Source organism: Myxococcus sp. AM009 (assembly GCF_013372605.1).
Taxonomy (GTDB): domain Bacteria; phylum Myxococcota; class Myxococcia; order Myxococcales; family Myxococcaceae; genus Myxococcus; species Myxococcus vastator.
Window position 1 is genome coordinate 1 of the sequence record NZ_JABXEP010000050.1, and the last position, 49704, is coordinate 49704.

Annotated in this window: 40 protein-coding genes; 22 read left to right on the forward strand and 18 right to left on the reverse strand. The window is 70.7% G+C overall.

Translation table 11 applies throughout. The features are described from left to right. Nucleotides 1-322 precede the first annotated feature (322 nt). Nucleotides 323-781: a GatB/YqeY domain-containing protein gene (locus HV824_RS14725; RefSeq protein ID WP_176419170.1), complete on the reverse strand. Its 459-nt coding sequence runs from the start codon at nt 779-781 to the stop codon at nt 323-325. 104 nt (nt 782-885) lie between these two features. Further along, nucleotides 886-1080, reverse strand: coding sequence for a 30S ribosomal protein S21 (gene rpsU / locus HV824_RS14730; protein ID WP_002614080.1), 195 nt, complete (start codon nt 1078-1080; stop codon nt 886-888). A gap of 111 nt (nt 1081-1191) precedes the next feature. Here rpsU and HV824_RS14735 point away from each other — a divergent pair, with 111 nt between their 5' ends. Continuing rightward, nucleotides 1192-2805 carry a HEAT repeat domain-containing protein gene (locus HV824_RS14735; RefSeq protein ID WP_176423552.1) on the forward strand — a complete coding sequence of 538 codons (1614 nt, stop codon included), beginning with the start codon at nt 1192-1194 and terminating at the stop codon, nt 2803-2805. 16 nt (nt 2806-2821) lie between these two features. On the opposite strand, the gene HV824_RS14740 is transcribed toward HV824_RS14735, so the two are convergent. Beyond that, nucleotides 2822-3745 carry a GGDEF domain-containing protein gene (locus HV824_RS14740; protein ID WP_002640842.1) on the reverse strand — a complete coding sequence of 308 codons (924 nt, stop codon included), beginning with the start codon at nt 3743-3745 and terminating at the stop codon, nt 2822-2824. A 48-nt stretch (nt 3746-3793) separates the two neighbouring features. Beyond that, complete coding sequence (locus tag HV824_RS14745) at nt 3794-4855, reverse strand: asparaginase (RefSeq protein ID WP_176419172.1); 1062 nt, start codon at nt 4853-4855, stop codon at nt 3794-3796. Nucleotides 4856-4927: 72 nt separating this feature from the next. Here HV824_RS14745 and HV824_RS14750 point away from each other — a divergent pair, with 72 nt between their 5' ends. Genes HV824_RS14750 through truD form a run of 3 tightly spaced genes read left to right on the forward strand, consistent with a single transcriptional unit; the run spans nt 4928 to nt 8302 of the window. Continuing rightward, nucleotides 4928-5920 (forward strand): DsbA family protein, encoded by a 993-nt coding sequence (locus HV824_RS14750; RefSeq protein WP_176423553.1) that lies wholly within the window; start codon nt 4928-4930, stop codon nt 5918-5920. A gap of 7 nt (nt 5921-5927) precedes the next feature. Then, nucleotides 5928-7271, forward strand: a complete 1344-nt coding sequence (locus HV824_RS14755) for a DUF4388 domain-containing protein (RefSeq protein ID WP_176419174.1) — start codon at nt 5928-5930, stop codon at nt 7269-7271. Further along, on the forward strand, nt 7268-8302 hold the full coding sequence (truD, locus tag HV824_RS14760; RefSeq protein WP_176419175.1) for a tRNA pseudouridine(13) synthase TruD: 1035 nt from the start codon (nt 7268-7270) through the stop codon (nt 8300-8302). Before HV824_RS14755 ends, truD begins: the two co-directional genes overlap by 4 nt. 93 nt (nt 8303-8395) lie before the next feature. Here the strand turns inward: truD and HV824_RS14765 are convergent, their stop codons facing one another. Continuing rightward, entirely contained in the window at nt 8396-9805 is a 1410-nt protein-coding gene (locus HV824_RS14765; RefSeq protein WP_176419176.1) for an OmpA family protein, read from the reverse strand. Between the two features lie 17 nt (nt 9806-9822). Further along, nucleotides 9823-10140 carry a DUF4398 domain-containing protein gene (locus HV824_RS14770; RefSeq protein WP_163785162.1) on the reverse strand — a complete coding sequence of 106 codons (318 nt, stop codon included), beginning with the start codon at nt 10138-10140 and terminating at the stop codon, nt 9823-9825. 98 nt (nt 10141-10238) lie between these two features. Here HV824_RS14770 and HV824_RS14775 point away from each other — a divergent pair, with 98 nt between their 5' ends. Together HV824_RS14775 and HV824_RS14780 are read left to right on the forward strand one after the other, a co-directional pair. Beyond that, nucleotides 10239-11273, forward strand: coding sequence for a HEAT repeat domain-containing protein (locus HV824_RS14775; protein WP_176419177.1), 1035 nt, complete (start codon nt 10239-10241; stop codon nt 11271-11273). Continuing rightward, nucleotides 11270-12175 (forward strand): N-acetylmuramoyl-L-alanine amidase-like domain-containing protein, encoded by a 906-nt coding sequence (locus tag HV824_RS14780; RefSeq protein WP_176419178.1) that lies wholly within the window; start codon nt 11270-11272, stop codon nt 12173-12175. Before HV824_RS14775 ends, HV824_RS14780 begins: the two co-directional genes overlap by 4 nt. 7 nt (nt 12176-12182) lie before the next feature. Here HV824_RS14780 and HV824_RS14785 read toward each other — a convergent pair whose 3' ends face one another. Beyond that, nucleotides 12183-12632 carry a hypothetical protein gene (locus HV824_RS14785; RefSeq protein ID WP_176419179.1) on the reverse strand — a complete coding sequence of 150 codons (450 nt, stop codon included), beginning with the start codon at nt 12630-12632 and terminating at the stop codon, nt 12183-12185. Nucleotides 12633-12715: 83 nt separating this feature from the next. Further along, nucleotides 12716-13078 carry a response regulator gene (locus HV824_RS14790; protein WP_176419180.1) on the reverse strand — a complete coding sequence of 121 codons (363 nt, stop codon included), beginning with the start codon at nt 13076-13078 and terminating at the stop codon, nt 12716-12718. A 168-nt stretch (nt 13079-13246) separates the two neighbouring features. Between HV824_RS14790 and raiA the strand changes: the two genes are divergently transcribed. The 4 genes from raiA (at nt 13247) to HV824_RS14810 (ending at nt 17190) form a co-directional block, all read left to right on the forward strand. Then, entirely contained in the window at nt 13247-13606 is a 360-nt protein-coding gene (raiA, locus tag HV824_RS14795) for a ribosome-associated translation inhibitor RaiA (RefSeq protein WP_176419181.1), read from the forward strand. A gap of 144 nt (nt 13607-13750) precedes the next feature. After that, nucleotides 13751-15844, forward strand: coding sequence for an MXAN_5187 family protein (locus HV824_RS14800; protein WP_176423554.1), 2094 nt, complete (start codon nt 13751-13753; stop codon nt 15842-15844). A gap of 137 nt (nt 15845-15981) precedes the next feature. Further along, the gene (locus HV824_RS14805) at nt 15982-16314 is read left to right on the forward strand and encodes an SMR family transporter (RefSeq protein WP_176419183.1); all 333 of its coding nucleotides are present in this window, start codon (nt 15982-15984) and stop codon (nt 16312-16314) included. A gap of 51 nt (nt 16315-16365) precedes the next feature. Then, the gene (locus HV824_RS14810; RefSeq protein ID WP_176419184.1) at nt 16366-17190 is read left to right on the forward strand and encodes a class I SAM-dependent methyltransferase; all 825 of its coding nucleotides are present in this window, start codon (nt 16366-16368) and stop codon (nt 17188-17190) included. Between the two features lies 1 nt (nt 17191). Here the strand turns inward: HV824_RS14810 and HV824_RS14815 are convergent, their stop codons facing one another. The 5 genes from HV824_RS14815 to HV824_RS14835 form a co-directional block, all read right to left on the reverse strand. Beyond that, nucleotides 17192-18841 (reverse strand): ATP-binding protein, encoded by a 1650-nt coding sequence (locus tag HV824_RS14815; protein ID WP_176419185.1) that lies wholly within the window; start codon nt 18839-18841, stop codon nt 17192-17194. Nucleotides 18842-18851: 10 nt separating this feature from the next. Further along, nucleotides 18852-20222: a peptide ABC transporter substrate-binding protein gene (locus tag HV824_RS14820; RefSeq protein WP_176423555.1), complete on the reverse strand. Its 1371-nt coding sequence runs from the start codon at nt 20220-20222 to the stop codon at nt 18852-18854. Next, nucleotides 20219-21568, reverse strand: a complete 1350-nt coding sequence (locus tag HV824_RS14825) for a VCBS repeat-containing protein (RefSeq protein WP_176423556.1) — start codon at nt 21566-21568, stop codon at nt 20219-20221. The genes HV824_RS14820 and HV824_RS14825 overlap by 4 nt, the downstream gene beginning before the upstream one ends. Beyond that, a complete protein-coding gene (locus HV824_RS14830; RefSeq protein ID WP_217917399.1) occupies nt 21565-24192 on the reverse strand; it encodes a penicillin-binding protein 1A in 2628 nt (875 codons plus the stop codon). Before HV824_RS14830 ends, HV824_RS14825 begins: the two co-directional genes overlap by 4 nt. A gap of 96 nt (nt 24193-24288) precedes the next feature. Beyond that, entirely contained in the window at nt 24289-25377 is a 1089-nt protein-coding gene (locus HV824_RS14835) for a tetratricopeptide repeat protein (RefSeq protein WP_176423557.1), read from the reverse strand. A 197-nt stretch (nt 25378-25574) separates the two neighbouring features. On the opposite strand from HV824_RS14835, the gene xth reads away from it, so the two are divergent. The 9 genes from xth to HV824_RS14880 all read left to right on the forward strand — a co-directional run bounded on the left by xth (nt 25575) and on the right by HV824_RS14880 (nt 39496). Beyond that, nucleotides 25575-26345: an exodeoxyribonuclease III gene (xth, locus tag HV824_RS14840; RefSeq protein ID WP_176423558.1), complete on the forward strand. Its 771-nt coding sequence runs from the start codon at nt 25575-25577 to the stop codon at nt 26343-26345. Continuing rightward, on the forward strand, nt 26342-26539 hold the full coding sequence (locus tag HV824_RS14845; RefSeq protein WP_176423559.1) for a hypothetical protein: 198 nt from the start codon (nt 26342-26344) through the stop codon (nt 26537-26539). Before xth ends, HV824_RS14845 begins: the two co-directional genes overlap by 4 nt. An 81-nt stretch (nt 26540-26620) precedes the next feature. Then, nucleotides 26621-29104, forward strand: coding sequence for a serine/threonine-protein kinase (locus HV824_RS14850; RefSeq protein ID WP_176423560.1), 2484 nt, complete (start codon nt 26621-26623; stop codon nt 29102-29104). A 160-nt stretch (nt 29105-29264) separates the two neighbouring features. Next, on the forward strand, nt 29265-30938 hold the full coding sequence (locus tag HV824_RS14855) for a DUF1800 family protein (protein ID WP_176423561.1): 1674 nt from the start codon (nt 29265-29267) through the stop codon (nt 30936-30938). A gap of 3 nt (nt 30939-30941) precedes the next feature. Next, nucleotides 30942-32486, forward strand: a complete 1545-nt coding sequence (locus HV824_RS14860; RefSeq protein ID WP_176423562.1) for a DUF1501 domain-containing protein — start codon at nt 30942-30944, stop codon at nt 32484-32486. Between the two features lie 214 nt (nt 32487-32700). Continuing rightward, nucleotides 32701-34794 (forward strand): hypothetical protein, encoded by a 2094-nt coding sequence (locus tag HV824_RS14865; RefSeq protein ID WP_368738061.1) that lies wholly within the window; start codon nt 32701-32703, stop codon nt 34792-34794. Between the two features lie 81 nt (nt 34795-34875). Beyond that, nucleotides 34876-36573 (forward strand): MBL fold metallo-hydrolase, encoded by a 1698-nt coding sequence (locus HV824_RS14870; protein WP_176423563.1) that lies wholly within the window; start codon nt 34876-34878, stop codon nt 36571-36573. Beyond that, nucleotides 36573-37994, forward strand: coding sequence for an HEXXH motif-containing putative peptide modification protein (locus HV824_RS14875; RefSeq protein WP_176423564.1), 1422 nt, complete (start codon nt 36573-36575; stop codon nt 37992-37994). The genes HV824_RS14870 and HV824_RS14875 overlap by 1 nt, the downstream gene beginning before the upstream one ends. Next, complete coding sequence (locus tag HV824_RS14880; protein WP_176419195.1) at nt 37991-39496, forward strand: radical SAM protein; 1506 nt, start codon at nt 37991-37993, stop codon at nt 39494-39496. The genes HV824_RS14875 and HV824_RS14880 overlap by 4 nt, the downstream gene beginning before the upstream one ends. Nucleotides 39497-39520: 24 nt before the next feature. Here HV824_RS14880 and HV824_RS14885 read toward each other — a convergent pair whose 3' ends face one another. Together HV824_RS14885 and HV824_RS14890 are read right to left on the reverse strand one after the other, a co-directional pair. After that, nucleotides 39521-40321, reverse strand: a complete 801-nt coding sequence (locus HV824_RS14885; protein ID WP_255208044.1) for a glycosyltransferase family 9 protein — start codon at nt 40319-40321, stop codon at nt 39521-39523. Nucleotides 40322-40570: 249 nt separating this feature from the next. Then, nucleotides 40571-40762 (reverse strand): hypothetical protein, encoded by a 192-nt coding sequence (locus tag HV824_RS14890; RefSeq protein ID WP_217917400.1) that lies wholly within the window; start codon nt 40760-40762, stop codon nt 40571-40573. A gap of 272 nt (nt 40763-41034) precedes the next feature. Between HV824_RS14890 and HV824_RS14895 the strand changes: the two genes are divergently transcribed. Next, the gene (locus HV824_RS14895) at nt 41035-43458 is read left to right on the forward strand and encodes an ABC transporter permease (protein ID WP_176423566.1); all 2424 of its coding nucleotides are present in this window, start codon (nt 41035-41037) and stop codon (nt 43456-43458) included. A 3-nt stretch (nt 43459-43461) separates the two neighbouring features. On the opposite strand, the gene HV824_RS14900 is transcribed toward HV824_RS14895, so the two are convergent. Together HV824_RS14900 and HV824_RS14905 are read right to left on the reverse strand one after the other, a co-directional pair. Beyond that, a complete protein-coding gene (locus HV824_RS14900; RefSeq protein WP_176419198.1) occupies nt 43462-45219 on the reverse strand; it encodes an ABC transporter ATP-binding protein in 1758 nt (585 codons plus the stop codon). A 111-nt stretch (nt 45220-45330) separates the two neighbouring features. Continuing rightward, on the reverse strand, nt 45331-46551 hold the full coding sequence (locus HV824_RS14905) for a M20/M25/M40 family metallo-hydrolase (RefSeq protein ID WP_176423567.1): 1221 nt from the start codon (nt 46549-46551) through the stop codon (nt 45331-45333). Between the two features lie 246 nt (nt 46552-46797). Between HV824_RS14905 and HV824_RS14910 the strand changes: the two genes are divergently transcribed. Further along, nucleotides 46798-48414: a GMC family oxidoreductase gene (locus HV824_RS14910; RefSeq protein ID WP_176423568.1), complete on the forward strand. Its 1617-nt coding sequence runs from the start codon at nt 46798-46800 to the stop codon at nt 48412-48414. A 3-nt stretch (nt 48415-48417) separates the two neighbouring features. Here the strand turns inward: HV824_RS14910 and HV824_RS14915 are convergent, their stop codons facing one another. Then, complete coding sequence (locus tag HV824_RS14915) at nt 48418-48933, reverse strand: OmpA family protein (RefSeq protein WP_176419201.1); 516 nt, start codon at nt 48931-48933, stop codon at nt 48418-48420. A gap of 246 nt (nt 48934-49179) precedes the next feature. Here HV824_RS14915 and dgt point away from each other — a divergent pair, with 246 nt between their 5' ends. Next, on the forward strand, nt 49180-49689 hold the full coding sequence (gene dgt / locus HV824_RS14920; protein ID WP_368738062.1) for a dGTP triphosphohydrolase: 510 nt from the start codon (nt 49180-49182) through the stop codon (nt 49687-49689). The last annotated feature ends 15 nt before the right edge of the window (nt 49690-49704 follow it).

Genomic DNA, 49704 nt, shown 5'->3' on the forward strand with positions numbered 1-49704 from the left:
CCCCTGGGCGGGCCCAGCCCCTACATCCTGCCGGACACGGCTGACGTCGCCTGCCCGCCGGCCGACCTGGCGGATCATCCCCAGGGGGGCGGACGCCGGAGCGCTCGCGCGGGCAGGGGGTGGTTGCGGCATGGGGTGGACTCCTGAGGCCCCTGCGCGCGATTTTCCGCTGGGGTGAGCGGGCGCCGCGGCGGGACTGACCCAGGCACTTAATGACGGGGGGCCGAGGGAGCAAGTTTCCGCATCCCTGTCCAGCCCTTCAATGCAAAGGCGCCGCCGGTTTCCCGACAGCGCCAGCGCTGACCTCAAAACGGTGAATGGCTCAAGACAGCTTCGCGAGCTCCGCCTTCACGGCGTCGGAGATGGCGCGGCCTTCCGCCTTGCCGTGAATCCTGGCGTTGAGGTTCTTCATCACCGCGCCCATGTCCTTGGGACCCTTGGCGCCCGTCTCGGCGATGGCGGTGCGGACCTCGGCGGACAGCTCGTCGGCGGTCAGCTGCTTGGGCAGGTAGTTCTGGAGGATGCTGATTTCAGCCTCTTCCTTCTCCGCCAGCTCCGGGCGGCCGCCCGTCTTGAACTGCTCCACGGAGTCACGGCGCTGCTTGATGAGGCCGGCGATGACGGTGAGGATTCCCGCGTCATCCAGGGCGGAGGCGCCGGGCTCCACTTCCTTGTACTTCACCGCGCTCTTGAGCATCCGCAGCACGCTGAGCGTCAGCTCGTTCTTGGACCGCATCGCGTCCTTCAGGTCCGCGTCGATCCGCTCCTTCAGGGTGGCCATGGTCGCGACTCCGGAGGGTGAGACGTTGTTCAGGGGGACTTCGACGGCGGGAGCCAGGGCACCTGACAGCGGTGGGGCCCCGGCTCCTCGCGCGAGGCACGCGCCTAGAACGACTTGCGGGCCTTCTTCACAGCGCGCTTCTTGGCGGCGAGGGCCTTCTTCTTCCGCTTCACGGAAGGCTTCTCGTAGTGCTCGCGCTTACGGATCTCGGAAAGGATTCCAGCCTTCTCGGTGGCCTTCTTGAAACGCTTGAGAGCGCTCTCGATGGACTCTCCTTCCTTCACTCGGATACCGGGCATGCAGTCACCTCCTTCCGCCGTACGTAGATGTGGGTGTAGATCAAAAGGGGCAGCGGGTATGACCCACTGAGACGGAAAACGCAAGGCCGCTGGACGAAAACGCCAGGTCGGATGGACTACACTGTCCGCCTCGTGAGCCCGGCCCTCCTCCTGATGGTACTCCTGATGACTGGCCAGCAGCAGGGGGGGACGCCAACCCGTGAGTGCTGGATGTCCTGCCAGCGGCACGTGACGGACCCGGCCTTGCGCGCTCGGACCTGTCGCAGCTGCCTGCCGGGCGGCCAGGTGGATTCCTGGGTGCAGGGCCTGGCGGGGCAGCGGCCCATTCCCCGTGCGCCGCTCGTCTCCGCCATGAAGGATCCGGACTGGCGGGTGCGGTGGGCGGCGGTGCGCGCGGAGGCCAGGCGTCAGGGCGTCACGGAGCGCCGGGCGCTGGTGGATTGGGTCCTGGCGGAGCCGGTGTCGTCCAACCTGGACGCGTGTCTGACGGCGGCTCGCGCCGCGGCGGCCGCCGGGGCTTCCTCCGCGAGGTTCCTGCGGGAGGCGGGACCTCGGGGCGCCAACGCCGCGGCGCGTGTGTGGAGGCGCCGGGAGGCCATTCGCGAGGCGCTGGAGCTGGAGCTGTACGCGGAGGACCTGGCGGTTCGGAGCTCGGCGCTGGCCCACCTGGCCGGGTTCCTGGGCCGCAAGCCCGCACGCGTCGTCCTGGACGTCATGGCGACGCGGCCAGCGAGCTTGGATGCGGTCAGCGCCAGCGCGCTCAAGGTGGTGGCCGGGCGCAGCCGGTCGTCGGTGGGGCGGATGCTGCTGGACGAGGCGAAGCCCGCGGAGGAGGCGCGCATCAACCGGCTCTTCGCCGTGTATTCGAAGGAGCTGGAGGGGATGCAGCCGGCGCTGACCGTGGCGGACCCCCTCCAGCGCCGGCGCGCGGTGGAGTCGCTGCGGGTGTACGGGCCGCTGGCGACGCGGGAGCTGGAGCGGGCGCTCGGGGATCCGGACCGGTGGGTGCGCCGGGACGCCGCGCGGGCGCTGGCCGAGGCGGAAGGCGTCCCGCTGCGAACGGTGGCGGAGCGGCACATCGAGTCGCGTGACGCGACCCACGCGCGGCCGTGGCTGGAGGCCATGGCGCGGGAGAAGGGGTGTGCGGCCTTCTTCCTGGGGACGGCCCGGGACAAGGCCCTGTCCGCGTCCGTCCGAGGGGCCGCGCTGGCACAGCTGGCGGACTGTAGCGAGGGGGCTCGGGACCGGGTGTCCTCGGTGGAGTCGTTCCTGACAGATGCGCAGCCGCTGCTTCGCGCGGGGGCCGTGCGGGCCTTGAGCGGTTTGACGACGCGGCAACCGGGCGTGCCGGAGGCCACCTCGCGTGCGCTGAGGGATGGGGCTCCCGAGGTGGTGAGCGCCGCGCTGGAGTTGCTGACGCTTCAGCGGCAGACGTCCCGGGGCGATGACGCCGCGATGCTGCTGGAGTCGGACCATGCGGCGGTGCGCACCGCCGCCGCCGAGGCGCTCGAGCAGATCGGCCGCGCGTCCCATGTGAAGGCGCTGGCCGGGTGCCTGCGGGAGGACGCGGAGGCCGCGGTGCGGGTGGCCGCGGCCATGGCCCTGGGCCGGATCGGTGGCGCGCAGGCGGCGGCGGCGCTGTCGGACGCAGCGGCGCGCGACCCGGACTCCCATGTGAAGCACGTGTCGCGCGAGGCGCTGCGGCGGCTGGGCTTCGGCCCGTAGGCGCCGCGCCCGAAGCTCAGAGCCCGCTGACGGCCTTCGCGTCCACGCGGTTGCGGCCCGCGCGCTTGGCCCGGTACAGGTACTTGTCCGCCGCGGCGATGAGGTCCTCGGGCTGGGAGAAGTCCGAGTCCAGCAGCGTGGCCACGCCCAGGCTGATGGTCACCTTGATGGGCGTGCCACTGAAGACGAAGTCCGCCTTGTCCACGGCGTACCGGCAGCGCTCCGCGCACGCCAGGGCCTGGTCCTCGGCGGACTCGCGCAGCATCAGCGCGAACTCCTCGCCGCCGTAGCGCGCGAGCAGGTCCTCGGTGCGCACCGTGTCGCTCACCCGCTGGGCGATGCGCGTCAGCACGTAGTCACCGGCCGGGTGGCCATACGCGTCGTTGATCTTCTTGAAGTGGTCCACGTCGAAGAGGACCAGCGACAGCGGCACCCGGTGGCGCAGGCAGTAGCTGAACTCCTTGCGCACCGTCTCCAGGAAGTACTTCTTGTTGTAGACGCGGGTGAGGCCGTCACGCGTGGCGGACTCGTAGATGCTGCGCTGGTACTGCTCCTCCAGCGCGTCCTGGATGGAGAACTTGAGGACGGTGTTGGAGCCAATCTGGATCTTGTCGCCGTCGTAGAGCGGGGCGGCGTTGACCTTCAGGCCGTTGAGGTACGTCCCGTTGGTGCTGGCCAGGTCCACCAGCTGGAACCGGCCGTCTCCCAGCGCCACCACCTTGGCGTGCTTGCGGGAGATGCCGTCATCCTCGACCTGGAACTGCGCCTCGGAGCTGCGCCCCAGGACGACCTCGGAGCGGTCCAGCTTGAACATCCGCCCGATGCCCGCCGCGGACTTGGCGCTGATGACGATCAGATAGGCGCTCTGCTGCTGGGCGCTGCCCAGCAGGTCCGAAATCGAATGGACGGAAGTTTTCTCCTCGGACATCGCAGCACCCATCTTACGGGCCGCCTTTTCGCGGCGGCAAGCATACTGCCCGACTCTCCACTACTCTCCTCGGGGCCGCCGGGTGGCCGGGGACCTCCGGGGGGCCTCCGGGGCCACTGTCGGCCTCCCGACGGTCAACTCTCCGGCCACCGGCCCCTGGATGTAGCGCGCCAGGGCCCCGGACGCCCCGGAGTGGTAGGCCAGCCCCTGCATCAGCTTCACCAGGGCCGCCGACGGCGTCATGTCCGCGCCGCCCATCGCCCCGGCCTCCAGCGCCTCCGCTCCGGACTCATACAAGGAGAGGTCCACGCCATTCCGGTGCGCCTGGCTCACCACCACCACCGGGACGCCTCGCTCCCGCGCCTGAAGGAAGAGGGGCCTGAGCGAGCGCCCCTGCTCCGGGTCGATGGGGAAGTTGCCTGCCCCATAGGCCTCCAGGACCAGTCCTCGGACGTGCGGCAGCAACTGGAGCGGCAACGCCGGGTCCAGCCCCGGGTACACCTTGAGGAGGAAGACCTTGGGGTCCAGCCGCTCATGGAGCCGGAAGGCGCCGCGGGGCTTGAGGCCCGGCTCGAAGGTGGCGTCCACGCCCAGGGTGCCCAGCACGGGGAAGTTGGGGCTGTCGAAGGCGTCGTACTCGGAGACCTTCACCTTGCGCGCCCGGTTGCCCCGGTACAGGCGCGAGTCGAAGCAGATGGTGACCTCGCGAGGGCCGTGCAGCGCGGACAGCACCGCGTCGATGAGGTTGAGCCGCGCGTCCGAGCGAATCTTGCCCAACGGGCGCTGGGAGCCCGTCAACACCACGGGGCAGGGCGGGTTGCGCAGCATGAAGGAGAGGGCGCTCGCGGTGTAGGCGAGCGTGTCCGTGCCATGGGTCACCACGGCCCCGTCGAAGTGGGGAAGGCGCGCGTGGAGGTGCGCGGCCATCCGGCTCCAGAGCTCCGGCTGCATCTCCGAGCTGTCCAGGTTGCTGAACAGCTCCAGCTCGATGTCGGCCAGCTCGAACAGCTCCGGCGCGCGGGCCTTGAGCGTCTTGAAGAAGGCCGCGGGCTTCAGGGCGGACGGGCGGCCCCCGGCCATTCCGAGCGTACCCCCGGTATGCAGCAGCAGGACTCTGGGCATGATGAACAGGGGCTTCCCTGCCAAGGCTGGCGTTGCTTTACAAGCCCCGCGCGCGTCGCTAAGACCCGCCGCGTGCTCCTTTCCTGCTGGAAGCGTGTCGTTCCCCTGCTGGCCGCCGCGGTCCTGACGGCCCCGGGGTGCAAGAATCCCGAGAGCGCGGCCCCGACCGGAGGGCAGCCGGCGTCGTCCGCCCCGGCCCCGCAGGCTCCCGCCGCTCCGGCGCCTTCCGAGCCCGTCGCCGCGCCCGTGGACCCGGCCGCCGCGGTGTCGGGCATCCCGGGCATGGACTTCTCCTCGCTGTCGCCCACGGCGAAGCGGGAGCTGGCCACCGTCTTCAATGACGAGTTCTGCTACTGCGGCTGCCCCCACACGCTGGGCGCCTGTCTGAAGTCGCACACCCCCTGCAAGCACGCCCGGCGCATGGCGCAGCAGGCCGCGCGGATGGTGTCCGAGGGCAGCCCGGCCACCGAGGTCATCCTCTCCCTGTCGACGTACTACGCCGCCTTCCGCGACCCGCGGGCGCAGTTCAAGGTGGATGACCGGATGTGCATGGGCCCGCTCAGCGCGCCGGTGACGGTGGTGGAGTTCTCCGACTTCGAGTGCCCGTACTGCGCCAAGGCTCGCCCGGTGCTGGAGGCCTTCGCCAAGAAGCACGCGCAGCAGGTGCGCTTCTGCTACCTGCCGTTCCCCCTGTCCATGCACCCCAACGCGAGGCAGGCCGCCCAGGCGGCGCTGTGGGCGAGGGACCAGGGCAAGTTCTGGCAGATGCACGACGCCCTCTTCGAGCACCAGTCCAACCTCAAGCCGGAGGCAATTGCCGCCCTGGCGACGTCGCTGGGCCTGGACGGCGCGAAGCTGGCGGCGCTGCTGAAGACGGACGCGTACAAGGAGGAGCTGGACGGCTACCGCGGCCAGGGCCGCGCGGCGGGCATCAGCGGCACGCCCGCCGTGTACTTCAACGGACGCGCGCTGGACCTGTCCTTCGTGGAGGCGCAGATGCTGACGCACAGCCTGGAAGACGAGCTGGAGTGGTCCGCCAACAAGAACGCCTGGGCGGCTGACTGACGCCGCCATGACACCCCGCTTCCGCATCGACGCGTCGGCGCAGCTCGTCCCCGAGGACCGGCACGTGCCCTCACCGCTGGCGGGGCGCTCGGGGACGTACGCGCTGATGGCGACGGCGCCCGACCTGCTGGTGTTCTCCCGCACGCCCGCGGAGGGCGGCTCCATCCCGGTGCCGCGCGTGGTGCTGGCGGGGGACGCGGGCGGCTTCCCGCTGTCGGACCTCATCGCCTTCCTCAGCCAGTCGCGCTGGAGCGGCGTGGTGCGCGTCCACTCGCCGGGCGGAGAGCGCTCGGTCACCCTGCGCGAGGGCGAGGTGCGCGGCGCCTCCTCCGACGACCCGGCCGACCGGCTGGGCGAGGTGCTGGTGCGGATGGGCTACGTGGAGCGCGCCCAGGTGGAGGCGGCGCTGCGCGAGCAACCGCCCTCCAAGGTGGGGCGCTCACTGGTGGAGAAGGGGCTGCTCAAGTCGCACGACCTCTTCAAGTGCGTCACCCACCAGGTGAGCGAAATCTTCCACGCCATCGTCCTGTGCCGGGAGGGGAACTTCTTCCTCATCGACCAGTCAGTGGAGGACAAGTCCGGTCACATCATCCAGCTGTCCACGCAGAGCCTGCTGATGGACAGCATCCGGAAGATTGACGAGATGGCGCACTTCCGCAAGCGCATCCCCCACGGTCGGCTGTACGTGACGCGCAAGCGCGCCTCGGACGGCAAGCTGGAGGAGGACGAGGACCGGGTGCTGGGCCTGCTCGACGGCCGGCGCACCATCCTGGAGCTGGGGCACGCCGCGCGCCTGTCGGAGTTCGACGTCACCAAGGTCGTCTTCCGCCTGCTGGAGGGCGGCTTCGCCTCGGTGACGGACAAGCCGCTGATGGTGCCGGGCCCGGGCGTCCCGACGCCGATTCCCCAGCCGCCCGAGCGCACGACGCAGGCCGCGGCGCCGGCCCGCACGCCCGCGCGCGCGGTGGTGACGGTGGACCCGCGCCCGGTGGCCCGCGTCTTCAACTTCATCTTCCGGGAGATTCGCGACGAGGTGGCCAAGCAGGGCATGGACCGCGAGTTCATCGCCGCGGCCAACGCGGCCCTCTCCGGTCAGGGCCTGACGTCGTCGCCGGTGCTGGAGGGGCTGGCCTTCGCTCCGGACGGCAGCCTCCCGGAGAGCAAGCTCATGGAGAGCTTCGAGCGCCACCGCGCCCAGTTGGGCAGCGAGCCCCTGGCGACCTTCCGGCAGGCGCTCAGCGACATGATGTTCTTCCTGCTCTTCCAGGCCGGTGAGTTGCTGGAGTCACGCGCGGACGAGGACCTGGCCCGCCGCGTGAAAGAACTGCTGTCCACGCTCGAGGCATCGTGACGGATTCAGGTTGGCCGCGTCTGACGGCGGAGGTGCCCGGCTGTGGGGGCGCCTTCAAGCTGGTGCCCGAGGACTTCGAGGTGGAGGAGGTCCCCGCCTACCTGCCTTCCGGCGAGGGCGAGCACCTCTACCTCTGGGTGGAGAAGCGGGGCCGTGACACGCGCGAGCTGGTGCGCGCGCTGGCCGCGTCGCTGGGCGTGTCCGAGGACGACATCGGCGTGGCGGGGATGAAGGACCGGCACGCCATCACCCGTCAGCTGGTGTCCGTGCCCGCGCGCGCCGAGCCGAAGGTGCCGGAGTTCGCCCTGGACGGCGTCCAGGTGCTGTGGACGAAGCGCCACGGCAACAAGCTCCGCACCGGGCACCTGCGGGGCAACCGGTTCCGCCTGCGCCTGCGCGGCGTGAAGGACTCCGGCGCGGCGCGGGAGAGTTTCTCCCGGCTGGTGGCGCAGGGCGTGCCCAACTACTTCGGCGAGCAGCGCTTCGGCCGGGCAGGGGACAACGCCGACCTGGGCCGGCTGCTGGTGCTGGGCCAGCGGTTGCCGAAGCGGCCGGACCGTTTCCAGCGCAAGCTGTACCTGTCCGCCTTCCAGTCGCGCCTGTTCAACCAGGCGCTGGCGGCGCGGCTGCGCGCGGGGACGCTGGCCACCGCGCTCGCTGGCGACGTGCTGCGCAAGGAGGAGACAGGTGGCCTCTTCGTGTGCGAGTCACCCGAGGTGGACGGGCCCCGCGTGGACGCCTTCGAGGTGAGCCCGGCCGGGCCGCTCTTCGGACCGAAGATGACGGCGTCCGCCGGCGCCGTGGCCGAGCTCGAGGCGCGGCTGCTGACGGAAGCGGGCGTCACGCCGGACGACTTCAAGCGCGGTGGTGGTGAGACGGAAGGCAGCCGCCGGCCCTACCGCGTCCGCCTGGGCTCGCCCGAGCTGACCGCGGAGCAGACGGCGGACGGCGAGGACCTCTGGCTCACCTTCGAGCTGGCTCGGGGCGCGTATGCCACCGAGGTCCTCCACGAGCTGCTCAAGGACGGCTGAGCCCCCGAAACGACGACGCCCCCGTGGGCGCGAGGCCCCGGAGGCGTCGGGTGCGTCGGGCCCCGGCCAGGTGCGGCCGGGGCAGGGCGGCTGTTATTCCGCCACCTTGAACTCGGTCCGGCGGTTCATCGCGCGGCCCGTCTTGGTGCTGTTGGGGGCAATGGGCTGCGTCTCGCCAAAGCCCACGGCCTTGATGCGGCCCGGGTCGATGCCGCGGCGGATGAGCTGCGCCATGACCGAGTCCGCGCGGCGCTGGGACAGGCGCAGGTTGGACGCGTCGTTGCCCAGCGAGTCGGTGTGGCCTTCGATGCGGATGCGCTTGATCCACGGCGCGTCGCGCAGGGCCTGCGCCACGTCGTCGAGCACCGCGGTGCTCTGCTTGCCGTAGATTTTGTGCGAGCCGGAGCTGAAGAGGATCTGCTTCTTGATTTCAATCCGGTCGCGCTTGATGACGACCATCTTGTACTGCTTGGCGCAGCCGCGCTCCTCCTGGACGCCCGGCTCCTCGGGGCACGCATCCAGCCGGTCCACGATGCCGTCTCCGTCGGTGTCCTTGTCCGCGCAGCCGCCATTCTCCGCCGGGCCGGCCTCGCCCGGGCACTTGTCCTGGACGTCCGGCGTGCCGTCGCCGTCGTTGTCCAGGTCGGGGCAGCCGTCCTCGTCCTGGAAGCCGTCCTTGTCCTCCGGCTCGTCCGGGCACTTGTCGTCCACGTCGAGGACGCCGTCACCGTCCTTGTCGACGATGGGGCAGCCCAGGTTCTGCATGGGGCCGGCCTCGTCGGGGCACTTGTCGGCCGTGTCGACGATGCCGTCGTTGTCGTTGTCCAGGTCGGGGCAGCCGTCCTCGTCCTGGAAGCCGTCCTTGTCCTCGGCCTGGTCGGCGCACTTGTCCTCGTTGTCGGGGATGCCGTCGCCGTCGCGGTCCTTGGGCGCCTCGGCCGGGCAGCCCTGGTTCTCCGGCACGCCGGGGGTGAGCGGGCACTTGTCGTTGCCGTCCAGCACGCCGTCGTTGTCGTTGTCCGGGTCGGGGCAGCCGTCCTCGTCCTGGAACCCGTCCATGTCCTCGGTCTGGTCGGGGCAGGGGTCGTCCTTGTCCAGGATGCCGTCGCCGTCGCTGTCCGTCTCCTCGATGCGGACCACCACCTGCGGCTGTTGCGGTTGCTGGGGTTGCTGCGGCTGCGGGGCCTCCGGCCGCTCGCGGACCAGCACCTGGCGCGGGCCACAGCTCTTGGAGCGTTCCAGCGCGCGGTTCACCGCGGCGTCGGCGGTGCGCGCGTGGGTGTCGGCGCGGCCGCTGTTGCCCTGGCTCAGCTCGCCACGGGCGAAGTCGAGGTGGGCCTCCGCGGTGGCCAGCTCCACGGGCGCGCAGCGCAGGGCGCCGCTACGGCGGGCGCGCTCCACGTTGGCCGCGAGCACCTCCGTGTCCGCGCGAATCTTGCTGCCGCTGACACAGGAGAGGGAGAAGAGGAGGGGAAGCAGCGTGACGAGGAAAGGACGCGTCATCGGGGAGCGCTCGGTCATCACGGGTTCGGAGTGCGGCCGCCGGGCTCGTTGCCGCCGGCCACGGCCATGGCCTTCTCGCGGGCCTCGTTGGCGTAGCGGGAGGCCTTCACGGCGAAGTCAACGCCCGCTTGATAGTCGGAGTACCCCACCTCCTCGCGGGCCTTGCCGATGTACAGGTTGGCGGCGGTCCACTCGTAGGGAGCGAGCTTCTCCGCCCCGGCGGTGCGCGCGGCCTGAATCTGCACTTCAGCGTCGAGGATGTTCGCGGTGGACTTCACGGGGCCGCACGCGGTGAGCGTCCCCGACACCGCCACCAACGCCATCAGCTTCTTCATAGGGTGGCGCCTTGAGAGAGAGGTGAAACCTGACGGTCGTATCAATCGCCCTCGGGAGGGTCAAGAATCGGGCAGACGCGCCGGCCGGGGGGCCGGGCATGTGGTGGGACTTTGACGGCTGGCTCCGCCCTTGCCATCGTCGGGGGCCCGTGCCTTCGTCCGTCCGCCTCGTCCTCCTCCTCTCGCTGCTCCTCCCCTGGACCGCCCTGTCTGGACCGGCGTCCGCCGCCAAGCGGAACTCCCGGCGCGCGGACACGGACGCGGTCATCCAGACCGTGGTGCGGGGTGGCGCCGTCCCCGCGGCCATCTCCCGCCTGCGCTTCCTGCGCGAGGAGGCCTACGCGGCCCGGGAAATCGCCTCCACGCTGCGCACCGTCCACGAGGAGCGGCTGCGCCGCAACCTCGCCGCGGTGCTGGCGGGGCTGGGAACGCGCGCCGCCGAGCCCACCCTGGCGGGCCTGGCGTCGGACGAGGACAGCGCGGTGCGGATGTACGCGGCGCAGGGTCTGGCGAAGCTCCACAGCCGGCTCACCCAGGTGCTGGTGCCGCTGCTGGAGGACAAGAGCAGCGGGGTGCGCCGCGAGGCGGCGCGGGCCCTGGGCGCCTCGCGCAATCCGAAGATGGGCGCCTTGCTGGTGAAGACCGCCCGGAAGGAGCCGGAGCTGGAGGTGCGCGCGGCCCTGCTCGCCGCCGTGGGGGAGGCGGGGGACGCCAAACAGGGGCCGGCCCTCAAGGAGTTCCTCGCCAGCGATTCGGAGAGCACCCGCTTCGCGGCGGCGCGAGGCCTGTGCCGGCTGGGCTCTCCGGACGGCTTCGCCTTCGCGGGCAAGCTGCTGGGCTCCGACGACCGCTTCGTGCGCCGGCAGGGCCTGGAGCTCTACGAAGGTGTCAGCGCGAAGAAGGCCGCGCCCGCGCTCAAGCCGCTGCTGGAGGACAAGGACCGCGTGCTGGCCGCCAGCGCCGCCCGCATCCTCCACGAGGGCGGGGACGCGTCGATGCTGGAGTGGCTGGTGCTGGCGTCGTGGAACGCGAAGTCCGACGAGAAGCTCGCGTACGAGCGGGAGCTGGAGACGCTCCAGCTGCGTGACGACCGGCGCAAGGCCATCCTCCGCAAGGCGGGTGTCGCGCAATGAAGGTCGCCGCGGTCCTGGCCGCGGCCCTGCTGTCGCAGGCGCCCGCGGTCTCTACGCCCTCGGAGGACGTGGGCGCCCGGCCGGTGAAGCCCAATGGCTGGGTGGGGCTGGGCGCACAGGCGCGCGCCGCGCTCGTGTCGGAGGACGCGGACGCGCCGCTGGCCGGGCGGCTGCTGCGGATGAGCGAGCGCTTCATCAACACGCCCTATGTCCTGTCGCCGCTGGGCGAGGGCCAGGGCGTGGACCCCGACCCCACCTTCCGGCTGGACGCGGTGGACTGCCTCACCTTCGTGGAGCAGTCGATGGCGCTGAGCCTCGCGGGCAGCGAGGACGAGGTGGCGCCGCTGCTCGAGCGCATCCGCTACGCGAGCGCGCCCACCTATGAGGACCGCAACCACCTCATGGAGGCGCAGTGGCTGCCCAACAACATCCGAAAGGGCTTCCTGTCGGACGTGACGCGGCGCTACGCGGGCAATGACGCCGTCAAGGTGACGAAGTCGCTGACGGAGCGCACCTGGCAGTCGCGCTCGTCGCAGGCGCTGGGCCTGCCCAAGGCGCGGCAGGTGGTGGGCACGTACTCCTTGAACATGCTGCCCCTGGAGCGGGTGATGGCGCACGCGCGCGACATCCCCTCGGGCACCATCCTGGTGGTGCTGCGGGAGGACCTGCCGCTGAAGGCCACCCGCATCACCCACCTGGGCTTCGTGGTGCAGCGCAAGAAGCGCACGTACCTGCGCCACGCCTCGCGCGGGGGCTACAACCGCGTGGTGGACGAGGACCTGGAGACGTTCCTGGCCCGCAACGGCCGCTATTCGAAGTGGAGGGTGACGGGCGTCAGCCTCTTCGAGCCCCGCCGCCCCGCTGTGCCGAGCGGCGGCTCGGTGTCGCGCCCGGTGCCCTGAGCGCCGTTCAGGAGGCCGGTGGCGGCGCGGCGGCGGGGGACTCGCTCTCCCGCTCCTCGGCCTCCGCGGCGGCCGCGGCCTCGTCGTTCGTGGCCAGCTCCCGCAGGCGCTCCTGCTCAATCAGCGTCGCGGCCCGGACCTGCAGGTCGGCGGGGACGTGGATTTCCCACCAGGGCAGCACGTTGCCGGTGGTCAGCTTGTCCACGACGCCCGAGCGGCCAGCGCGCACCAGGACGGGGATGTTCGCGTCCTGGAGGAGCTGCGCGTAGGCCTCTGCGGTGAAGGGGTCCTCCGCGGAGCCGGCCCGGACGAAGACGCGGGTATCCAGCTCATGCGGGAGCGGCAGCCCCCTGCTGCGCATCTCCTCCGCGCTCACGAGGAGCGGGTTGCCTGGACAGTCAGCGCACGCGTTGACGCCGTCCTGATACTCGGAGCCGCACCTGGCACAGTATTTCATCGCCGTCCCTCCAGCCCGTGGGTGTCTGGAGGAAAATAGTAGGTCCGCGACGCGTGGACGGCACCCGGGGCCCGTCACTTCGTTCAGTGCCGCGCCTCGTCGCCCAGCCTGCACACCGCGGCGCTGAGGCGCTCCACGTCGATGGGCTTGCGCAGCACCACGTCACAGTGTTCAGAGCCCTGCACCTGGGTGTAACCGGACACGAGGATGACGCGGGCCCGGGGTTCGCGCTCCTTGACCTTCTGCGCGAGCTCGGTGCCGCACATGCCCGGGAGCGATTCGTCCGTGACGACCACGTCGGGGTGCTCGGCCTCGAACATCTCGAGGCCGGCCAGGCCATCGGTGGCCGTCTTCACGTCGAACTCCGACTCCAGGAGCTCCGCCAGCAGCTCCCGGCTGTCCCCGTCGTCCTCGACCAGCAAGATCTTGATTCGCTCGGCGCCCATGCCCTTGAGAAACCCGCGCCGCGGCGGGATTCGTCCTCCCCGGGTACGGGCGCTCCGCTGCCCAGCCGCCCGGGGAGCAGGGGGGCGTCACGGGGGCTCCACGAATGGACAGGGGGTGGCTCACCACCGGGCGTCAGGCTGCCCATCTTTGGGCTCGGAGGAAATGCCATGAAGGTGTTGCTGCGTGGAGTGCACCTGGACCTGTCGGATGCTCTCAAGTCGTATGTCGACGAACACCTGGTGCGCCATATCGAACGGTTCGCGGATGACGAGGCGGCGGAAATCGACATCTCGCTGGTGGACACCAACGGGCCCAAGGGGGGCGTGGACAAGGAGTGCCGGGTCACGGTGCGAATGCCCGGGCTCTCCTCGGTGCATGTGACGGAGACGGCGGACTCGTTGTTCCCCGCCATCGACGCAACGCGTGACCGGTTGGAGAAGAGCCTCAAGCGCATGCTGGGGAAGCGGCGCGATGTCCACACCAACGGCCTGCCCGAGGACGTGGCGGCCGACGTTCCCACCTACTAGTCGCGGTTGGCGGCGGCATGAGCCCGGCCTCCCAGGTTGTACACCTGGCGGCCGGGCTTGTCTTGTCCAGTGCCCGAATCTTGCTGGGGCCGAACGGTGAACGCTATAAGCGGAACCCTTCAACCTCGGGCTAAAAGGACGGCGATGGTCCGCCTCAAGTTCCTCGTCTTCGCATTCCTGGTCATCGGACTGGGCGTTGCTCATCTGCCGATGCTGTCGGGACCGCTGCGCGAGCGCGCCGTCGCCGGTGCATCGGCCCAATCTTCCGCGGGCGCCGCCGAGGTGGCGCGCCGTGTGGATTCTCGTCGTGCCGAGGTGCAGTCGCTGGCGCTGAAGCTCGCGGCCATGCCGGAAGTGGTGTCCGCCGCCGCGCCGCCGCTTCCTGAACAGCCCGCGCCGCGCAGCCAGCGCGAGCGTGAGCGCGCCGAGGCGGAAGCCGCCGCCGCCCGCGTCTTCACCGCCGAGCGCTTCGCCGCGGTGCGCGGCGCCGTCGAGGCCTTGGTGCCCCCGGAACTCAAGGGCGCGGTGGTGGCCGTGGTCTCCCAGGACACGCAGTTCCACGCGGTGGCCGGGGCCGAGCCGTCCTCGGACGCGGCGAAGCTGGACGTGGTGAGCCTCGTCAAGTCCGGTGCCAGCGTGGTGGATGCCTTCGGTGCGCCACACGCGTTCGCCGCGGTGCCGCTGTCGTGGCACGCCGGGGCGCCCGCGGTGACGCTGGTGCTGGGCGCGCCGCTGCTGGACGAGGGCGGGCTGGAAGCCGCCGTCCAGGCGTCGGGCGTGGCCGCGCTGGCGCTGGTGAAGGGCGACGCGCTGGCGGGCGTCGCCGGTCCGCAGAAGCTGCTGGCGGAAGGCTCGCTGACGAAGGTCGCCGCGGAGGCCTCGGGTGTGGTGCTTAGCACCGGCAAGCTCCTGGAGCTGGGCCCAGTGGCGCTGCCCGTCTTCACCCAGGGTGACCCCCTGGGCGGGAGCGCGCCGTTGATGGTGGGCTCGCGCCGCGCGCTGGCCAGCACGCCGCTGGAGGTGCTCGCCATCGCCAGCACGGAGCCGGTGCTGGGCGCGCTGGCCGCGTATCAGCAGAACGCGCTGTTCGCCCTGGCGGGCCTGCTGGGCCTGAGCCTCCTCTGGACGCTGATGATGGGCTCCGGCCGCAAGGCAGATGACGCGGAGGCGTCCAGTGGCAGCTCCGACACGCTGAGCCTGTCGGCCGCCATGGCCTCGGCGCCCGCTCCGGCCGCCGTCACGCAGCCTCCGGCCCCCGCGCCCGCCGCCGACCCGTTCGCCTTCGCGCCGCCGCCGGCCGCTCCGGCGCCCGCCGCGGACCCGTTCGCCTTCGCGCCGCCGCCCGCGGCTCCGGCGCCCGAGGCGGACCCGTTCACCTTCGCGCCACCTCCCGCGGCTCCGGCGGCCGCCGCCGACCCGTTCGCCTTTGCTCCTCCGGCCCCCGCGCCCGCGGCGGACCCGTTCGCGCTGCAGGCGCCGCCGCCATCGGGAGACCCGTTCGCGATGTCGCCCCCGGCGCAGGCGCCCGTGGGAGACCCGTTCGCGTTCGCCCCGCCGGCTCCGCCTCCTGCTCCCGCGGCGGCCCCGTTCGCCTTTGCCCCTCCGGCGCCCGCGCCCGCGGCGGACCCCTTCGGCTCGGCCGAGGCGTTCCCGTTCCCCGCGCCGCCGCAGCAGCCGCCCGCGCACGCGGGGGCGATGCCGTTCGAGCCCTCGCCCGAGGCCTTTGGTGGCCCCGAGGCGCTGTCGCCCGCGTCCCCTCGCCGGGGTGCGTTCGCCTTCGAGGACCAGCCCACGGCGGCGTACTCGCTGCAGCAGGCGGCGGACCCCTTCGCCCTGGCGGCCTCGCAGGCCGCGCCGGACAGCCCGGAGACGACGCGCGTGGCGGCGATTCCGCGCGAGCTGCTCCAGGCCAGCGCGCGGCCTTCGACGTCGGACGCCATCCCCATGCCGCCGCCGCGCTCCGCCCCTCAGCCCGCCGCGATTCCGCTGCCGGGCCTGGGCAACTCCGCGGTGGCGCTCACCGACGAGCAGCACTTCCAGGATGTCTTCCGCGAGTTCCTCACCACCCGTGAGCGGTGTGGCGAGGCGGCGGACGGCCTGACGTACGACAAGTTCGTGCAGAAGCTCCGCAAGAACAAGGAGCAGCTCGTCCAGAAGTACGCGTGCAAGACGGTGCGCTTCCAGGTCTACGTGAAGGAAGGCAAGGCGGCCCTCAAGGCCACGCCCGTCAAGGACTGAGCCCGCGCGCGGCCCTGGCCGCTGCTGAAGCGCGGAAGGCCCGTGGTCTCCTCGAGAGGCCGCGGGCCTTCTCGTTTCGGACGTTCGCGTTGGCCGCCTTCGGAGCCAGTGGTTATAGAGGCCCGCGGAGGCGGTTCATGCACAACGCGGTCTATCTGGGGATTGCCATCGTCGCCGAGGTGGTGGCGACCTCGGCGCTCAAGAGCTCCAACGGCTTCACGCGGCTGGGTCCGTCCCTCCTCGTGGTGCTGGGCTATGGCGTGGCCTTCTTCTGCCTGTCCTTCGCGTTGAGGACCATCCCCACGGGCATCGCCTACGCCATCTGGTCCGGGGCGGGAATCGTCCTCGTCTCCGGCGTGGCGTGGCTCCTTCACGGCCAGCGTTTGGACGTCCCCGCGCTCGTGGGCATCGGGCTCATCCTGGCGGGCGTCATCGTCATCAACACCTTCTCCAGGTCGGCGGCGCACTGAGGCGCCTGGCGGAGTTCGCCCGGGAGACGTCGTTGATGTCAGGAGGGGACGATGCAGACGCGGTACGTACCGAACCTGACGGGGATTCCGGAGACGATGCTCTGGACGCTGCACTGCCGGGCAGGGGAGGCGAAGCGGCCGGACGGCGTCCTGAAGGACGCGGAGGCGCTGCGCATCTACGGCGCCATCGACTACGACTTCGAGAAGTCCTTTGGCCGCGCGGAGCCGTCCCTCGCGATTCGCGCGGTGGCGATGGACCGGTGCATCCGCGCGTGGCTGGCCACGCACCCTGACGGCTTCGTGGTGTCGCTGGGAGAAGGGTTGGAGACGCAGGCGCAGCGGCTGGACAACGGGCAGCTGCGCTGGCTGAGCGTGGACCTTCCGGAAGCCGTGGCCATCCGGGAGCGCTTCCTCACGCCGAACGAGCGGCTGATGCACTTCCCGGTGAGCGCGCTGGACCGCGCATGGATGGACCGCGTGGACGCCAGCAAGGGCGTGTTCATCGTCGCGCAGGGCCTCTTCATGTACTTCGAGGAAGACGACGTCCGTCGGCTCATCGTGGACATCGCAGAGCGCTTCCCGGGCGCCGAGCTCCTCTTCGACACGATTCCCCGCTGGTTCTCGCGGTGCACGCTCAAGGGGCTGCGTCGCACTCGCGCGTACCAGGTGCCACCCATGCCCTGGGGCATCAACCGTGACGTGCTGGAGGCGACGCTGCGGCGGTGGGCGCCGCGAATCCGCCAGGTGGAATTGAAGCCCTACAGCTTCCCGCGGGGCTTCTTCCGGTACGGTTACAGCGGTCTCAACATGCTGCCCTGGGTGAAGGAACGGTTGCCCGCGCTGGTCCACGTCCGCTTCGCGGAGCGCAGCGTCTGAGTCAGGCCGTGCGCGGCAGCACGAGGCTGAAGCGCGCGCCGTGGCCGGGCTCTCCGCCCACCTCCAGCTTGCCGCCGTGCTCCTGGAGGATGCGCGAGGCGATGGCCAACCCCAGGCCGGTGCCGCCGTCCTTGGTGGTGAAGTAGGGCTCGAAGATCCGGGCGCGGTGCTCCAGGGGGATGCCGGGGCCGGTGTCCTCCACCTCGACGATGGCGTCGGCTTCGGTGGAGCGTACGCGCACGCGCAGGGTGCCGCCCGTGGACGTCATGGCCTCCTCGGCGTTCTTCACCAGGTTCACCAGCACCTGGGTGAGCTGGTCGCGGTCCGCCCGCGCCACCACGCCCGTCTGGAGCGTGGGCAGAATCTGGATGCCGGCTGGAGGCGTGGCGTACAGCGCCAGCACGCTCTGCGCCAGTTCGCCCAGGTCCACCGGCGCCAGCTGCGGCTTGGGCATCCGCGCGAAGTGGCTGAACTCGTCGACGATGCGGCGCAGCCGGTCCACTTCCTCCAGCACCACGCCCGCGCTCTCCTTGAACATGTCCGGGAAGCGCGGGTGCTTCGCCTCCTGCGCGGCCTGGAGCGTCTCCAGCGACATGCGGATGGGCGTCAGCGGGTTCTTGATTTCGTGCGCCAGCCGCCGCGCCACTTCCTGCCACGCGGCGATGCGCTCGCTGGCCATCAGCCGCTCGGTGGTGGCCTTCAGCTCGGACGTCATGCGGTTGAACGTCCGCACCAGCTCGCCCACCTCGCCGCTGGCCTTCACCGTCACCTGGGACTCCAGCGCGCCTTCGGCCACGCGGCGGGCGCCCTCGGTGAGGGCCTCCACGGGCCGCGTCATCCACCGCGACACCAGCAGCCCCAGCAGCACCGCGAAGGTGCCGCCCAGCGCCGCCAGCAGGAGAAAGGCGCGCATGACGCCCTGCTCCGCTTCCCGCGCCGCCGCGCGGCTGAAGACGAGCCGCACCGTGGCCGCTTCCCCCAGCGGCAGCGACTTCGTCACCGTCGGCGGTTCGGCGGTGCCCGCGCTGGCCAGGGGCGTGTCACCCACCAGCAGCGCCACCTGCGTCTGGGTGAGGCGGGCCAGGTGCTGCGCCAGGCCCTCATCGAGCAGCACGCCGCCCACGGCCCACAGCCGCAGGTCCCCGAAGTCCACCGGGCGCGCGGTGACGAGCGCTGGGAGCTGACGCAAGCCGGAGGCCGTGCGCACCTCCACGCGCACCGGCACGGGCCGGGGGGACTTCTCCCGCGTGACGGCGAAGAGGGCCGGGTCCGGGTCTCCCCGGCGCGCGGGCAGGTGGCCGGAGGAGAGCACCCGGCCGTCGCGATCGAAGAGGGCCAGCACGCTCAGGCCGCGGCTCTTCATCAGGCCCTCGGCGGTGCCGGCCTGGATGGCGCGGGTGGGGCGCTCCCGGGCCTCGCGGGCCAGGTCCTCCATGATGGTGCTGTCCACCAGCTCCTCCACCGCGCGGCGGGCGGTGGCACCGGAGCGCTCCAGGGACTCCTGCGCGGAGGCGGTGGCGGCCTCCATGCGCGCGTCCAGCTCGCGCGACAACGTGTCGCGCAAGCGCGTGAGGGTGAGCGGCACGACGACCGCGAGTGGAACCAGGGCCAGCAGGGCGAAGGCGAGCGCCAGCCGCGTCCTCAAACGCATGCCGTTCTCCTCAAGGACGTCCTCCCATCGCCGTCCCCTCCGCTGGAAGCACGTGCAGTCCGTCCAGCGAGGGCAGGCCTTGTGCGTCCATCATCACCCCGCCCACGTCTGGCGCGAAGCGCATTCCCAGCCCCTGCGCGTACAGGGGGACCAGGGGCACGGACGCGGCCAGGGCCAGGGCCCGCTCGCGCGCCCGCGCGTCCCGCGCCGCGGAGGACGCAAGCGCGCCGATGGCGGGCAGCTCCACGCCCAGCAAGTCCTTGCGCCCACCCGCGTCCAGCACCACCGCCAGCGCGGGCCCGGGGATGGGCGGCAGCAGCAGCGCGTGCAGCATCAGCTCGAAGTCGCCCTGGGCCCAGCGGGCGCGCAGGGCCGCGCGGGGGAGCGCCTCCAGCGCCACGGTGTAGCCGCGCTCGTGCAGCTTCACCTGGATGCGCTCCGCCACCGCGCGCTGGTCCTCCACCGAGGCGTCGTAGCGCAGCGTCACCGTCCTCGCGGGCCTCGCCGACGGCGCGGATGGCCGGGGGCGCGCGGGCGCGTCCAGCATCGCTGGCGGGAGCAGGTGCGGCATGGGCTGCGCGGGCGCCTGGACGAAGAGGCGGGTCAGGTCCTCGCGGTCGATGGCGCTCTCCACGGCCTGCCGGAAGTCCGGGGGCAGCCGCCGCGGGGAGAAGGCCAGGAAGGTGGCGTAGAGCGGCGCGCCGGCCGTGGTGTCCGTCTCCGCCGCGACGCCCAGCTCCACCTGGACCTGCCGGGACGACCACAGCCGGGAGAGGCCGCGCTGGTCCGTGGCGGTGAGCAGCAGCCGGTCCAGGTACGGGCGCCCCTGAGGCCAGGCCGTCCGCGCTTCCAGGGCTCCGCGTCCCGCGGCGGTGAAGGGGCCCAGGGCGCTGGCGGAGGCGGGCGGCGCCAGCGCCGGGTGGCACAACGCGCGCTCCAGGTCCGGCCAGGGGTAGGCCAGCGCAAGCTCCAGCGTGGTGCCCCGCGGCGTCACCTGCCGCGCCTCGCCGCGCAGCGGATGGAGGAGGGCCCGGTACGGGGATGCGCCGTCGTTGCTCGCCAGCCGCATCCATGCCCGCGCGAGTGCGGTGGCGGACGCGGGGTCAGGCAGGGTGATGCGCAGGGACTGGGGTGTGGGGCGCGACAGCTCCCGCGCGAGCGCGGGCTCGAAGCCGCCGTCCCGCGTGGCCCGGCACACCGGGGGGGACAGCAGCCCCAGCAGGGTGGCTTCCAGGGGCGTGTCGGCCAGCGCGGGCTCGGCCACTTCCGGCGGGCCGTCATGGGCGACGCGCAGCTCGCCCCCGTAACGAGGACGGCCGGCCGCCTGCGCGGACGCGGACGCGAGCAACGCCAGGCAGGCCAGGGTGGAGCGGAGTCTCATGGCGCCCCCTGGCGCAGGAGGAACAGCTCGCTGGTGCCGTCCGGCTTCCAGAGGCCCACGACGACGTCGCGGCGCTGGTCGCCGTCCAGCCGGGCCGTCACCACGTACAGCGCGCGGCCCGTGGGCAGGGCGCCCTGCCACAGCGGTTCCTGCGTGCCGGGGTCGTCCCCGGAGGCGCCGTGCACGCGCAGCACGTCGGGGGAGGGCGCGAGCTGGGTCGAGGTGGTGATGAGCTCCGGCACGCCGTCCCCATCCAGGTCTCCCAGTGCGCTGCCGGCGCCCAGGTTTGTCCATCGTGCGGGGGCCGCGCCGGCGTGCGCGTAGAAGGCCGCGGTGCCATCCGGGTGGACGAACAGCATCCGCTGGCCATCCAGGCTCGCGGTGGTGAAGGGCGCGGGCACCGTCAGCGGGCGGCCCTCCGCCAGCTTCACGGTGGGCGCGAAGGCCGTCTGTCCCGGAACGAAGGTGCCTCGCTCGGTCGCGCCCAGCGGCGCCGTGTCCAGCGTCCCCACGGCGCGCAGGGTGGCGCGGGCCTTGTCCAGCGCCAGCAGCTCGCCGTGCGCATGGCGGGTGCTCCACGCGGCCAGCCGGGGTGGCCCCGGCAGGAACGCCAACGCGCCAAAGGGCTCCCGGGTGGTGGCGCTTCCAGCGGGCAGGGTGTCCAGCGCCTTGCGCGCGACGAGCCGCCCCTCCGCGTCGAAGACGGAGACGTCATGCTCCGTGAGGGCCACCACTTCATCGCGGCCATCGCCGTCCAGGTCCCCGGCGGCGAGCGCCGCCAGGGGATGCTCCAGCCGCGCCAGCGCCGCGCCCAGCAGCCGGATGCCGCGAGGCCCCGTCTCCGGGGGGGAGGTGGGCGGAGCGCCTCCACTCTCCAACGCGAGCGCCAACACGGTCGGGTCCGCGGGCACCGTCTCCACCAACGTGGCGGCGGGCTTGGGCGAACGCGTGGGCGTGCGGCCGGACCAGAAGTTCACCCAGGTGCCAATCAAATCCCCCCGGGCGCGCAGCTCGCCACCCTCCACGTCCAGCGAGAGCCGCACCAGCGTCCGGGCACCGCCCGCGCGCGCCAGCGTCTCGGCGGCCTCGGCCGTGGGCGCATCCAGCACCACGGGCGACAGGCCCGCGGAGGCGAGCTGCGAGGCGAGCACCGTGCTCACCGCGCGGCGAAGCTCGGCCGAGCCGCCCGTGACATTCACGGCCACCGGCGCCTCCACGCCACGCTGCGCGCGCACGGCTCCCGTCACCTGCCGGGCGAGCCGGGGGATGGCGGCGGTGGTGTCGGCCGCGGGCGCCGCGAGCGCGGCCAGCGCGGGGGCGAGCAGCAGGGCTCGGGCAGGGCTCACAATCCCCGCCTGTTGCCTTCGTCGAGGAAGAACTGGTCGGTGGTCACCTGCCCCGGCGGTGGCGCCTCCGCGGTGGGCTGCGTGCCTTCGAGGAAGGGCTCCAGCCGGCCCGGGACGGAGTTGCCCGCCAGCAGTCCGCTGATGGGGTCGATGCGCACCTGCACGACGCCAGGGGGCACCTCGAACTCCCGCGTGGGCAGCCCTTCGTGGGCCACGCGCATGAACTGGAGCCAGATGGGCAGCGCGGCGCGGCCACCCGTCTCACTGCCGCCCAGCGGCGCGTTGTTGTCGAAGCCCACCCACGCGCTGGCCACCCAGTCCGCCGTGTAGCCGGAGAACCACGTGTCACGGGACTGCTGCGTGGTGCCCGTCTTGCCAGCGGCGGGGCGCTCCAGCGCGAGCACGGCCCGGCCCGAGCCGTCCTCCACCACGCTGCGCATCAGCGACGTGGTGAGGTAGGCCACCGCGGGCGGCAGCGTCTCCTCGAAGGCCGGCTGGTGCTCCTCCAGCACCTTTCCGCGCGCGTCGCGCACGCGCAGCAGCATCAAGGGCTCCGCGTAGCGGCCACTGGCCTGGAGCGTGGCGTAGGCGTTGGCGGCCTCCAGCATCGTCACCTCGCCGGTGCCCAGGGCCAGCGTGAGGTTCTCCGGCAGCGGGGAGTGGATGCCCGCCCGGCGCGCGAAGTCGATGGTGGTGGCCGGGGTGAGCGCCTCGATGAGGCGCACGGACACCGTGTTCTTCGACTTGGTGAGCGCCTCGCGCAGCGTCATCGGCCCCTGGAACTGACGGTCGTAGTTCTGCGGCTTCCACGTCTTGCCCGTGTACGGGTCGCGGACGGCTTCGGGGGCGTCATTGACCTTGGACAGCGGCGTGTAGCGGCCACTGCCCATGGCGGCGGCGTAGAGGAACGGCTTGAACGACGAGCCCGGCTGCCGCTTCGCCTGTGTGGCGCGGTTGAAGGACGAGCGCTCCGCGTCATAGCCGCCCACCAGCGCCACCACGTGCCGGTTCTCCGGGCGAATGACGACCAGCCCGCCCTGCACCTCGGGCACCTGGTCCAGCGTCGCTTCCACGAAGGCCGGCGCGGGCGGCGCCTTGAGCACGCGCACGAAGACGAGCTCTCCCTCCGTGAAGACGTCGGAAATCTTCTTCGGCGCGCCCTTGCCCTTCCGCCGCGCCCAGGTGACGGACGCGAAGGAGACCTCGGCGGTGCGGCCCACCAGGTCCACGCGCGCCACCTTGCGCTTGTCGTCCACCTGCATGACGTAGCCCGTGAGGCGCAGGCCTTCCTCCATGGGCTTGAGGCGCACCGACTGCGCCAGGAGTTGGTCCGCGGAGAGCGGCGCCTCGTCCTCGGGCGTCAGGTCCGGCCGCTGCTCCTCGGTGCCTTCCTCTTCCAGCGGGTCCAGGGGCGCTCCCGCAAGCTCGGGCGCCTTCGGTGCTTCCTTCTCCACCTTCGCCAGCGAGGACAGGTCCGCGACGTAGCCCTGGTCCTTCTGCCGGCGGCCCGCCTCCTCGATGCGCGTGGCGATGAGGGCCCGGTAGCGCTCCCACTGGCCCTGCTCCAGCGCGCCACGGGGGCCGCGGTAGCCCTGGCGCCGGTCCACCGCCTCCAGCCCGTCGCGCACCGACTGCTCCGCCGCGAGCTGGAGCTTGGGCACCATGGCGATGTCCACGCGCAGCCCGCCCTCCATCACCACCTGCTCTCCGTAGCGCGCGATGAGCGTGCGGCGAATCTCCTCCGTGTAATACGGCCCCGCCACCTTGCCCCGCCGGGGCGCCAGGACAATGGGCTTCTCCTTCTCCGCCTCCACCACGTCCGCGGACACGAAGCCGTTGCGCGCCATCTGGTCCAGCACGTAGCGCTGACGCGACTTCGCCCGCGTCATGTTCGTCACCGGGTTGATGCGGTGCGGGAGCTGCACCGTGCCCGCGAGCACGGCGGCCTCGCCCACGTTCAAGTCCTTGGCGTGCTTGCCGAAGTAGAAGAGGGCCGCCTCCTCCATGCCGTAGCGGCGCTGCCCGTAATAGGACTGGTTGATGTAGAGCGAGAGAATCTGGTCCTTGGTGAGCGCCTCCTCCACGCGCGGCGTGAGAATCCATTCGCGCGCCTTGCGGGAGAACGTGCGTTCGGGGGACAGCAGGAGGTTCTTCACCACCTGCTGGGTGATGGTGGACGCGCCGGACTTGCGGCTGTTGGGGATGAGGTTCTTGATGGCCGCGCGGGTGATGCCGAAGAAGTCCAGGCCCTCGTGCTTGTAGAAGTCCGCGTCCTCGGCGGCCAGGAAGGCGTTGCGGACGTGGGGCGGCAGGTCCTCCACGCGAATCAACGTGCGCCGCTCGCGCGCGAACTCGGCGCAGAGCGTGCCGTCACCGCACGTCACCTTCGTCACCTGCGGCGGCTGGTAGTTGCGCAGCGCGTCCACGGAGGGCAGGTCCTGGCTGTAGTACGCGTAGCCGCCCGCCACGGTGATGGCGCCGAGCACCAGGCACACGACGCCGGTGATGAGCAGCCGCTTCGTCCAGCGCCACAGCCGGGCACCGAACCCCGGTCGCGGAGGCGGCGCGGGGGGAGTGGGTGTGGAGGAATCGGGCGAAGAGGGCATCTGGGGAGCCGTGCTCATTGCGTTGGAAGGAAAGTCCGCAGGTTAGACCGGGGGACACTGAACGGGAACCGCGCTGGAGGCCCGCCCGGCGCAGGGCCTCCAGGCAGGAAGGCGCTACCGGGGAGCAGGCGCCTCACCCTGGGTGGGGCGCGCCTGCCGGCGCTCCGTCCGGGCGCCGGCCAGGTCCGCGTGGGCCGTGCGGCGCATCCGGTCCGCGTTGACGCGGGCCTGGACGTAGCGCGGGGACAGGTGCATGGCGGCGGCGTAGGCGGCCCGGGCCTCCTCCACCTGTCCGAGCCGCTCGTGGGCCACGCCCAGGTTGTTGTGCACATAGGCGACGTGCGGGAGCAGCGCCGCCGCCCGGACGAGCACGTCCGCGGCCTTCCGGGCCTCCCCGGCACGCAGATAGGTGAGGCCCAGGTTGTTGAGCGCGTAGCCATGCTCCGGGTGGAGGTGGACGGCCTGCTCGAAGCGCAGCATCGCTTTCGCCAGCGCGTCCTGCGCCAGGTGGGCGCGCCCGAGCACTTGATAGGCCTCCACGTACTCGGGATTGCGCAGCACGGCCTCCTCGCCCACGGACACCGCTTCGGCGTGGCGGCCCAGGGACACCAGCAGCCGCGCCTGACGCACCAAGGGGCGGGCATCCAGGGGCAGCAGGCGGCCGAGCTGGGCATGGGCACGCACGGCCAGGTCCGTTCGGCCCGTGCGCCCGGCGAGCTCCGCCGCCAGCGCCAGGGCGGCCACGTCGTCAGGGGCGTCATGAATCGCCCGGCGGCACTCCGTGAGCGCGCCCGCGAGGTCGTCCCAGTCGCGCAACAGGTGGGCCCGGCTCAGGTGGTCCACGCGCCGCCCATGGCCGTGTGGCAACGCGAGCTCGGCGTCCGGCGTGATGTCCGAACCCTCCAACGCGGCGCCGACGTGCGCGATGCCGAGGTCTCCACGCGTCGCGCGCCGCTCGAAGGCAGGCGGGAACCCAGCGGCGTCACCCCGAGGGCTGGCTGCATCCGGTGCCGCGGCGTCCGCGTTGGACGTGGACTGCTCCTCCGTGGCCAGCCACGCGCGCAGCACCGGTGGCAACGGCACCTCCGCCCACGCCAGGGTCAGTCCGAGCGCCACGAGGCTTGCCAGCACCAGCGCGCGCCGCACCGAGGTCGTCGGGCGGAAGCCGGTGGGGGACGTGGGCTTCGTGTGGTTGCGGCGCATGGCGGCGACCTCGGCTGCTGGCGGAGCGCCCGGGACGGGGGCTCCGGGGCGCCGTGTGCCGGGCTCCCACCCGGCGTCTTTGCGACTGGCGTGCCACGCGTCCTCCCAGAGGGACGGAGGGGGCTGTGTGGCCCTGTGGCCACAGGGCTCGGGAAAAGCATGGCGGGGGGCGCGGGCGGCATGCGACGGTCCGCGCGATGAAGATCGCCACCTGGAACGTGAACTCGGTGCGGGCCCGTCAGGAACGGCTGCTCGCCTGGTTGAAGAAGGCCCAGCCGGACGTCCTCTGCCTGCAGGAGCTCAAGTGCGTGGACGAGGACTTCCCCATGGAGGCCGTGCGCGAGCTGGGCTACCACGCCGCCGTCCACGGGCAGAAGACGTACAACGGCGTCGCCATCCTCGCGAAGGAGGAGCCGAAGGACGTCGTGAAGGGCCTGTCCGACGGCGTGGATGACTCGCATGCGCGCCTCATCGCGGCGACCGTGGGCGGCATCCGCGTGGTGAGCGCGTACGTGCCCAATGGCCAGTCGGTGGACTCGCCGCAGTACCAGTACAAGCTGGAGTGGTACGGCCGGCTGCGGCGCTACCTGGACACCCGGCACAAGCCCGACGAGCCCCTGGTGCTGGGCGGGGACTGGAACGTGGCGCCCGACGACATCGACACCTATGACGCGAAGCTTTGGGAGGGCCAGACGCTCTTCACGCTGAAGGAGCGGGACGCCCTGCGGCACCTGGGCGCCTTCGGGCTCTCGGATGCCTTCCGCAAGCTGCACCCCGGCGTGCAGAAGTTCACCTGGTGGGACTACCGCATGCTCGGCTTCCCGAAGAACCTGGGCCTGCGCATCGACCACCTCTACGTGACGGCGCCCGTGGCCGAGCGGCTGACCGTCGTGGACGTGGACCGCGAGGAGCGCAAGGGCAAGCAGCCCTCGGACCACGCTCCGGTGTGGCTCGAGCTGCGCGATTGACGCCCCCGCCCGAAGCGCCGCCGTTCCCCGACAGCCTCTGTCACCGCTGCGCCGCGCCGCCTCGCTACGTCCAGTCGAGGACGACGACCTTCATCCTCTGCCCGCTGCTGCCCGGGAAGTACCCGCCGCAGCCGGTCCATGCGTGCGCGCTCTTCAAGCCGAAGCCGCCGCGGACGCCCCCGGTGCCACGTTGAGAATGGGCCTGATATCCAGAGATTGTTGGGTTCATCCCGAATGCCGGGCGCCTCGACTCCCGGCAGGGTAGATTCCGCGCCGTGTCCGAGGAGAAAGACCGGAGTTCGCCACCCGAGGGGACCGATGCGACGGTGCTGTCGCCGCTCCCGCGTCCCGCCATCACCGACGTGACGGAGCGCGCGCTGTTCGCCGGGCGCTACCTCCTGGAGGAGCTGGCCGGGCGCGGTGGAATGGGCGCGGTGTACCGGGCGCGAGACACGCTGGTGGGCGACGTGGTGGCGTTGAAGCTTTTGGAGCTGGGCGCTTCGCCGGCGCCGGAGTGGCTGGAGCGCTTCCGCCGCGAGGTCCGCCTGGCCCGGCGCATCACCCACCGGCACGTGGCGCGGACCTTCGACCTGGGCGAGCACTCCGGCCGCCTCTACCTGACCATGGAGTACGTGGAGGGGGAGAGCCTGCAGTCGCTGATGGAGCGCGAGCACGCGGTGCCTCCCGCGCGGGCGGCGCGGCTGGTCCTGGCGCTCTGTGAGGGCCTGGCGGCGGCGCACGCCGCGGGCGTCGTGCACCGGGACCTGAAGCCGGCCAACGTGCTGGTGGAGGCCCGTGGCCGCGTGGTGCTCACCGACTTCGGCATCGCCCGGGCCATGGCGGGCGAGGGGGCCTCGCGCACGCAGGGCCTGGTGGGCACGCCCATGTACATGGCGCCCGAGCAGCTGGAGAGCGGCGAGGTGGACGCGCGCGCCGACCTCTACGCCACGGGCCTGGTGCTCTATCAGTTGCTCACCGGCGCGCCTCCGTTCGCCGGTGATTCGCCCATGGCCGTGGCCGTGGCCCGCTTGAGGCAGCCGCCGCCCGACCCGCGCCTGCTGGCGGCGGTGCCGGATGCGCTGGCGGAGCTGGTGCTCGCGTGCTTGTCGCGTGAGCCCTCCGGACGTCCGCGGGACGCGGCCTGTGTGGCGGAGGCGCTGAGGCAGTGGCTCGGCTCCGTCGGCGAACCCATCGAGCCCGAACATGCCCATGGCGCGCATCTCGGGACGAGAGGACCCGCCGCGGGCGGCGACAGGGGGGCCTCCGGGGTGGGCGCTCACGGCACGTCCACGCCGCGGCCTGGCGGCTTCGGCCATGACGCGGTGTCCTCGGGCGCGCTGGCCTCCCGGACGCCGTTGCGCCCGGGCGAGCAGTCGTTGGCGGTGCTTCCGCTGCGCTTCCTGGGCGCTTCGGACCAGGCGTTCCTGGGCGACGGCGTGACGGAGGCGCTCATCGATGTGCTGTCCAGGACGCGCGGCCTCCGGGTGCAGAGCAGCGGGGCCACGGAGCGGTTCCGGCAGGAGCGGGACCCGCGCGCCGCGGCGCGGGAGCTGGGCGTGGAGCTGCTGGTGGATGGGACGCTCCAGGCCGCCGGCAAGTCGGTGCGCGTGACGCTCCGGGTGGTGGAGGGCGCGTCGGGCACGCAACTATGGAGCGGCCGCTTCGACGACGCGGATGACGACCCGTTCCAGCTCCAGGACCGGCTGGGACAGCGGCTGGCGGAGGCCCTGCGCGGCGAACTGGCCATCCTGGCCTACCGCGCCACGGTGCCCGCGGAGGCCCTGGCCCTCTACCGGCAGGTGGTCTCCCGGATGCTCGCGCACTCGATGACGCGGGAGCTGAAGGAGGAGGTCATCACGCCGCTCGAACAGCTTCGCGACTCCGTGCCTGGCTTCTCGCACGCGGCGGCGCAGCATGCGGTGGCGACGCTCCGGGCGGGCTTCCTCCGCACCATGGCGGACGAGGTCGACTGGGAGGCCCTGGCGCGGACGAGCCTGGAGCGTGCCCGGCAGTTGGCGCCGGAGCTCGTGGAGACGAGGCTGGCACAGGCCATCCTGGCCACCCGGGAAGGCCGGTGGCGGGACGCGGTGGTGGCCTTGCGCACGGCGCTCGATGCGGCCCCCACGTTCGCGCCCGCGCTCCAGCTCCTCGGCAATCTCCAGTGTGAGGCCGGCCGCGCGGACGAAGGCATGCCGCGCTTGAAGCTGGCCTATGCGCTGGAGCCGGGCATGGCCATCTGCCTGGTCGAAGTGGCGCGTTGCAGCGCCCTGCGCGGCGACGAGGCGACCTATCAGTGGTGCATGGCGCGCCTGAGCAGTCAGCCCCTGTTCGGCATGGTGGTCCTCATCCTCCGCATGCGTGTCGCGGCCTGGAAGGGCGACCTGGACGACCTCCGCCAGTGCCGGGCCGCGCTGTTCGAAGACCCGAACCACATGGCCTCCCACGTGGCCACCTATTGCTCGGCGGCGCTGGGCGAGCTGACGGTGGCGGAGACGGGAGCCAGCCTGGACGGCATGCTCACCTGGCAGGTGAACTCGCGCTTCGCGTCGATGGTGTGTCAGCTCGCGGCGGAGCTGATGTGCCTCCGGGGCGCGTCCGCCGAGGCGATGCGTTATCTCCAGCAGGCGGCGGACCTGGCGCTCATCGACCTGGAGTGGATGGACCGCTGCCCGGCGCTGGCGCCCCTGCGCGCGCAGCCCGGGTTCGCGGAGGCGCGGCGCAAGGTGCGCTCCCGCGTGGAGGCCATCTGGTCCGCGTGAGGCGCCCCATGACGCCGCGCGCACGTTGAACGGCCAATCCCGCGCAAGGCCGGCTAAAGCTGCATTTTGCGCTTAGTTTGCCTTATTTGTTATGTCTGTTCTCGGTGAGGCGCTTGTCCGTGCTGCCCGAAGCCGCCGCCTCGCCAGGAGAACGTCCCCCATGATTCGACGCCTCACCCTAGCCATCGCCGTGTGCGCGACCGCGTGCGCACCGGAAGACAGTCCCCCGGAGGTCGTGGAGAGCGAAGTGCTCGGCCAGCAGTCGCAGGCCGCCGAGGCACTGGACACTCCCTCCGAGGCGAATGCCATCCGCTTCCTCGAACAGGCCACCTTCGGACCGAAGCTCGCGGCCGGAGCGAGCCCCCTGCCCATCGACTCGGTGGAGTATGTGGTGGCGCAGGGCATCACCGACGCCATCACCGCGCAGCTCAGCGCCCCCCGCTCCACCTACAGCGGCGCGCTGGGGACGCGGGACATCGGCTCCCAGTTCTTCACGAACGCCATCCAGGGGAAGGACCAGCTGCGGCAGCGCGTGACGTTCGCGCTGAGCCAGATTTTCGTCGTCTCGCAGTCGGGCATCCCCAACCTGATGTCCACGCCGGAGTCGGAGCCGAAGCTGGCCATGGCCGGCTATCTCAACCGGCTGTCCACGAATGCCTTCGGCAACTTCCGCACGCTGCTGGAGGCGATGACGCTGGACCCCGCCATGGGCACGTACCTGGACATGGCGAACAACAAGGCCTTCAAGACGAACGGCGAGCCCGTCGCGCCCAACGAGAACTACGCGCGGGAGATGCTCCAGCTCTTCACGCTGGGCCTCCACAAGCTCAACGATGACGGCACGGAGAAGGTGGACGCGCAGGGCGCGCCGATTCCCGCGTACACGGAGGCGCACGTCCAGGCCTTCGCCCATGCGCTCTCCGGGTGGACGTATGCCAGCGACACCGGCTGCCCGACGGTGGGGCGCTCGAACCCGGCCAGCTACGCGCAGAAGATGATTGGCTGCAACGTGAATCACGACTCGACGTCACGCGTGCTGCTGCGCGGCGTGTCCACCACGGCCGGCGGGGGCGCGGCGGCGCACCTGAAGCAGGCGCTGGACAACGTCTTCGCGGACCCGAACGTGCCGCCGTTCATCTGCAAGCAGCTCATCCAGCACCTGGTCACCAGCAACCCGCGTCCGGCCTATGTCCGGCGCGTGGTGAACGTCTTCAAGGACAACGGCAGCGGCGTCCGGGGCGACTTGCGCGCCGTGGTCCGCGCGATTCTGGAGGACGTCGACGCGCGCGGTCCGCAGGTCCCGCTGGCGCAGTACGCCAGCTACGGCCACCTGCGCCCGCCGGCGCTGTTCGTCACCACCCTGGTTCGCTGGCTCAACGGCACGCTGGACACGGTGGGCGGCACCAAGGACCCGGGCGCGAAGCTGGCTTCCTGGAGCAGCGCCATGGGCCAGTCCGTGCCCCGTCCGCCGTCCGTCTTCAGCTACTACCCACCCAACGCGCCTGTGCCTGGGGGCAACGGCCTGCTCGGCCCCGAGTTCGCCATCCTCGACACGGCCACCGTCACGGCGCGCGCCAACTTCGTGCATGAGCTGCTGTTTTCGACCGCGCCGGCCAACGCGGGCGTCCTGGTGGACGTGAGCGCGCTCCCGGCCGACTCGAATGACCTGACGGTGTGGCTGGGCCGCTACTGGCTCCACCACACGATGTCCTCGGACCTCCAGCTCACCGTCTTCAACGCCATCACCGATTCACGCGTGGGGAACTCGACGCGCAAGCGGAAGCTGGCCGTCTATCTCACGTCGCTCTCCCCCGAGTTCCAGGTCCAGAGGTAGCCCATGTCCTTCTCGAGACGACAGTTCCTTCGTGGTACGTCCAGCGGACTGGGCCTGCTCGCCGCGTCGTCCGCGCTGCCTCGCTGGCTGGTGGGCGAGGCCGAAGCCGCCACCCTCAGCGGTTACGCGGGCTACCGCGCCGCCGTCAGCGTGTTCCTGCTGGGGGGCAATGACGCCAACAACATCCTGGTGCCGCGCGGCGCCACGCCCTATGCGCAGTACAGCGCGGCGCGGCCGAACATCGGCATCCCCCTGGCGGACCTGCTGCCCATCAGCCCGGCGGGGCAGGTGGCCGACTCGTACGGGCTGCACCCCGCACTGAAGAAGGTGCAGGCGCTGTTCGGCCAGCAGCGCGCCGCGCTCGTGTGCAACGTGGGGCCGCTGGTGGTCCCCATGCGCAAGGCGGACTACACCAACGGCACCACCGCCCGGCCGGACAACCTGTACTCCCACAGCGACCAGCAGGACGCGTGGGCCAGCGCCATCGCCAATCCCTCCACCGCGCCGGTGCCCTTCGAGCTGGTCGGCAAGACGACGGGGTGGGGCGGGCGGACGGCGGACAAGCTCCATGGCCTCAACCCGGGCGGGTATCCAGAGGTGGTCTCCTTCGGCGGCAAGCCGCTGTTCGCCGCGGGGGCCGTGCGCCAGCCGATGATGGTGTCGCCCAGCGGCACGCTCGCGTTCCGCCAGACGTCCGACGCTGACTTCAACGCGCTCCAGACGCAGGCGCTCGCCGACGTGATGGAGCACACGAACGGCGTCACCCTGGAGGCCTCCTACGGCGGCATCTTCACGCAGGCGCAGACCTTCGCCACGGCCCGCGCCGAGGCGCGAGAGGCGGCGTGGCTCGCGCTCCCGGCGGCCACGCGTGTCGCCATCGACGCGCTGTTCGTCCCGCCCACCGGCATCACCAACTGGACGCTGCACACGCAGCTCTACCAGGTGCTGCGGGACCTCGTCGCGGGGGCGACGGCCACGGCCCAGGGAGGCCTGGGCCTGAGGCGCCAGGAGTTCTCGGTGGGCCTGGGCGGCTTCGACACACACGTGGGGCAGTTGCCCACGCACAACGCGCTGCTCACCCAGCTCGACTTCGCGCTGGACGCCTTCTACCAGGCGTTGGCGTTGCTGCGCGCGTCGGGGGCGTTTGGCGCCGCCCCACCGCAGGCCACGCTCTTCACCATGAGCGACTTCAGCCGGACGCTGGTGGAGAACTCGGATAGGGGCACGGACCACGCCTGGGGCGGCCACGCCATTGTCATTGGGGAGCGCGTCCAGGGCGGCCGACTCTACGGCACGTACCCGGACCTGGACCTGGCCGCCAACGGCGTGAACAACCTGGACACCACGGACTCGCGGGGCCGCTGGATTCCCACCCTGTCGGTGGACCAGTACGCCCATTCGCTGGCGCACTGGCTGGGCCTGTCGACCGCCGCCGAGCGCGAGTACGTGTTCCCCAACCTCGCCGGCTACATCACCGCGGCGACGGCGGGCGGCTTCCCCTCCTCCGCGCGCTCGAATCGCATCGCGTTCATGCTGGCGGACACGTAGTCCCGCCGGGAGCCCCGGTGCGTGTCTCGCGCCGGGGCTTCGGCCCTTCGCTGCCGGGTGGAGGAGGTGGCGCCGCGAGTGTATCAGTTCGCCATGTTTACACGGAGTGGGGGTCTAAATTGATTTCATCCGTTTACATGGAGAGGTGATTGCCCTGCGCTTCACGCTCGGGCACGCTTTGCGTTCATTCGCCAGCGTCGCTCGGAGGAAGCCCGTGTCTGTTCAGATTCCAGGAGCGCCGATCCGGCCCACGGCACAGATGCTGGAGGGCGCGATTGGCGCGGCGGTCGCCGCACTGGAACAGCTTCCCGGCGCGGAGCTGCTGGCCGCCACGGGCGCGGGTGTTCATCCGGTAGACTCCCCGGCGGCGGCGACGTTGGCCCTCCTCGCGTTGGCCGAGTGTGAGGGCCATGGGCGTGCGCAGGTGGAGGCCTGTGTGCGGCGGCTGCGCTCCAGCCGTGATGCGACGGGCTGCTGGCGCTTCTCCCCTGAGTTGAAGCTGCCGGGGGCGGGGGAGTCGGCCCGGGCGCTGGTGGCCTTGACGCAATGGAACATCCCGCTGGAGCCGTCCTCGGCGCTCGATGCGCTCCTGGCCCGCGACGCGGCGCGAGGGCATGGCCAGACAGGGCGCGAGCCGGGAGCTGTCTCCAGCGAGGGTGTCCCTCCTGACGTGGACGTCGTCACCCACGCGGACCTCCTGCTCCTGGCGGCGCACGAAGGGCGGTCGCTTCCGGGCCGTGCCGCGTTTGTCGCCGAGCAACTCCGTACCCGGGGGCTCCTGTCGTGCGTGCGCGGTCCGCCCGCTGCCGAGGCCTCTCCGCTCCTGTTGGGCTACCTGCTGACGCGCTGGGTTCGACGCGCGGGTGACCACTGGCAGCTCGCGGTCCCCCTTCGGGATGAGCTCATTTCGCTCTGGGAGAAGGGGGAGGTGCGGGGAGCGGTGAATGTCGCACTCGCCATGAGCGCCCTGATGAACCTGGGGCGGCCTACGGACGTCAACCTCTTCGAGCGGACGTTGGACTCCATGGCGTCCCTGCTGCTGAGCGGGCAGAGCGAGGAAGGCCTCTGGCCGGTGGCCCCGCTGTACGAGGCCGGGGACGTCGTCCATGGCTCGCTGGAAGCATCGGCGGCGCTGTGTGTCGAAGCGCTCGTCCGTTACCTCCGAATCGCCCGCATCGCGGCGGACCGGACCGACAACTTCCTCCCCGGTGCGCTCCCGTCCCGGCCGGGCACCTGGAAGGAGACGCTGGCCGCCTTCGACGATGACTATCCGCCCGCGTTGTTTGCTCCCGAGTCGCGGGCCCGCCTGCGCGAGCTGGGTGAATGGCTGCCGGCGGCGCTGGAGGGCGATGGGGGCTTCGAGGTCCGGCTGCTGGACGGGGCGCCGCGGGTGGACTTCATCCTGGGCATCAAACACGACGGACAGGCGCTGCTTGCTGGCAGGCATCCCCACGCCGAGCTCCCAGCGCCATTGTTCGCCGCGCCCGAGTGGCGGCGCATTCGCGACTTCGCGCGAGGGTGGTCCGAGCCGGGCGGGCTGCTCGACAGGGAGGTCGACGCGTTCTGGCTGGAGTTCGACCTGGATGCGCCAGTCGCCTCGCCGCCGCTGCCCATCGTGTTTCTCTGCACGCGGGACCAGCCCGTCGCCATCAACGAAGCGCTGCATCGACAGAAGTCGGACACCTACCGCGCGACGCTCCACGCGGGGCTCCCGCTCTTGCGTGGGGACGAGGCGCCGCTCACGCCGGAGCTCCAGCGGGAGATGGACGTCTGCATCGAGGCGCTGCCTCCTGGCGCCCACCTCTATGCGGCCTGTGTGATGATGTCGCGGCGCAGCAAGAACCTGCGCTTCACGCTCAAGAACGTGCCGCCAGAGCGCATCGTGGCCTACCTGGAGGCCGTGGCGTGGCCAGGGGACTTCCAGCAGCTTCGGGACACCCTCGCGTGGGTCCTCCCGCTCGGCGTCAATCGCTTCATGCTCAACCTGGACCTGGCGCCCCGGTTGTTGCCGACGCTGGGGCTTGAATGCTCGTTTCAAGGGCGTGCGCAGCCCGCCGAGGAGCCCCGGTGGCAATTGCTGCTCGACGAGCTCGTGAAGCGGGGGCTCTGCGCGCCCTCACGGCGTGACGCGCTGCTTGCCTGGCCCGGGCGGACGAAAGTCAGCCTGCCCGACGGCGCGGCCGTGCGGGAGAGCGTCTTCGATAAGCGGCTCGCGCACGTCAAGCTGGGCTTGACGGGGGCTCCGCTGATTGAAGCCAAGGCCTATCTGGCCACGCACCGTACGTCCGAGCTCCTCAGCCCACGCTGAGCCATCATTCCCGGGGCATGGATTGACGCTCGGGGATGTGAGTTGATACGTTGAATTCTGAATATTCAGAACAGGCATGCTGTGCAGACTTTTATCGAGCACCTGGGCCACACTTCTTTTGTCATTCACCGCGGTCCTCTGAGGGTTCTCATCGATCCGGTGCTCGTGCTGCGGGAGCTGGAGTTCCGGCAGCCCGCGTGCCCCGCGTGGTTCTTCGATGACCTGTCGTCGGTGGACGCGGTCTTCTTCTCCCACGCGCACGACGACCATCTCCATCCCCCCAGCCTGTTGGGGCTGCGCGAGGACGTCGCGCTCTACTTCCTCGACAAGCCGAAGCCGGGCGCGGCGCCCGAGTCGAGCGCTCGCGCGATTCTCACGGCGCTGGGCTTCCGCAATCTCCACCCCTTCCTGGAGGGGGACGTCGTCGAGCTGGCCCAGGACGTGCGTATCCACATCCTGCCCGCGCAGTGTTCCGGGGAGGGCGAGGAGCAATGTGCCCTGCTGGTGGAGACGCCGGAGGTGCTGGCGCTGGACGCGGTGGACGTGACGGATTCGCCCCGGACTCGCGAAGCGCTGGAGGCCTTCCGGGGCCGGATTGATGTCGCCTTCGTTCCCACGGGGGCCTCGGTCCAGTGGCAGGGCTTCTGGAATCAGATGGACGCCGTGGGCGCGCTCGCGTTCTGCGACTGGTTGAAGCCCGCGCGGATCGCGACCTGTGGGGGCACGCTGTCCATGGCGGGGCGGCCGCGGGAAGACCGCCTGGAGCGCTATCCGGTCGACCGGGCGCATTGGATGGCCGCCGCGGTGACGCGCGCGCATGACTCCGTGCTCCTGCCCTGGAAGCCCCCGTACCGGCTCGTCTACGACAAGCACGACCTGGAGCGCTGCTCGCTGCTGCAGCCCGGCCGTCGCTTCGAGCCGGCGCGGGGGCCGCAGCGTCCTCAGGCCCTGCTGACGACCTTCTTCACGGGCTATCACCCGAGCAAGCCCATTCAGCGTTGGGGATGGGGAGACAACAACGACCTCGCGCGGTGGCTGGAGCCGTTCGAGGCCATCCGGGAGGTGGTGCGCGCCTCCACTCGCGACCTGCGCTACCTGCTGGAGCGTTGCCAGTCGTCCGTCAACAAGACCCCCGCGGCGGTCCTGGTGCCCCGGACGCTCCGCTGCCTCGTGGAGGCCAGGGCCTTCGAGCTCGCGGCGCGGCTGGTCTCGCTCCTCCCGTCGAAGATTGCGGAGCCCGCCGACATGGACGCTGGTTACTTCGCCGCTGTCGAGGCCCTGCTCCAAGGCGAGCCGGCGCTCGCGGCGCCGCTGCGGGAGGACCTGGCGGCCTGCCAGTGGATGGACCGGGGTCTGTTCCACCTTCAGTGCATGTCCCGCCGGATGAAGGAGCTGGTCCGCCGGGACGAGCGCACCGAGGCGCTTCGCTCGAGCCACCTGTCCGTGCTTCGTGACAGCCTCCTCCAGCGCCGCCCGGTGTTGGGGCCCTACCACCTGCGCGTCACTCAGGAGTTGGCGCGGCTGCTGGACGCGCGCCCGCTGTCGCCGGAGACGTCCGAGGTGCTCTGTTACGCGAGCCCGGGGGGCCTCCGCTACCAGCCGCTGTCGACGCTCGAGTCGCTCCTGCTGGAGCAATGTGACGGACGCACGGTCGCCGAGATGGTCGGCGACGTGAGCGCGGCCCTCTCCCTGCCTCAAGACGACGTCCGGTCGGCCCTCTTCACGTTCCTGTCCCACCTGACGCACGAGTCGCCGTTGGTGCTCGACTGGAGTCACTGATGCAATTCCAAGAGGCCTTCACCTTCCCGACGCCGTTGTCCCCCGACGCGGAAGCCTCGGCGCGGGAGCTGCTGCGGGCGCAGCAGATGGGGCAGCTCGACTTGCTCATGGGCTGGCTCCAGCAGCCGGAGCGGCTCGGGAAGCTGGGGGACTGTGCCGCGGAGCTCCAGTCCCTCCTCTCCGAGGCGTTCGAGCTCGTCGAGCGCGCGCCTGCGCTGGCGCGTGAGTTCCTGGAGCACTGGAGCACGACGGTGCTGCTCGGCCGCTTGCTGGGGCCCGCCGTCGTCGGGCCCGGATTGACCCAGCGCTTGCTGGGCAACCTCGCGTCGCTGCTCATCGTCCAGCGGCTGCGAGGAGAGGTCACCCACGGCGAAGCCCTCTTCGTGACGCCGCGGACCCTCTACTGCCTGCCTCGGGGTGAGCGGCTCGACGTGCGCGGCCCCGGCGAGGGGCGCCTCTTTTGGCGCTTCTCTGGCGCGGAGTGCCTGCTCTCCGCGGAGGGGCACGCCGGCCCCCAGCTTCGCATCCCGCTGCCGTTGGCGGGCGATGCGCCCGTGAGCCTCCAGCCGCTGCCCTGGTCCGAGACGTGGAACGTTCCGGTGCTGGACGACAGCGAGATGCTCGGCATCACCGGCCGGAGAGAGCGCGCGGGCATCCCGGATGATGGGAGCACGGGCACCTGGCGGCCCATGCCCCTGCTGCGCAGCGCGGAGGAGGCCTTCCACATTCTTGGGGAGCTGTGGCCCGAGGTGCTCGACTGGGCCCGCGTGTTGCTCCCCGCGCTCGTCGACATGGGGGGCCCGGAGAACCGGAGCGTGCGTTGCTCGTCCTCCTATGGGGCGGGCACGCCCATCTTCCTCACGCGCGTGGCCCACGGCCTGGAGCATGCGGAGGACCTGGTCCATGAGCTGCAACACGAGCGCATGTACCTGCTGCTCGACTCGCGCGCCTTCGGGCGGTGGGACGACGCACGTCCCGAGTTCGTCTCCGCCTACCGCACCGACCCGCGCCCCCTCCGGGGCTTGCATCTGGGCCTGCACTCCTTCCTGGCGGTGAACCGGCTCCGGCTGCTGGCGCTGGACAGGCCCGAGTTCAAGCAGCGGGAGTGGCGCTTCCAGTTGCTCAAATCTCACCGCTGCAACCTGCTCTCCTTCCGGACCCTCCTGGACTTCGAGCGCCCCACGCCCGAAGGGCGCGTGCTCCTGGCGCAGATGGCCCAGGCCCTGAGTGAGCAGCACCCGCTCATCGAGCGGGTCGCGGATGCGGACATGGACCAGGCCTTCGAGGCATGGATGAAGCAGCACTTCTCGCGGGTGGCCGCCAGCGGCCCCGTGGTGAATGACGCAGAGACATACATGGACTGGCGCGAGGCGGCAGTGCTCGCGGCCCACTATTCCCAGCACGCCGGAGGTGCGTCATGAGGGTTCCAGGGTTGCGCTATCGCGACGAGTGGCTGCCCAACTTCTTCCCCGCGAAGCAGGTGGGCCCCGACCACTTCGTGCGGCTGTCCCGGACGGGCGCCATGCAGCTGCTGTCCAGCGCGGAGAACGCCCAGCTCGACGAAATCTCCATGGATGAGGCCCTGTTCGCGCGGCTCGAGCAGACCAGCCACCTCATCACCGCGCAGAACTCCTCGCGCGTGCTGGAGGACCTCAAGCGCTGGCATGACCGGACCTACGCGGGGCCGGGGCTCCATATCGTCGTGCTGTCCAAGCGGTGCAACCTCAACTGCACCTACTGCCACATGAACCCGGAGAGCATCTCCGCGGACTCCAAGCACTTCGACATGCAGCCAGACGTCGCGGATGCCATCATCCGCTTCGCGCTCGGCTCTCCGGCCCCCTTCCTGGGCTTCGAGTTCCAGGGCGGCGAGCCCTTCTTGAACTTCGAGGGCATGAAGTACTTCGTCGCGGAGGCGCGCAGGCAGAACGAAGCCGTGGGCAAGCGGCTCCGCTTCTCCGTGGTGAGCAACCTCATGGTCGCCACCGATGAGCACATCGCGTACTGCATGGAGAACCGCATCAACGTGTCGTATTCGTTGAACGGTCCCGAAGACATCCACGACTCATTCCGAGTCACGCGGAGCGGGGCGGGCAGCTTCCGCAAGGTCATGGAGCGGCTGAACCACTTCCGCGACCGGTTTCCCAGGGTGCTCAGCGCGTCACCCCTGTGCGTGGTGGGGGCCTCCAACGCCAAGGAGCTGAAGCGCACCATCGACTTCTATCACGCGGAGGGCTTCAAGGACCTCGCCATCCTGAAGCTCAAGGCCCTGGGCAACGCCCGCAAGGAGAAGCTGCCCTTCGACATCCAGGACTTCCTCCACTACTACCTGGACGCGCTCGACTACATCTACGAGAAGAACCGCCGGGAGAACGAGAACTACTCCGAGCGCGTGGTGCGTGTCGTCCTGGCCAAGATTCTCCAGACGACGGACACGGGCTTCGTGGACTGGCGCAACCCGGTCGGGGACTTCGGCTCGGCCATCACCTATGACCATGACGGCGAAATCCTGCCGTCGGACGAAGCCCGCTCGATGCGCTCGGAGTTCGGGTTGGGCAACGTCAAGGGGACGACCTACGACGCGCTCATCCGCGACAAGGCCACGTTCCGGTCCATGAACCTGTCGCTGCGGGATCGCGACCCGCAGTGCCGCGAGTGCGCCTTCAACCCCTACTGCGGCGTGCTGCCGGTGCTCGACTACGCCCGGACCGGGGACGCGACGCCGCGCCCGCATGCGTCCGAGGAGTGCCTGCAGACGTTGGCGGTCGTGGAGTGGGTCTTGCGCAAGCTCGTGGAGGACCCCATCCCCCTGTTGCGGATGATGCCTGGCATGGACGCCGCCCTGGTGGAGATGGCCAACGGCCTGCCCGCGGAGCCCTCCGCGCAGGCCGCGCCGCCGTTGATGAGCGTGCAGAGCGGCTGAAGCGCGGGGTGGGGGCGGCCCCGCTCAGGCGGGCCGCAGCCGGCCCGCCGCGAGGTCCGTGAGCGCGCCGAGGACCGCGTCCTCGGTGAGGTCGTCCATGCTCCCGTTCCCCGTGAGCTCGCGGAAGGCCGGGGTGAGCCGGAACCCCCACTGGCGGGGAGACGTCGGTCCGAACAGGCCCACCGAGGGGAGCCGGAAGAAGTCCGCCGCGTGCAGCATGCAGGAGTCGATTCCGAGGAAGCCATCACACGCGCCGAGCAGCGCCATGGCCACGTCGAGTGAGGTGCCCTGGGCGGCCAGCACCCGGCCTCCATGGACCATGGGCTCCAGCTCCGTGGCGCCGTAGTCCACGTTGAGGACCAGCCATTCGGGGTGACGTTCGAGGAAGGCATCCAGCACGGCGCGGTAGCGGGCGACGGGCCACTGTTTCCGGGAGCCTGTCTCCGTGTGGAGCGCGAGCAGCCGGGCCCCCGCGGGGACGCTGTCGCGAAAGCTCCTGGCCGCCGCGGTGGCCTCGGCCGTCAGCGCGGGGGCCTGGGCGAAGTCCTCCAGCCGCAGGGTGGGGACCAGCCGCTGGGCCAGCGCGAAGAGCCGGTCCAAGGCGTGTTGGGTCTCCTCACCCCGGACCCATTGCTTGTAACGGCGATACAGGCCCACCGTTTCAGTGGTCGCCGGAAACCCCTCGAGCAGCTCCGAGACACCCGCCGCGTGCCAGGTGTTGAAACAGAGAAACAAGTCGCAGCTCCCAACGGCCTGCCGGAGCGCCTCCGCGTCGATGCTCCGCTCCGTGCCCTGCGTCGTCGCGCGCACCTCGTGAATCTTCATGAGCCCGAGCTCTTGATAAAAGAACAGGCTTGAATCACCTGGTGCTCCCACCAGTCTGATTTGACCCGGGTACAGCTGACTCAGGGCTCGCAGCGCGGGGAGGGCGAGGAGTCGGTCTCCAATCCCATTCAGGTGAAACACGACGGGGGCTTGGGCAGAACGAAGTTCCTGCTGCATGGAGGGGAGTCCTTGCGTCAAGACAACCTGCTCCCCGGCGCCCCAGGATGGGCGCCGGGGAGCAGAAACCTGCTAGAACCAGCCGTCAGACGTATGGCTGGTGTGATCCTGCGGCTCCTTGATGACCGCACGCGCGGACATCATGGGGAACTCGCCACGACCCAGGATCATGCTCAGCTGGCCGCGGAGCGCGTCAACCTTCGCGGGGTCCAGCTGCTTGAACGTCACCACCTCGGGCTTCAGAACGATGTTGCTCTCAACCATGAGGGACTCCAGGGGGTGAATCAAACCACACGCGTGGCACGGATTTATCGCCGCACGTGCCGAGCCTGACGCCAGATGGTGCCTGCGGCTCGGACCTCCAAGAGTACGGCGAACCTGGAACGAATGTCCAGGCTCAGACATGGTTTTAACGAAATGTCTGCCAGCTTTGAAATTTCACGGACTTGGGTGTTCTCACGGGCCTTACCGGACCTTCGTTGTGATGCGCGTCGCCGGGGCACACGCCGCGTGGCATGCTGTGGCGTGAGAGGGTCATGGATACAATTCGTCAGGACATCCGGTTCGGCGTCAGGCTGTTGCTCAAGAGCCCGACGTTCACCCTGGTCGCGGTGTTGACGCTGGCGCTGGGGATTGGCGCGAGCACGACGATATTCAGTGTCGTCAACTCCATCTGGCTCCAGCCCATGCGTTTTCCGCACGAGGAGCGTCTGGTGATGGTGTGGGACTCGCTCCCCAAGGCGGGGGTCGAGCGGAGCGAGACGTCCCTGGCGACGCTGGCGGATTGGACCGAGCAGGCGGCGGTTTTCGAGCACGTGGCGGGGATAGTCCCGCGGAGCTTGAACCTGGGCGGCGCGCTGCAGCCGGAGCGGCTTCAGGCGTTTCGGGTGGGCGCCGCGCTGTTCCCCGCGCTGGAGGCGAGGCCCTCGCTGGGCAGGGCGTTCTCCGCGGAGGAAGACCGCGTGGGGGGCGAGGCGGTGGTGGTGCTGTCGGACGGGTTGTGGCGGCGCCGGTTTGGTGGCGCGCCCTCCGTGCTGGGTGAGTCCGTGACGCTGGATGGTGCGCCCTACACCGTCGTGGGCGTGATGCCGAAGAGCTTCGACTTCCCGCCTGGCGCCGAAGCCTGGGTGCCGCTCGCGCCGACGCAGGCGGAGCTGGACGAACGCGGGGACCGGAAGGTGCGGGTGGTGGGCCGCCTCAAGCCTGGCTTCTCCGTGGCGATGGCGGAGGACGCCCTGCGGGTGCTCGCGGGGCGGCTGGCCGAACGGTACCCCGACACGGATTCGGAGCGCACCGTGCGGCTGACGTCCGTGCGCGAAGCCTATCTGGGGCCCTTGAGGCCGCTGCTCATCACCCTGGCGGGCGCGGTGGGCTTCGTGTTGCTCATCGGCTGCGCGAATGTCGCGAGCCTGCTGCTGGCGCGCGCGGCGGCCCGGCGTAAGGAGCTGGCCATTCGCGGGGCGCTCGGGGCGAGCCCGACTCGCCTGATGGTCCAGGCCCTGACCGAAAGCGTCCTGCTGTCGCTCCTGGGAGGAGGCTTGGGTGTCCTGGGCGCGCTGTGGGGCACGCACATGATCGCCACCCTGCTGCCGCCCGGGTTGGCGGAGCGCCTGCCCGGGTGGCAATCCATCCAGGTGGACGGCGGGGCGCTGCTGTTCTGTGTCGGGCTGTCGGCTGTCTCCGGGGTGCTGTTCGGCCTGGCGCCCGCGTTCCAGATGTCGCGGCAGAACCCGCTGGAGGCGATGCGGGAGGGGGCGGGCGCCACGGTGGGACGAAAGAGCATCCGGTCGGCCCTGGTGACGGCGGAGGTGGCCCTGGCCTTGATGCTGGTCGTCGGCGCCGGCCTGATGCTCCGCAGCCTCTACCAGCTGCAGGGGACCTCACCGGGCTTCGCCGCCGAGCGCGTGTTCTACTTCGACGTGACGCTGCCGGAGACCCGGTATCCGACGGATGCCGACCGGGTGCGCTTCTTCCAGGCGCTGCAGGAGCGGTTGTCCTCCATGCCGGGCGCCCAGGCCGTCTCGGCGGCCAGCCTGCCGCCCATCAGCCGTCGCAGCCAGAGCTCGAACCTCTATCCGGCGGGGCAGCCGAAGCCGCCGCCCGGGCAGCTGCCCGAGGCCAGCCAGCGCGTCGTCTCCCCAGGCTACTTCCGGACCATGGGCATCCCCTTGCACGAGGGGCGCGACTTCAGCGCGTTGGACGTGGAGGAGGCGCCCCGGGTCGCGATGATCAACTCGGCCCTGGCGCGGCGCTTCTGGCCCGGAGAGTCGCCGCTGGGCAAGCGCTTCTTCGCGGGCGGCGCGGAGCCGTGGGAGGTCATTGGCGTGGTGGGCGATGTCCGGGCGCTGTGGCGCGGGCAGGTGCGCTCCTCCGTGCCGGAGTTCTACCTGCCGCTGGCCCAGGCCCCGCGTGACGCCATGGTGGTGATGGTGGCGGTGGGCGGAGCGGCAACCGCGGCGTCGTCGCTGGGGCTGTCCTTGCGTGAGGGGATGGCCTCGCTTGACCCCGAGCAACCACCGCCGTCACCCCGGCCCTTGGAAGCGCTCATCGCGGAGTCGTTCGGCTCCCGGCACCTGCTCGCCGCGCTGCTGGGGCTCTTCGCGGGTGTGGCGCTGCTGCTGGCCGCAGGGGGCGTCTACGGCATCATGGCCTACTCCGTCACCCAGCGGCGGACGGAGATTGGCGTGCGCATGGCGCTGGGCGCGCGGGAGGTGAGCATCTTCTGGTTGATTTTGAGCCAGGCGCTGCGGCTCGCCGGGCTGGGGGTCATCATCGGCTCCGTGCTGGCGCTGCTCCTGGCGCGTGGCCTGTCGAAGCTGCTCTTCGAGGTCAGCCCCGCAGACCCGCTCATCTTCGCCGGGACGGCTTTCGTGCTGCTCTTCGTGGCGCTGGTGGCGGGTTATGTGCCCGCCTGGCGCGCCGCGCGCGTCCCGCCCAGCATGGCCATGCGCGAGCAGTGAGGCTCAGGCGGCGATGAACTGCCGCTCCACGAGGCGCTTGTAGAGTCCGTCCTGGGTGATGAGCGCCTCGTGGTTTCCGTGCTGGACGACGCGGCCCTGGTCCAGCACGAAGATGCGGTCGACGCCCGCCACGGTGGACAGGCGGTGGGCAATGATGAGGGTGGTGCGCCCCACCATGAGCCGGTCCAGCGCCTCCTTGACCAGGTGCTCGCTTTCGGAGTCCAGCGCGCTGGTGGCCTCGTCCAGGATGAGCAGCCGCGGATCCTTGAGGACCGCGCGGGCAATGGCGACGCGCTGCTTCTGCCCCCCCGACAGCTGGATGCCCCGCTCGCCGACGCGCGTGCGGTAGCCCTCTGGAAACCGGCTCACGAAGTCGTGGGCGTTGGCGATGCGGGCCGCGGCTTCCACTTCCTCATCGGTGGCGTCGGTGCGGCCGTAGCGGATGTTGTCGGCGATGCTGCCCGAGAAGAGCGTGGGTTCCTGCGACACGATGCCGATGTTCTGACGGAGCCAGCGGACGTCGAGCGTTCGCAGGTCCGCCCCGTCAACGAGGAGGGCCCCCTGGTCCGGGTCGTAGAAGCGCATCAGCAGCGAGGCGATGGTCGACTTGCCCGCGCCCGAGTGTCCCACCAGCGCCACGACTTCACCGGGGGCGACGTCCAGGTCCAGGCCCTTGAGGACAGGCACGTCCCGGCGCGTGGGGTAGCTGAAGCTGACGTCGCGGAAGCGCAGGTGGCCTTCCATGTGCGCGGGCCGCTCGCCGCCGCTGACGGAGATGGCGGGCGTGCGGTCGATGAGCTCGAAGACGCGCTCGGTGGCGCCTCCGGCCTTCATGAACTCCGCCCACAGCTCGCTCAGGGCGCTGACGGCCATGACGACCATCAGCGTGTACATCAGGAAGGAGGTCAGTCCGCCCACCGTGATGTCGCCCGAAACGACCATGTGCGTGCCATACCAGAAGACGAGCAGGGTCGAAGCCAGGCCGGTGAAGCCCGTCCCGCCCATGAAGTAGCCCGAGGAGACGATTCTCGTGCGCGCCAGCGCCAGGGCCTTGTTGATGGCGCGGCCATAGCTCCGGCGCTCCGCGTCTTCGGCGACGAAGGCCTGGACCGTCTGGATGCCATAGAGGGACTCGGCGGCGACTTCATTGGCCTCGGCCACCGCGGCCTGGGCGTCTCGTGAGAGCTGCCGGGCCTTGCGGCCGTAGAAGAGCGCCCCCAGCGTCACGGGGGGGACGACCGCCAGCATGACGAGCGTCAACCGGGGCGAGGTGTAGAACAGCAGCGCCAGCCCGCCAAACAACGTGGTCGCGTTGCGGAGCATGATGGCGATGTGCGTACTGACGGCGCCCTGGATGAGGGCGGTGTCCGTGGACAGCCGGCTGGTGAGCCCGCCCGTGCGGTGCTGGTCGAAGAACGCGAGCTCCTGCTCCAGCAAGCTGCGATACAGCCGCTCCCGCAGGTTGCTGACAATGCGCTCACCCGCGAGGTTGAAGAAGGCGAAGCGCAGCCCGATGGCCACCGACTGGATGAGACACACCCCCAGCATCCACAGGGTGGTGTCATTCACCCGGTCAATCGTGGCAGTCGTCAAGGCTTCATCAAGGATGACCCGGATGGCCTGTGGAAAGAGCAGGCCTCCCGCGCTCCCGATGAAGAGGAAGCACGTCCCGAGCAAGAGCAGCCTCCACTCGGGACGAGCCAGTGCCAGGACGCGACGAAGGGATACGTGGCTCAGCGGTGGATTCTGAATCAAGCCCATTGCGCGCAGGCTAGTCCAGATGCGACCAAAGTTGTAATCCCGCTAAAACTGGCGATGCAGGTGTGGGGCCCCGAAGCATGTCTCGCGCCGGGGCCCCTGGGCTTTCAGGTGCTACGGCATGCCGCCCTTGGCCAGCTCGGCGACGTAGGCGGCGGCAATCTTGGAGAACTTGAGCGCATGCGCGGCGGTGGTGTCGGAGTTCGCCAGGGTGTCCCGCGAGGTGTGGATGTTGGGGTTCTTCTGGACGACGGTCCCCTCGAAGGGGATGGAGGCCGCGAAGCCCTGGTTGTGCCAGGAGGCGTGGTCCGAGCACCCGTAGCCGCACGTCGTATTGGTGAACGGCACGCCGACGTACGTCGTTATCAGGTTTCGGATGAACTGGTTCTGGGCGGAGTTGGTGTTGTCGGTGACGATGCCCACATCCGAGGTGGCGTTGGGGTGCTTGAAGTTCGTCATGTCGAGCTGCATCACCCCCACGACGTTGATGTTGTTGTTCTTGTGCCAGAGGGCGATTTCACGTGAGCCGCGCAGGCCTGTCTCCTCCGCGGCGTAGGCCATGAACTTCACCGTGCGCTGGGGCCGGTAGCCGCGGGCCATGGCGGCGCGGATGACCTCGGTGAACGTCGCGATGCCGGACGCGTCGTCATCGGCGCCGGGCGCGGCGCTGGTGGAGCTGATGGAGTCCAGGTGGCCGCCCACCACGACGACCTCGTTGGGCAGCGTGGTGCCGGGGATGGTGAGGATGACCGAGGGCTGCCGCCAGCCCGTGTGCGGGTAGTACGCCACGGTGACGTCCGTGCGCCCCGCGCCGGTGACGTAGCCCCGCCACTTCGTCAGGAGCATGGCCGCGGCGTCCACGCCCCCTTGCGACGTCTGGCTGCGCGTGGGGAAGGCGGACAGCTCGGCGATGGTGGTGCGGATGTTCGCGGCAGAGAGCGCACCCATCAGCGAGTTCACGGTCGCCGCGTTGGTCAGGGTGTAGCTGACGGCCTTCTGGATCGCCTTGGGGGACACGGGCGCCAGGGACGCCAGGGCCTCCTCCTGCGTCTCATAGGTGATGAAGCCCGCGCACCGGTCGAACTTCTCGTGCATCATCACCGCCAGCCGCGACAGCTGGGACTCCTTCAGCTGGAACACGCCCGCGTGCTCCTGCTGCTTGAGGGCGGTGGGCACGCTCCAGCCTTCGTCCGCGAAGGTCTCCTGCATGGGCGCGATGGCGTCCGTGCCAATCGCAATCCAGACAGTCTTGTCGTCTGGCTTTGCCTTGAGCGGCTCGGCAAGGGCCAGCGGGGCACTCAGCAGCAACAGCGAGACCGGCATCCAGGTCTTCATCCGCATTGCTCCTCCAGGGGCACGGCATTGCGTTGCAGCACGGGGGTCGGGCTGCGGGGAGGAGCCTCTGCTTTTCGAGAAATAAAGGCTTTCTGTGGGTGGCTTGGAGTGTTGGAAAGAAGACAGACCCGGGGTGAAGGTGGGCTGGGCGGGCAGGCGCTTCGTTCCCCGCACCGCCTGAATCTCCGCGCCGGGCTGACGCATCCCTTTGTCGTAGAGTGGTGCCCAAGGGGAGGCAGGACGGCCATGGACTGCGACTGGCTCATCATCGGCTCGGGGTTCGGCGGCAGCGTCAGCGCGCTGCGGCTGACCGAGAAGGGCTACCGCGTCGTGGTGCTGGAGAAGGGGCGGCGCTTGCGCGCCCCGGACTTCCCGAAGACGAACTGGGAGCTGAAGCGCTGGTTCTGGAAGCCCACGCTGGGGTGGCGGGGCCTGTTCGAGATGACGTTCTTCCGCCACGTCACCGTGCTGTCGGGCGTGGGCGTGGGCGGCGGCTCGCTCGTGTACGCCAACACGCTCCCCATCCCCCGGGACGACTTCTTCCAGGCCACCTCGTGGGGCCACCTCGCCGCGTGGAAGGAGGAGCTGGCGCCGCACTACACCACCGCGCGGAGGATGCTGGGCGCCACGCCGAATCCACTGCGCACCGTGCCAGACCAGGTGCTCCAGGACGTGGGCGCGGACCTGGGCCGCACGGACTTCCAGCCCACCACCGTGGCCGTCTACTTCGGCGAGCCGGGTGTCACCGTGAAGGACCCGTACTTCAACGGTGAGGGACCGGACCGGACGGGCTGCAACGCGTGTGGCGGGTGCATGCTGGGGTGCCGCTTCAACGCCAAGAACACGCTCGACAAGAACTACCTCCACCTGGCGGAGCGGCGCGGCCTCACGCTGCACGCGGACACCGAAGTCACCTGGGTGCGACCGCTGCCGGAGGGAGGTTACGAAGTCGAAGCGCTCCAGGGGGCGCGGCGCTTCTTCCGGAAGAAGGTGCGCTTCACCGCGAAGCAGGTCGTCTTCGCGGGGGGCGTGCTGGGCACCCTGGACCTGCTGCTCAAGTTGAAGGCGAGCCCGGACGGCCTGCCGCGTTTGTCGGACCGGCTGGGGGACGGCGTGCGCACCAACTCCGAGGCGCTCGTGGGGGTGGTGAGCGGCCGCAAGGAGCAGGATTTGTCACGGGGCATCGCCATCGGCTCCATCCTGCACACCGATGCCCAGTCCCACCTGGAGCCGGTGCGTTACTCGGCGGGCTCGGGCTTCTTCCGGTTGCTGATGGCGCCGCAGGTGTCTGGCGCCACGATGCTCCAGCGCTTCGCGCGGCTGGTGGGCCTGCTGGTCCGGCATCCGCTGCGCTTCCTCAAGGCGTGGTTCGTCCCGGACTTCGCGCGGCGGACGATGATTCTGCTCTACATGCGCACCCTGGAGGGGCACCTGCGCATGAAGCGCTCGCGGCGGCTGGGATTGAGCACGGCGCTCCAGGAGGGCCCGGCGCCGAGCGCCAACATGCCGGAGGCCTTCGACCTGGCCCGGCGCGTGGCGGACAAACTGGACGGCTATCCGATGACCATCATCAGTGAGACGTTGCTGGGCATCCCGACGACGGCGCACATCCTGGGCGGCTGCTGCATGGGTGACTCGGCGGAGACGGGTGTCATCGACTCGCGGCACCGCGTGTTTGGCCATGAGGGGTTGTACGTGGTGGACGGCTCCGCCATCTCCGCCAACCCGGGCGTCAATCCATCACTCACGATTACAGCGCTGGCCGAGCGCGCGATGACCTTCATTCCCGCGGCCCGGACCGCGCCGCGGGATGTGGTGGACGCGCCCGCGGTGCCCGTGGCCGCGGGGACCCGCGCGAGCTGAGCGCTACAGCCGGACCTGGAGCTCGTAGCGGCGGTTCTTCGCCTTCTTGGCGGCGGTGTCGTCGGGCTTCACCAGCGGCTTCTCGGAGCCGAAGCCCACGGCGATGATTTCGTTCCGGGGGATGCCGCGCGCGATGAGCTCCTTGACGATGGTCTCCGCGCGCTGCTCGCTGAGCTTCTTGTTCTTGGCCGCGTCACCGGTGGAGTCGGTGTGGCCGGAGACCTCGAACTTGTAGGACTTCAGGCCGGCGGCGACGAGCTGCTTCTTGGCGTCGACCAGCGCGTTGGTCAGCTTCTTGAGCTTGGCGTCGCAGCCAGCTTCGAGCGTGGCGGTGCCCGTCTTGAAGCTGCACTGGTTCTGCCGGCCCTCGTCCATCAGCTTGGTGTTGACGCGCTTCTCCACGGCGGACTTGCCGGCGTTGCCCGCGGCCTTGGTGAGGGAGCCGAACCCTCCCTGGGCGGAGGCCACGCCGGGAAGGGTGAGTAGCGACACGGTGATGCACAGGGCCTTGAGCTTCATACGTGAGGACGCCTCCGTTAGCGTGGCGGTGCTCGCCGGGCAGGAGGCTGCCCGGGGGCCGCGCCTTCGTCCAGCGGCGCGGTGTCTCATGGGAGGGTTGACGGGGGCCTGTCCGCCCGGCTGGTAAAACTTGCCTCGGTGCGTGAGGGGAGCAGCATGCCACCCCGGGTCCCTTCGCACAGCGAGGCAGGCGTGAGCAGCAGCAGGCGAACCGAGTGTTGGCGGCGGCTTCTTTCCGGTTACCGGGTGGGCTCGGAGAAGAAGCAGGTGGAGGCGCCGGCGACCGTCCCGAGTGACATGGACGCGCTGCTCCAGGACGAGCGGACCGACTACGACCGGGACTATGACCGCATCGTCTTCTCCGCGGAGTTCCGCTGCCTGCACGACAAGACGCAGGTGTTCCCGCTGTCCACGAGCGACTACACGCGCACTCGGCTGACCCACAGCATCGAGGCTTCGTGTGTCGGGCGCTCGCTGGGCGCGCTCGCGGGGCGCGGGTTGCTGGCGCGTGACGTGAAGGTGAATCCCTCCCATCTGGGCACCATCGTCGCGGCGGCCTGCCTGGCGCATGACATTGGCAATCCGCCCTTCGGCCACTCGGGCGAGGCGGCCATCCAGCATTGGGTGTCACAGCGACTGGTGCCTCCAGGTGGCCAGCCGAGCCCGTTCGAGACGCTGGCGCAGTGGAAGGACCTGGAGTCCTTCGAGGGCAATGCGCAGGGGTTTCGCATCCTCAACCGGCTCCAGTCGCTGTGACACCCAATGCTGGAT

Coding starts and splice junctions, on each gene's coding strand:
- xth (WP_176423558.1), top strand. CDS start 25,575: ATGAAGATCGCCACCTGGAACGTGAACTCGGTGCGGGCCCGTCAGGAA.
- HV824_RS14805 (WP_176419183.1), top strand. CDS start 15,982: ATGCACAACGCGGTCTATCTGGGGATTGCCATCGTCGCCGAGGTGGTG.
- HV824_RS14815 (WP_176419185.1), bottom strand. CDS start 18,841: ATGCGTTTGAGGACGCGGCTGGCGCTCGCCTTCGCCCTGCTGGCCCTG.
- HV824_RS14810 (WP_176419184.1), top strand. CDS start 16,366: ATGCAGACGCGGTACGTACCGAACCTGACGGGGATTCCGGAGACGATG.
- HV824_RS14745 (WP_176419172.1), bottom strand. CDS start 4,855: ATGCCCAGAGTCCTGCTGCTGCATACCGGGGGTACGCTCGGAATGGCC.
- HV824_RS14740 (WP_002640842.1), bottom strand. CDS start 3,745: ATGGGTGCTGCGATGTCCGAGGAGAAAACTTCCGTCCATTCGATTTCG.
- HV824_RS14830 (WP_217917399.1), bottom strand. CDS start 24,192: ATGAGCACGGCTCCCCAGATGCCCTCTTCGCCCGATTCCTCCACACCC.
- HV824_RS14820 (WP_176423555.1), bottom strand. CDS start 20,222: ATGAGACTCCGCTCCACCCTGGCCTGCCTGGCGTTGCTCGCGTCCGCG.
- HV824_RS14790 (WP_176419180.1), bottom strand. CDS start 13,078: ATGGGCGCCGAGCGAATCAAGATCTTGCTGGTCGAGGACGACGGGGAC.
- HV824_RS14775 (WP_176419177.1), top strand. CDS start 10,239: ATGTGGTGGGACTTTGACGGCTGGCTCCGCCCTTGCCATCGTCGGGGG.
- HV824_RS14890 (WP_217917400.1), bottom strand. CDS start 40,762: ATGGTTGAGAGCAACATCGTTCTGAAGCCCGAGGTGGTGACGTTCAAG.
- HV824_RS14875 (WP_176423564.1), top strand. CDS start 36,573: ATGCAATTCCAAGAGGCCTTCACCTTCCCGACGCCGTTGTCCCCCGAC.
- HV824_RS14755 (WP_176419174.1), top strand. CDS start 5,928: ATGACACCCCGCTTCCGCATCGACGCGTCGGCGCAGCTCGTCCCCGAG.
- HV824_RS14770 (WP_163785162.1), bottom strand. CDS start 10,140: ATGAAGAAGCTGATGGCGTTGGTGGCGGTGTCGGGGACGCTCACCGCG.
- HV824_RS14885 (WP_255208044.1), bottom strand. CDS start 40,321: ATGAAGATTCACGAGGTGCGCGCGACGACGCAGGGCACGGAGCGGAGC.
- HV824_RS14860 (WP_176423562.1), top strand. CDS start 30,942: ATGTCCTTCTCGAGACGACAGTTCCTTCGTGGTACGTCCAGCGGACTG.
- HV824_RS14915 (WP_176419201.1), bottom strand. CDS start 48,933: ATGAAGCTCAAGGCCCTGTGCATCACCGTGTCGCTACTCACCCTTCCC.
- HV824_RS14905 (WP_176423567.1), bottom strand. CDS start 46,551: ATGAAGACCTGGATGCCGGTCTCGCTGTTGCTGCTGAGTGCCCCGCTG.
- HV824_RS14725 (WP_176419170.1), bottom strand. CDS start 781: ATGGCCACCCTGAAGGAGCGGATCGACGCGGACCTGAAGGACGCGATG.
- HV824_RS14800 (WP_176423554.1), top strand. CDS start 13,751: ATGGTCCGCCTCAAGTTCCTCGTCTTCGCATTCCTGGTCATCGGACTG.
- rpsU (WP_002614080.1), bottom strand. CDS start 1,080: ATGCCCGGTATCCGAGTGAAGGAAGGAGAGTCCATCGAGAGCGCTCTC.
- HV824_RS14855 (WP_176423561.1), top strand. CDS start 29,265: ATGATTCGACGCCTCACCCTAGCCATCGCCGTGTGCGCGACCGCGTGC.
- HV824_RS14780 (WP_176419178.1), top strand. CDS start 11,270: ATGAAGGTCGCCGCGGTCCTGGCCGCGGCCCTGCTGTCGCAGGCGCCC.
- HV824_RS14900 (WP_176419198.1), bottom strand. CDS start 45,219: ATGGGCTTGATTCAGAATCCACCGCTGAGCCACGTATCCCTTCGTCGC.
- HV824_RS14880 (WP_176419195.1), top strand. CDS start 37,991: ATGAGGGTTCCAGGGTTGCGCTATCGCGACGAGTGGCTGCCCAACTTC.
- HV824_RS14895 (WP_176423566.1), top strand. CDS start 41,035: ATGGATACAATTCGTCAGGACATCCGGTTCGGCGTCAGGCTGTTGCTC.
- HV824_RS14735 (WP_176423552.1), top strand. CDS start 1,192: ATGGACTACACTGTCCGCCTCGTGAGCCCGGCCCTCCTCCTGATGGTA.
- raiA (WP_176419181.1), top strand. CDS start 13,247: ATGAAGGTGTTGCTGCGTGGAGTGCACCTGGACCTGTCGGATGCTCTC.
- HV824_RS14910 (WP_176423568.1), top strand. CDS start 46,798: ATGGACTGCGACTGGCTCATCATCGGCTCGGGGTTCGGCGGCAGCGTC.
- HV824_RS14835 (WP_176423557.1), bottom strand. CDS start 25,377: ATGCGCCGCAACCACACGAAGCCCACGTCCCCCACCGGCTTCCGCCCG.
- HV824_RS14765 (WP_176419176.1), bottom strand. CDS start 9,805: ATGACGCGTCCTTTCCTCGTCACGCTGCTTCCCCTCCTCTTCTCCCTC.
- HV824_RS14785 (WP_176419179.1), bottom strand. CDS start 12,632: ATGAAATACTGTGCCAGGTGCGGCTCCGAGTATCAGGACGGCGTCAAC.